This window comes from Streptomyces sp. NPDC003697 (assembly GCF_053587115.1).
Genome location: NZ_JBSFNN010000003.1, coordinates 56,243 through 112,687 on the forward strand (window position 1 = coordinate 56,243; position 56,445 = coordinate 112,687).

At 73.3% G+C, this 56,445-nt stretch carries 52 protein-coding genes and 3 pseudogenes (2 of these 55 only partly in view); 27 read left to right on the forward strand and 28 right to left on the reverse strand.

Translation table 11 applies throughout. From position 1 onward, the window contains the following. The 7 genes from ACWDNY_RS01865 to cobI all read left to right on the forward strand — a co-directional run. Positions 1-444, forward strand: partial view of a cobalamin biosynthesis protein gene (locus ACWDNY_RS01865; RefSeq protein ID WP_451643722.1) — the 3' end only. 531 nt of this gene lie to the left of the window's left edge; 444 of the gene's 975 nt are visible here — the last part of the coding sequence; its start codon lies off the left edge, out of view; it ends in the stop codon at positions 442-444. Then, positions 441-1,970 (forward strand): cobyric acid synthase, encoded by a 1,530-nt coding sequence (locus tag ACWDNY_RS01870; RefSeq protein ID WP_451643723.1) that lies wholly within the window; start codon positions 441-443, stop codon positions 1,968-1,970. Before ACWDNY_RS01865 ends, ACWDNY_RS01870 begins: the two co-directional genes overlap by 4 nt. Further along, entirely contained in the window at positions 1,967-5,626 is a 3,660-nt protein-coding gene (cobN, locus tag ACWDNY_RS01875) for a cobaltochelatase subunit CobN (protein WP_451643724.1), read from the forward strand. The genes ACWDNY_RS01870 and cobN overlap by 4 nt, the downstream gene beginning before the upstream one ends. A gap of 168 nt (positions 5,627-5,794) precedes the next feature. Then, complete coding sequence (locus ACWDNY_RS01880) at positions 5,795-7,807, forward strand: putative cobaltochelatase (RefSeq protein ID WP_451643725.1); 2,013 nt, start codon at positions 5,795-5,797, stop codon at positions 7,805-7,807. Beyond that, positions 7,807-8,415 (forward strand): cob(I)yrinic acid a,c-diamide adenosyltransferase, encoded by a 609-nt coding sequence (gene cobO, locus ACWDNY_RS01885; protein ID WP_451643726.1) that lies wholly within the window; start codon positions 7,807-7,809, stop codon positions 8,413-8,415. Before ACWDNY_RS01880 ends, cobO begins: the two co-directional genes overlap by 1 nt. 133 nt (positions 8,416-8,548) lie before the next feature. After that, positions 8,549-9,907, forward strand: a complete 1,359-nt coding sequence (locus ACWDNY_RS01890) for a cobyrinate a,c-diamide synthase (RefSeq protein WP_451643727.1) — start codon at positions 8,549-8,551, stop codon at positions 9,905-9,907. Beyond that, positions 9,904-10,635, forward strand: coding sequence for a precorrin-2 C(20)-methyltransferase (gene cobI / locus ACWDNY_RS01895; protein WP_451643728.1), 732 nt, complete (start codon positions 9,904-9,906; stop codon positions 10,633-10,635). The genes ACWDNY_RS01890 and cobI overlap by 4 nt, the downstream gene beginning before the upstream one ends. A gap of 14 nt (positions 10,636-10,649) precedes the next feature. On the opposite strand, the gene ACWDNY_RS01900 is transcribed toward cobI, so the two are convergent. Next, positions 10,650-11,378 (reverse strand): ZIP family metal transporter, encoded by a 729-nt coding sequence (locus tag ACWDNY_RS01900; protein ID WP_451643729.1) that lies wholly within the window; start codon positions 11,376-11,378, stop codon positions 10,650-10,652. A 95-nt stretch (positions 11,379-11,473) separates the two neighbouring features. Here ACWDNY_RS01900 and cobM point away from each other — a divergent pair, with 95 nt between their 5' ends. Genes cobM through cobC form a run of 6 tightly spaced genes read left to right on the forward strand, consistent with a single transcriptional unit; the run spans position 11,474 to position 17,824 of the window. Beyond that, on the forward strand, positions 11,474-12,292 hold the full coding sequence (gene cobM, locus ACWDNY_RS01905) for a precorrin-4 C(11)-methyltransferase (protein WP_451643730.1): 819 nt from the start codon (positions 11,474-11,476) through the stop codon (positions 12,290-12,292). After that, entirely contained in the window at positions 12,289-13,536 is a 1,248-nt protein-coding gene (gene cbiE / locus ACWDNY_RS01910; RefSeq protein ID WP_451643731.1) for a precorrin-6y C5,15-methyltransferase (decarboxylating) subunit CbiE, read from the forward strand. The genes cobM and cbiE overlap by 4 nt, the downstream gene beginning before the upstream one ends. Then, a complete protein-coding gene (gene cobJ, locus ACWDNY_RS01915; RefSeq protein ID WP_451643732.1) occupies positions 13,533-15,236 on the forward strand; it encodes a precorrin-3B C(17)-methyltransferase in 1,704 nt (567 codons plus the stop codon). Before cbiE ends, cobJ begins: the two co-directional genes overlap by 4 nt. Next, positions 15,233-15,820 carry a precorrin-8X methylmutase gene (locus ACWDNY_RS01920; protein ID WP_451643733.1) on the forward strand — a complete coding sequence of 196 codons (588 nt, stop codon included), beginning with the start codon at positions 15,233-15,235 and terminating at the stop codon, positions 15,818-15,820. The genes cobJ and ACWDNY_RS01920 overlap by 4 nt, the downstream gene beginning before the upstream one ends. Further along, a complete protein-coding gene (locus ACWDNY_RS01925; RefSeq protein WP_451643734.1) occupies positions 15,817-16,758 on the forward strand; it encodes a sirohydrochlorin chelatase in 942 nt (313 codons plus the stop codon). Before ACWDNY_RS01920 ends, ACWDNY_RS01925 begins: the two co-directional genes overlap by 4 nt. Beyond that, positions 16,748-17,824: an Rv2231c family pyridoxal phosphate-dependent protein CobC gene (cobC, locus tag ACWDNY_RS01930; protein ID WP_451643735.1), complete on the forward strand. Its 1,077-nt coding sequence runs from the start codon at positions 16,748-16,750 to the stop codon at positions 17,822-17,824. Before ACWDNY_RS01925 ends, cobC begins: the two co-directional genes overlap by 11 nt. A gap of 380 nt (positions 17,825-18,204) precedes the next feature. Here the strand turns inward: cobC and ACWDNY_RS01935 are convergent, their stop codons facing one another. The 5 genes and pseudogenes from ACWDNY_RS01935 to ACWDNY_RS01955 form a co-directional block, all read right to left on the reverse strand. After that, a complete protein-coding gene (locus ACWDNY_RS01935; protein ID WP_451643736.1) occupies positions 18,205-19,137 on the reverse strand; it encodes an SCO1860 family LAETG-anchored protein in 933 nt (310 codons plus the stop codon). 365 nt (positions 19,138-19,502) lie between these two features. Beyond that, a pseudogene (locus tag ACWDNY_RS01940) lies at positions 19,503-20,609 on the reverse strand (amidohydrolase family protein); the annotation flags it as partial. A gap of 18 nt (positions 20,610-20,627) precedes the next feature. Continuing rightward, entirely contained in the window at positions 20,628-21,422 is a 795-nt protein-coding gene (locus ACWDNY_RS01945) for an amino acid ABC transporter ATP-binding protein (RefSeq protein WP_451643737.1), read from the reverse strand. Then, positions 21,419-22,258, reverse strand: a complete 840-nt coding sequence (locus ACWDNY_RS01950) for an amino acid ABC transporter permease (protein WP_451643738.1) — start codon at positions 22,256-22,258, stop codon at positions 21,419-21,421. Before ACWDNY_RS01950 ends, ACWDNY_RS01945 begins: the two co-directional genes overlap by 4 nt. Further along, positions 22,255-23,106, reverse strand: coding sequence for a transporter substrate-binding domain-containing protein (locus ACWDNY_RS01955; protein WP_451643739.1), 852 nt, complete (start codon positions 23,104-23,106; stop codon positions 22,255-22,257). The genes ACWDNY_RS01950 and ACWDNY_RS01955 overlap by 4 nt, the downstream gene beginning before the upstream one ends. A 198-nt stretch (positions 23,107-23,304) precedes the next feature. Between ACWDNY_RS01955 and ACWDNY_RS01960 the strand changes: the two genes are divergently transcribed. The 6 genes from ACWDNY_RS01960 (at position 23,305) to thpD (ending at position 28,614) form a co-directional block, all read left to right on the forward strand. After that, positions 23,305-24,417: a pyridoxal-phosphate-dependent aminotransferase family protein gene (locus ACWDNY_RS01960; protein ID WP_451643740.1), complete on the forward strand. Its 1,113-nt coding sequence runs from the start codon at positions 23,305-23,307 to the stop codon at positions 24,415-24,417. 106 nt (positions 24,418-24,523) lie between these two features. Continuing rightward, the gene (locus tag ACWDNY_RS01965) at positions 24,524-25,051 is read left to right on the forward strand and encodes a DinB family protein (RefSeq protein ID WP_451643741.1); all 528 of its coding nucleotides are present in this window, start codon (positions 24,524-24,526) and stop codon (positions 25,049-25,051) included. A gap of 304 nt (positions 25,052-25,355) precedes the next feature. Beyond that, entirely contained in the window at positions 25,356-25,895 is a 540-nt protein-coding gene (gene ectA, locus ACWDNY_RS01970) for a diaminobutyrate acetyltransferase (protein WP_451643742.1), read from the forward strand. 94 nt (positions 25,896-25,989) lie between these two features. After that, positions 25,990-27,261 (forward strand): diaminobutyrate--2-oxoglutarate transaminase, encoded by a 1,272-nt coding sequence (gene ectB, locus ACWDNY_RS01975; protein WP_451643743.1) that lies wholly within the window; start codon positions 25,990-25,992, stop codon positions 27,259-27,261. A gap of 59 nt (positions 27,262-27,320) precedes the next feature. Next, positions 27,321-27,719, forward strand: coding sequence for an ectoine synthase (locus tag ACWDNY_RS01980; RefSeq protein ID WP_451643744.1), 399 nt, complete (start codon positions 27,321-27,323; stop codon positions 27,717-27,719). A 7-nt stretch (positions 27,720-27,726) separates the two neighbouring features. Then, complete coding sequence (gene thpD, locus ACWDNY_RS01985; protein WP_451643745.1) at positions 27,727-28,614, forward strand: ectoine hydroxylase; 888 nt, start codon at positions 27,727-27,729, stop codon at positions 28,612-28,614. Between the two features lie 56 nt (positions 28,615-28,670). On the opposite strand, the gene ACWDNY_RS01990 is transcribed toward thpD, so the two are convergent. The 5 genes from ACWDNY_RS01990 to ACWDNY_RS02010 form a co-directional block, all read right to left on the reverse strand. Continuing rightward, a complete protein-coding gene (locus tag ACWDNY_RS01990; protein ID WP_451643746.1) occupies positions 28,671-29,720 on the reverse strand; it encodes an aminotransferase class V-fold PLP-dependent enzyme in 1,050 nt (349 codons plus the stop codon). A gap of 107 nt (positions 29,721-29,827) precedes the next feature. Next, positions 29,828-30,541, reverse strand: a complete 714-nt coding sequence (locus tag ACWDNY_RS01995) for a DsbA family oxidoreductase (RefSeq protein WP_451643747.1) — start codon at positions 30,539-30,541, stop codon at positions 29,828-29,830. A 123-nt stretch (positions 30,542-30,664) separates the two neighbouring features. Continuing rightward, the gene (locus ACWDNY_RS02000; RefSeq protein WP_451643748.1) at positions 30,665-30,976 is read right to left on the reverse strand and encodes a DNA-binding protein; all 312 of its coding nucleotides are present in this window, start codon (positions 30,974-30,976) and stop codon (positions 30,665-30,667) included. Beyond that, positions 30,973-31,260 carry a hypothetical protein gene (locus ACWDNY_RS02005; RefSeq protein ID WP_451643812.1) on the reverse strand — a complete coding sequence of 96 codons (288 nt, stop codon included), beginning with the start codon at positions 31,258-31,260 and terminating at the stop codon, positions 30,973-30,975. Before ACWDNY_RS02005 ends, ACWDNY_RS02000 begins: the two co-directional genes overlap by 4 nt. A gap of 142 nt (positions 31,261-31,402) precedes the next feature. Beyond that, positions 31,403-31,774, reverse strand: a complete 372-nt coding sequence (locus ACWDNY_RS02010; RefSeq protein ID WP_451643749.1) for a hypothetical protein — start codon at positions 31,772-31,774, stop codon at positions 31,403-31,405. A 139-nt stretch (positions 31,775-31,913) separates the two neighbouring features. Here ACWDNY_RS02010 and ACWDNY_RS02015 point away from each other — a divergent pair. Next, positions 31,914-33,046, forward strand: a pseudogene (locus ACWDNY_RS02015) (IS630 family transposase). 88 nt (positions 33,047-33,134) lie between these two features. Here ACWDNY_RS02015 and ACWDNY_RS02020 read toward each other — a convergent pair. From ACWDNY_RS02020 to ACWDNY_RS02030, 3 genes are all read right to left on the reverse strand, one after another. After that, complete coding sequence (locus ACWDNY_RS02020) at positions 33,135-33,320, reverse strand: GntR family transcriptional regulator (RefSeq protein ID WP_451643750.1); 186 nt, start codon at positions 33,318-33,320, stop codon at positions 33,135-33,137. A 439-nt stretch (positions 33,321-33,759) separates the two neighbouring features. After that, positions 33,760-34,323 carry an N-acetyltransferase family protein gene (locus ACWDNY_RS02025; protein ID WP_451643751.1) on the reverse strand — a complete coding sequence of 188 codons (564 nt, stop codon included), beginning with the start codon at positions 34,321-34,323 and terminating at the stop codon, positions 33,760-33,762. A gap of 112 nt (positions 34,324-34,435) precedes the next feature. Further along, positions 34,436-35,965 carry an aldehyde dehydrogenase (NADP(+)) gene (locus tag ACWDNY_RS02030; RefSeq protein ID WP_451643752.1) on the reverse strand — a complete coding sequence of 510 codons (1,530 nt, stop codon included), beginning with the start codon at positions 35,963-35,965 and terminating at the stop codon, positions 34,436-34,438. A 153-nt stretch (positions 35,966-36,118) separates the two neighbouring features. Here ACWDNY_RS02030 and ACWDNY_RS02035 point away from each other — a divergent pair, with 153 nt between their 5' ends. Together ACWDNY_RS02035 and ACWDNY_RS02040 are read left to right on the forward strand one after the other, a co-directional pair. After that, a complete protein-coding gene (locus ACWDNY_RS02035; protein ID WP_451643753.1) occupies positions 36,119-36,892 on the forward strand; it encodes an IclR family transcriptional regulator in 774 nt (257 codons plus the stop codon). A 3-nt stretch (positions 36,893-36,895) separates the two neighbouring features. Then, positions 36,896-37,369, forward strand: coding sequence for a GNAT family N-acetyltransferase (locus tag ACWDNY_RS02040; protein ID WP_451643754.1), 474 nt, complete (start codon positions 36,896-36,898; stop codon positions 37,367-37,369). A 295-nt stretch (positions 37,370-37,664) separates the two neighbouring features. Here the strand turns inward: ACWDNY_RS02040 and ACWDNY_RS02045 are convergent, their stop codons facing one another. Further along, positions 37,665-38,462, reverse strand: coding sequence for an HAD family acid phosphatase (locus ACWDNY_RS02045; RefSeq protein ID WP_451643755.1), 798 nt, complete (start codon positions 38,460-38,462; stop codon positions 37,665-37,667). 730 nt (positions 38,463-39,192) lie between these two features. Between ACWDNY_RS02045 and ACWDNY_RS02050 the strand changes: the two genes are divergently transcribed. Then, a complete protein-coding gene (locus tag ACWDNY_RS02050) occupies positions 39,193-40,428 on the forward strand; it encodes an MFS transporter (RefSeq protein ID WP_451643756.1) in 1,236 nt (411 codons plus the stop codon). On the opposite strand, the gene ACWDNY_RS02055 is transcribed toward ACWDNY_RS02050, so the two are convergent. Then, a complete protein-coding gene (locus tag ACWDNY_RS02055) occupies positions 40,365-41,528 on the reverse strand; it encodes a hypothetical protein (RefSeq protein ID WP_451643757.1) in 1,164 nt (387 codons plus the stop codon). The genes ACWDNY_RS02050 and ACWDNY_RS02055 overlap by 64 nt on opposite strands. Beyond that, a pseudogene (locus ACWDNY_RS02060) lies at positions 41,525-42,465 on the reverse strand (5-dehydro-4-deoxyglucarate dehydratase). Before ACWDNY_RS02060 ends, ACWDNY_RS02055 begins: the two are co-directional and overlap by 4 nt. Positions 42,466-42,737: 272 nt before the next feature. On the opposite strand from ACWDNY_RS02060, the gene ACWDNY_RS02065 reads away from it, so the two are divergent. Both ACWDNY_RS02065 and ACWDNY_RS02070 read left to right on the forward strand, forming a co-directional pair. After that, complete coding sequence (locus ACWDNY_RS02065) at positions 42,738-43,547, forward strand: NAD-dependent epimerase/dehydratase family protein (RefSeq protein WP_451643758.1); 810 nt, start codon at positions 42,738-42,740, stop codon at positions 43,545-43,547. 261 nt (positions 43,548-43,808) lie between these two features. Continuing rightward, positions 43,809-45,020, forward strand: coding sequence for a TerD family protein (locus ACWDNY_RS02070; protein ID WP_451643810.1), 1,212 nt, complete (start codon positions 43,809-43,811; stop codon positions 45,018-45,020). A gap of 141 nt (positions 45,021-45,161) precedes the next feature. On the opposite strand, the gene ACWDNY_RS02075 is transcribed toward ACWDNY_RS02070, so the two are convergent. After that, positions 45,162-46,589: a hypothetical protein gene (locus ACWDNY_RS02075; protein ID WP_451643759.1), complete on the reverse strand. Its 1,428-nt coding sequence runs from the start codon at positions 46,587-46,589 to the stop codon at positions 45,162-45,164. Positions 46,590-46,911: 322 nt separating this feature from the next. Between ACWDNY_RS02075 and ACWDNY_RS02080 the strand changes: the two genes are divergently transcribed. Next, entirely contained in the window at positions 46,912-48,747 is a 1,836-nt protein-coding gene (locus ACWDNY_RS02080) for an endonuclease/exonuclease/phosphatase family protein (RefSeq protein WP_451643760.1), read from the forward strand. Between the two features lie 136 nt (positions 48,748-48,883). On the opposite strand, the gene ACWDNY_RS02085 is transcribed toward ACWDNY_RS02080, so the two are convergent. From ACWDNY_RS02085 to ACWDNY_RS02110, 6 genes are all read right to left on the reverse strand, one after another. Next, entirely contained in the window at positions 48,884-49,627 is a 744-nt protein-coding gene (locus ACWDNY_RS02085; protein WP_451643761.1) for an SRPBCC family protein, read from the reverse strand. A gap of 13 nt (positions 49,628-49,640) precedes the next feature. Further along, on the reverse strand, positions 49,641-50,252 hold the full coding sequence (locus ACWDNY_RS02090) for an ArsR/SmtB family transcription factor (RefSeq protein WP_451643762.1): 612 nt from the start codon (positions 50,250-50,252) through the stop codon (positions 49,641-49,643). A gap of 233 nt (positions 50,253-50,485) precedes the next feature. Beyond that, a complete protein-coding gene (locus tag ACWDNY_RS02095; RefSeq protein WP_451643763.1) occupies positions 50,486-51,001 on the reverse strand; it encodes a DUF3618 domain-containing protein in 516 nt (171 codons plus the stop codon). After that, on the reverse strand, positions 50,998-51,414 hold the full coding sequence (locus ACWDNY_RS02100) for a phage holin family protein (RefSeq protein ID WP_451643764.1): 417 nt from the start codon (positions 51,412-51,414) through the stop codon (positions 50,998-51,000). The genes ACWDNY_RS02095 and ACWDNY_RS02100 overlap by 4 nt, the downstream gene beginning before the upstream one ends. Positions 51,415-51,467: 53 nt before the next feature. Further along, positions 51,468-52,313, reverse strand: a complete 846-nt coding sequence (locus ACWDNY_RS02105; protein WP_451643765.1) for a hypothetical protein — start codon at positions 52,311-52,313, stop codon at positions 51,468-51,470. Further along, the gene (locus tag ACWDNY_RS02110; protein ID WP_451643766.1) at positions 52,310-52,441 is read right to left on the reverse strand and encodes a hypothetical protein; all 132 of its coding nucleotides are present in this window, start codon (positions 52,439-52,441) and stop codon (positions 52,310-52,312) included. The genes ACWDNY_RS02105 and ACWDNY_RS02110 overlap by 4 nt, the downstream gene beginning before the upstream one ends. Positions 52,442-52,647: 206 nt before the next feature. Here ACWDNY_RS02110 and dapA point away from each other — a divergent pair, with 206 nt between their 5' ends. Next, complete coding sequence (dapA, locus tag ACWDNY_RS02115; RefSeq protein ID WP_451643767.1) at positions 52,648-53,550, forward strand: 4-hydroxy-tetrahydrodipicolinate synthase; 903 nt, start codon at positions 52,648-52,650, stop codon at positions 53,548-53,550. A gap of 63 nt (positions 53,551-53,613) precedes the next feature. Here the strand turns inward: dapA and dapD are convergent, their stop codons facing one another. From dapD to ACWDNY_RS02135, 4 genes are all read right to left on the reverse strand, one after another. After that, positions 53,614-54,603, reverse strand: a complete 990-nt coding sequence (dapD, locus tag ACWDNY_RS02120) for a 2,3,4,5-tetrahydropyridine-2,6-dicarboxylate N-succinyltransferase (protein ID WP_451643768.1) — start codon at positions 54,601-54,603, stop codon at positions 53,614-53,616. A gap of 135 nt (positions 54,604-54,738) precedes the next feature. Continuing rightward, a complete protein-coding gene (locus ACWDNY_RS02125) occupies positions 54,739-55,071 on the reverse strand; it encodes a metal-sulfur cluster assembly factor (RefSeq protein WP_451643769.1) in 333 nt (110 codons plus the stop codon). Then, entirely contained in the window at positions 55,068-55,535 is a 468-nt protein-coding gene (sufU, locus tag ACWDNY_RS02130) for a Fe-S cluster assembly sulfur transfer protein SufU (RefSeq protein WP_451643770.1), read from the reverse strand. The genes ACWDNY_RS02125 and sufU overlap by 4 nt, the downstream gene beginning before the upstream one ends. Positions 55,536-55,635: 100 nt before the next feature. Beyond that, positions 55,636-56,445, reverse strand: the 3' portion of a protein-coding gene (locus ACWDNY_RS02135) for a cysteine desulfurase (RefSeq protein WP_451643771.1). 447 nt of this gene lie beyond the right edge of the window; the window shows 810 of its 1,257 coding nt (coding positions 448-1,257); its start codon lies beyond the right edge, outside the window — the gene reads right to left on this strand; the stop codon is at positions 55,636-55,638.

Genomic DNA, 56,445 nt, shown 5'->3' on the forward strand with positions numbered 1-56,445 from the left:
GACGCGATGGTCGGGCACAGGTCGCCGCGCTACCGGCGCTTCGGCTGGGCCTCGGCGCGGCTCGACGACCTGGCCGGGTGGCCGGGGGCGCGGCTCACCGCCGCCCTCGCTGCCGCGGCGGGAGCGGACCCGCGGGGCGCCGTGCGCGCCTGGCGCGCCGACGCCGCCAAGCACCCCAGCCCCAACGCCGGGCCCGTGGAGGCGTCGTTCGCGGGGGCACTGGGGGTGCGGCTGGGCGGGCGGCTCTCCTACGGGGGGCGTGTGGAGGACCGGCCCGTGCTCAACGCGCGCGGGCGCGCCGTCCGGGTGGGTGACATCGACCGGGCCGTACGGCTGTCACGGCGGGTGAGCTGGCTCGCCCTCGGCGTGTGCGCGGCCGGCCGGATCGTGGCGGACGGGCGGCCCCGGATCGGCCGCCCCAGGCGGAAGGGACGGACGTCATGAGCGGCGGACTGCTCGTCGCGGGAACCACCTCCGACGCCGGCAAGAGCGTCGTCACCGCCGGGATCTGCCGGTGGCTGGTGCGGCAGGGGGTGAAGGTCGCGCCCTTCAAGGCGCAGAACATGTCGCTCAACTCGTTCGTGACGCGCGAGGGCGCCGAGATCGGGCGTGCGCAGGCCATGCAGGCCCAGGCCTGCCGCGTCGAGCCGACCGCGCTGATGAACCCGGTGCTGCTCAAGCCGGGCGGCGAGCAGAGCAGCCAGGTCGTGCTGCTCGGCAAGCCGGTGGGCGAGCTGAGCGCGCGCGGCTACCACGGCGGCCGGCAGCAGCGGTTGCTGGGCACCGTGCTGGACTGCCTGGCACAGCTGCGGGACACCTACGACGCGGTGATCTGCGAGGGGGCCGGCAGCCCCGCCGAGATCAACCTGCGGCGCACCGACATCGTGAACATGGGCGTCGCGCGCCATGCCCGGCTGCCCGTGCTGGTGGTCGGCGACATCGACCGCGGCGGTGTGTTCGCGTCCTTCTTCGGCACCGTCGCGCTGCTCTCGCCCGAGGACCAGGAGTTGGTCGCCGGGTTCCTCGTCAACAAGTTCCGCGGCGACGTCTCCCTGCTGCAGCCGGGCCTGGACATGCTGCACGGGCTCACCGGCCGGCGCACCTACGGCGTCCTGCCGTTCCGGCACGGGCTCGGCATCGACGAGGAGGACGGCCTGGGGGCGCCGCCCACCGGTGGCCGGGGGAAGCCGCCCGCGCGGGGCGCGGGACCCGGGCCGGCCGGCCCCGTCGGCGAGGACGTCCTGCGGGTGGCCGTCTGCGCCGTCCCCCTCATGTCCAACTTCACCGACGTGGACGCGCTGGCCGCCGAACCGGGCGTCGTCGTGCGGTTCGTGGACCGGCCCGGGGAACTGGCCGACGCCGACCTCGTGATCGTCCCCGGCACCCGCGGCACCGTCCGGGCCCTGCAGTGGCTGCGTGAGCGCGGGCTGGCCGACGCGATCGTGCGGCGGGCCGCCGAGGGCCGGCCGGTCCTCGGCATCTGCGGCGGTTTCCAGATCCTCGGAGAGGACATCGAGGACGAGGTCGAGAGCCGCGCCGGCCGGGTGGACGGTCTCGGCGTCCTGCCCGTGCGGGTGCGGTTCGCCCGCGAGAAGACCCTGGCCCGGCCGGCCGGTGAGGCCCTGGGCGCGCGCGTCGAGGGCTACGAGATCCACCACGGCGTCGCCGACGTCCACGGCGGGGAGGCCTTCCTGGACGGCTGCCGGGTCGGCCGGACCTGGGGCACGCACTGGCACGGCTCACTGGAGTCGGACGCCTTCCGGCGGGCCTTCCTGCGCGAGGTGGCGGCCGCCGCGGGCCGCCGCTTCGTCCCGGCCCCCGACACCTCGTTCGCCGCGCTGCGCGAGCAGCAGCTCGACCGGCTCGGCGATCTGATCGAACAGCACGCGGACACGGACGCGCTGTGGCGGCTCATCGAGTCGGGCGCGCCGCGAGGACTGCCCTTCATCCCACCGGGAGCGCCCGCATGAGCACAGTGTTGTTGTTGTCGACCGCCGACACCGATCTGCTGGCGGCCCGTGCCTCCGGCGCCTCCTACCGGATCGGCAACCCGACCCGGGTCGACGTCGCCGAGGAGCTGCCCGGGCTGATCCAGGGCGCGGACCTCGCCGTCGTACGCCTGCTCGGCGGCAGGCGGGCCTGGGAGGAGGGCCTCGCCGCCCTGAAGGCCTCGGGCGTCCCGACGGTGCTGCTGGGCGGTGAGAGCGTCCCGGACGCCGAGCTGATGGCCGAGTCGTCCGTGCCGGCCGGTGTGGTCGCCGAGGCGCTGCGCTACCTGGTCGAGGGCGGACCGGCCAACCTGGCCGAACTGGCCCGGTTCCTGTCCGACACGGTGCTGCTGACCGGTGAGGGCTTCGACGAGCCGCGCAAGATGCCGGAGTTCGGCGTGCACGGCGAGCGCCCGTTCACCGAGGGCCGCCCGACCGTCGGCGTGCTGTTCTATCGGGCCCACGAACTCAGCGGAAACACCGCCTTCGTGGACACCCTGTGCGACGCGATCGAGGTCCGCGGCGCCAACGCCCTGCCCGTGTACTGCGGTTCGCTGCGCGGCGCGGACCCGGGCCTGTACGAGCTGCTGGGCCGGGCCGACGCCCTGGTCGCCACCGTCCTGGCCGCCGGTGGCACGCACGCCTCGCAGGCCTCCGCGGGCGGTGCCGACGAGTCGTGGGACATCGGGGCGCTCGCCGAGCTGGACGTGCCCGTGCTGCAGGGGCTGTGCCTGACCTCCTCGCGTGCCACGTGGGAGGCGTCCGACGCCGCCCTGTCCCCCATGGACGCGGCGATGCAGGTCGCCATCCCGGAGTTCGACGGCCGCCTGATCACCGTCCCGTTCAGCTTCAAGGAGCAGGTCGACGGAGACGGCGCCGGCGTCCCGGTGTACGTCGCCGACCCGGAGCGGGCGGCGCGGGTCGCCGGCATCGCCGTCCGGCACGCCCGGCTGCGGCACAAGCCCAACGCGGACAAGAGGATCGCGCTCGTGTTCACCGCCTACCCGACGAAGCACTCGCGCGTCGGCAACGCGGTCGGGCTCGACACGCCCGCCTCGGCGGTCCGCGTGCTGGACGCGCTCCGCGACGCCGGATACGCCGTCCAGGGCCACCCCGCCGAGGGCGACGAGCTGATCCACCGTCTGATCGAGGCCGGCGGCCACGACGTCGAGTGGCTCACCGAGGAGCAGCTGGCCGCCGCCCCCGCGCGGGTGCCGCTGGCCGACTACCGGGCGTGGTTCGACGCGCTCGACCCGGCGCTCAGGGACGCGATGCTCCGGGCGTGGGGCGAGCCGCCGGGCTCGCTGTACGTCGACGGCGACGACATCGTGCTCGCGTCGCTGCGGTTCGGGAACGCGGTCGTGATGATCCAGCCGCCGCGCGGGTTCGGCGAGAACCCGATCGCGATCTACCACGACCCCGACATGCCGCCGTCCCACCACTACCTGGCGGCCTACCGCTGGCTGGAGAACTCGTTCGGCGCCGACGCGATCGTCCACATGGGCAAGCACGGCACGATGGAGTGGCTGCCCGGCAAGGGACTCGGACTGAGCGGTGGGTGCGCGCCGGACGCCGTCCTCGGCGACCTCCCCCTGGTCTACCCGTTCATCGTCAACGACCCCGGCGAGGGCACCCAGGCCAAGCGGCGCGGCCACGCCACCGTCGTCGACCACCTCGTCCCGCCGATGGCGCGCGCCGACACCTACGGCGACCTGGCCAAGCTGGAGCAGCTCCTCGACGAGTACGCGCTGGTGTCCGACCTGGACCCGGCGAAGGCGCCGGCCGTGCGCGCCCAGATCTGGACGCTGGTCAAGGCGGCCGAGCTGCACCACGACCTGCACGTGGACGAGCAGCCGGACGACGACGCGTTCGACGAGTTCGTCATGCACATCGACGGCTATCTGTGCGAGATCAAGGACGTCCAGATCCGCGACGGCCTGCACATCCTCGGCGGCGGCCCGGTCGGCGAGCCGCGTGTGAACCTCCTGCTGGCCGTGCTGCGCGCCGCCCAGGTGTGGGGCGGGCGGGCGAACGCCCTGCCGGGTCTGCGGGCCTCGCTGGCGGAGCACTTCGGGCTGGTGGAGAAGGACCTGCTGGCCGAGCCGGGCACGCCGGTGAAGGTACCGGTGGAGCTGACCGACCTGGCCGGTGGGCCGGCCCGGACGGCCGCCGACACGATCGACCTGCTGGAGGAGCTGTGCCGGCGGCTCGCGGAGCGCATGGAGGAGCTGGACTGGTCCGTCGCGCACGCCCGCACGGTCGTACGGGACGTCCTCGGCACCGAACTGCCCAGCGCCGTGGGCGTGCTGGAGTTCGCCTGCACCGAGGTGGTGCCGCGGCTGGCCCGCACGAGCGACGAGATCGCCCACATCCTGCGGGCGCTGGAGGGCGGTTACGTCCCCGCCGGCCCGTCGGGCTCCCCGACCCGCGGACTGGTCAACGTCCTGCCGACCGGCCGCAACTTCTACAGCGTCGACCCCAAGGCCATCCCGTCCCGGCTGAGCTGGGAGGTCGGGCAGTCGCTGGCGGACTCGCTGGTGCAGCGGTATCTGCGGGACACCGGTGCGTACCCGAAGTCCGTCGGCCTGACGGTGTGGGGCACGTCCGCGATGCGCACCCAGGGCGACGACATCGCCGAGATTCTCGCGCTGCTGGGGTGCCGTCCGGTGTGGGACGACGCGTCGCGGCGTGTGACCGGCTTCGAGGTGGTGCCCCTGGAGGAGCTGGGCCGGCCCCGCATCGACGTCACGGTCCGCATCTCCGGCTTCTTCCGGGACGCGTTCCCGCACGTGGTCGGGCTGATCGACGACGCGGTACGGGCGGTGGCCGAGCTGGACGAGCCCGCCGAGTCCAACTACGTACGGGCGCACGTGGAGGAGGACACGGCCGAGCACGGCGACCGGCGGCGGGCAACCGCACGCATCTTCGGCTCCAAGCCGGGGGCGTACGGGGCGGGGCTGCTGCCGCTGATCGACGCGCGGAACTGGCGGTCGGACGCGGACCTCGCCGAGGTGTACGCGGTGTGGGGCGGCTACGCCTACGGCCGCGGGCTCGACGGGCGGGCGGCACGCGGCGACATGGAGACCGCGTTCCGGCGGATCGCGGTGGCGGCGAAGAACGTCGACACGCGTGAGCACGATATTCACGATGCGGACGATTACTTCCAGTACCACGGCGGCATGGTCGCCATGGTCCGGCACCTGACCGGCGCCAGCCCCGAGGCGTACGTCGGCGACTCGGCGACACCGGACCAGGTGAAGACGCGGACGCTGGGCGAGGAGACGCACCGGGTGTTCCGGGCGCGGGTGGTCAACCCGCGGTGGCTGAGTTCGATGAGAAGGCACGGCTACAAGGGCGCTTTCGAAATGGCCGCGACCGTGGACTACCTGTTCGGATACGACGCCACGACGGGTGTGGTCGACGACTGGATGTACGAGAAGCTCAGCGCGGAGTACGTGTTCTCGCCGGAGAACCGGGACTTCATGAAGAAATCCAACCCCTGGGCGCTGCGCGGCATCACGGAACGGCTGCTCGAGGCGGCGGACCGCGGGCTGTGGGCGGAGCCGGACCGGGAAACCCTGGACCGGCTCCGGGCGGTCTACCTCGAACTCGAGGGAGATCTGGAGGGAGACGCGTGAGGCCCCTCGACGGCCCCGCACACGCGGGGAGCACATTGAGCGTGCCCTCACGGACGGTGTGAAGGCCGGAACACCCCCGCAGTGGCGGGGAGCAGAGATCGATCATGACTGGCTCGCCGCTCGGATCCGAGCCGCTCTGCCACAAGTCACCCGAAGGAGTACTGCCACGTGAGCACGCTCTATCCCTTCACGGCCGTCGTGGGGCAGGACGACCTCCGCCTGGCCCTCTTGTTGAATGCCGTCAGTCCGGCGGTCGGCGGAGTCCTCGTGCGTGGGGAGAAAGGGACAGCCAAGAGCACCACCGTGCGTGCTCTGACGGCGCTGCTGCCTGAACTCGAAGTAGTGCCGGGCTGTAGATTCTCCTGTGCCCCGGCCACTCCCGACCCGAATTGTCCGGACGGACCGCACGAACTGGGCACCGGTGTCGAGCGACCCGCGCGCATGGTCGAGTTGCCCGTAGGCGCCAGTGAGGACCGACTCGTCGGCGCCCTCGACATCGAACGGGCGCTTGCTGACGGTGTGAAAGCCGTGGAGCCCGGGCTCCTTGCGGCGGCGCACCGGGGTGTGTTGTACGTCGATGAAGTGAACCTGCTCCATGACCACCTGGTCGACCTGCTGCTGGACGCGGCCGCGATGGGCACGTCCCACATCGAGCGTGAGGGTGTGTCCATGCGGCACGCCGCGCGATTCCTGCTGGTCGGGACCATGAATCCGGAGGAAGGGGAACTCAGGCCCCAACTCCTCGACCGCTTCGGGCTGACCGTGGAGGTCGCGGCCTCGCGGGAGCCCGAAACCCGGGTCGAGGTCGTCAGGCGGCGACTCGCCTACGACGCCGATCCGGCGGCTTTCGCCGCCCGGTGGGCCGACGAGGAGGCCGCCGTACGGCAGCGGATCGTCGCGGCGCGGGAGTTGTTGCCGTCCGTGCGACTGGGGGACGGCGCGCTGCGGCAGATCGCGGCGACCTGCGCGGCGTTCGAGGTGGACGGCATGCGCGCCGACATCGTGATGGCGCGGACGGCCACCGCGCTGGCGGCGTGGGCCGGGCGGACCGACGTGCTCGCCGAGGACGTGCGGCAGGCCGCGCTCCTGGCCCTGCCGCACCGGCGGCGGCGCAACCCGTTCGACGCGCCCGGCCTGGACGAGGACAAGCTCGACGAGACGCTGGAGCAGTTCGGCGACTCCGTCGACGACGATCCGGATCCCGACGGGGGCGGCGGGGACGACGGGGGCGGCGGGCGGCCGCCGCAGCCGGAGGGCGGGCCGCAGGACGGCGGCACGGCCGCCCGGCCGGAGGCCGGCGAGGGCGGTGAGCCGCAGACGGCCGGAGGCGGCGAGCAGGCTCCCGCCCGGGCCGCCGAGCCCTTCCGCACCAAGGTGCTGAGCGTGCCCGGTCTCGGTGAGGGCGCCGCCGGACGGCGCTCGCGGGCCCGCACCGAGCACGGGCGCACGACCGGGTCCCGGCGACCCCGGGGCACGCTCACCAAGCTGCACCTGGCGGCGACCGTGCGGGCCGCCGCGCCGCACCAGCGGGCCCGCGGACGGTCGGGGCCGGGGCTGGTGGTGCGCCGGGACGACCTGCGTCAGGCGACCCGCGAGGGCCGCGAGGGCAACCTCGTGCTGTTCGTCGTCGACGCCTCGGGCTCCATGGCGGCGCGGCAGCGGATGAGCGCCGTGAAGGGCGCCGTGCTGTCGCTGCTCCTCGACGCCTACCAGCGCCGGGACAAGGTGGGGCTGGTGACCTTCCGCGGCAGGGACGCGCAGGTCGCGCTGCCGCCGACCTCGTCGGTGGACGCGGCCGCCGCGCGGCTGGAGTCGGTGCCGACGGGCGGGCGCACCCCGCTCGCGGCCGGACTGCTCACGGCGCACCAAGTGCTGCGCGTGGAGCGGCTGCGGGACCCGGCGCGGCGGGCACTGCTGGTCGTCGTGACGGACGGGCGGGCCACCGGCGGCGCCGAGCCGGTCGCGCTGGCGGCGCGTGCGGCGCGGCTGTTCGCGGCCGAGGGCGTCGCCTCCGTCGTCGTGGACTGCGAGTCGGGGCCGGTGCGGCTGGGGCTCGCCGGGCAGCTCGCGGGTGAGCTGGGCGGCACGGCGGTGACGCTGGACGAGCTGCGGGCGGACCGCATCGCCGGGCTCGTGAGGGACGTGCAGGGACTTCGGGTGACGTCGAGGAGGGCCGCGTAGTGCCGCAGGGACAGCCGAGTGTCGTGCCGGACGACGGACTGACGACCCGTCAGCGCCGCAACCGGCCGCTGGTCGTCGTGCACACCGGGATCGGCAAGGGCAAGTCGACCGCCGCGTTCGGGCTCGCGCTGCGGGCCTGGAACCAGGGGTGGCCCATCGGGGTGTTCCAGTTCGTCAAGTCGGCCAAGTGGAAGGTCGGCGAGGAGAACGCGCTGAAGGTGCTGGGGGCCTCCGGGCAGGGCGGCACCGTCGCCTGGCACAAGATGGGCGAGGGCTGGTCCTGGGTCCAGCGGGACCTCCAGGGCGACAACACGACCAACGAGCAGAAGGCCCGCGAGGGCTGGGAGCAGGTCAAGCGGGACCTGGCCGCCGAGACGTACCGGCTGTACGTGCTCGACGAGTTCGCCTACCCGATGCACTGGGGATGGGTCGACACCGACGAGGTCGTCGAGGTGCTGCGCGGCCGTCCCGGCACCCAGCACGTGGTGATCACCGGGCGCAACGCGCCGGAGAAACTGGTCGAGTGCGCGGATCTGGTGACCGACATGTCCAAGGTCAAGCATCCGATGGACGCCGGACAGAAGGGCCAGAGGGGCATCGAGTGGTGACGCCGTGCTGAACTCCCCCTCGTCCCCCTCCCTGGCGCCGCGGGACCCGGCGCCGGGGCCGGCGTCGGCCTCGCGGGACCGATCGGTCCCGTCGCCGTCGGCCTCGCCCTCGTCCGCGCCGGCTGCGTCGTCCGTGCCCCGGCTGGTGGTCGCCGCGCCGTCGTCCGGCAGCGGCAAGACCACCGTCGCCACCGGGCTGATGGCCGCGCTCACCCGGCGGGGGCTCGCCGTGTCCCCGCACAAGGTCGGGCCGGACTACATCGACCCCGGCTACCACGCCCTCGCGACCGGGCGCGTGGGACGCAACCTCGACGCCTACCTGTGCGGGCCGGAGCTGGTCGGCCCGCTGTTCGCGCACGGCGCGCACGGCTGCGACATCGCCGTCGTCGAGGGCGTGATGGGGCTCTTCGACGGGGCCGCCGGGGAGGGCGAGCTGGCCTCCACCGCGCAGGTGGCCCAGCTGCTCGGGGCGCCGGTGGTGCTGGTCGTCGACGCGTCGTCGCAGTCGCGGTCGGTGGCGGCGCTGGTGCACGGGTTCGCGTCCTGGGATCCGCGGGTGCGGATCGGGGGCGTGATCCTCAACAAGGTCGGCTCCGCACGGCACGAGGAGCTGCTGCGGGAGGCGCTCGACGCGGCCGGGGTGCCGGTGCTGGGTGTGCTGCGGCGGGTACCGCAGGCCGGCACCCCCTCCCGTCACCTCGGGCTGGTGCCGGTCGCCGAGCGGCGGGCAGAGGCGGTGGAGGCTGTGGCGGCCATGGCCGCGCAGGTGGAGACCGGATGCGACCTCCGGGCGCTGGTCGCGCTGGCGCGGAGCGCGGGGACGTTGCCGTGCGCGGCGTGGGACGCCGGCACGGCGGTGCGCCGGGACGGGCCGGAGGACGCCGGGCCGCCCGTGCGGGTCGCCGTCGCCGGCGGGCCCGCCTTCACCTTCTCCTACGCCGAGCACGCCGAGCTGCTCGCCGCCGCCGGCGCCGAGGTCGTCACGTTCGACCCGCTGCGTGACGAGGCGCTGCCCGAGGGGACGCGCGGGCTGGTCCTCGGCGGCGGCTTCCCCGAGGTGTACGCCGCCGAGCTGTCCGCCAACGAGCGGTTGCGCTCGGCCGTGGCCGCTCTCGCCCTGCGCGGTGCTCCGGTCGCCGCCGAGTGCGCCGGGCTGCTGTACCTGTGCCGGGAGCTGGACGGCCGGCCCATGTGCGGCGTGCTCGACGCGGCCGCCCGGATGAGTGAGCGGCTGACGCTCGGCTACCGCGACGCCGTGGCCGTCGGCGACAGCGTGCTGGCCGCCGCCGGGGAGCGGATGCGGGGGCACGAGTTCCACCGGACGGTCGTCGAGCCGGGCGCGGGAGCGGCTCCCGCCTGGGGCGTACGCGCCCCGCGACGGCGGGTCGAAGGTTTCGTACAGGGCGGTGTGCACGCCAGTTACCTGCACACCCACTGGGCCTCCGCGCCCGGTGCCGCCCGCCGCTTCGTGGAGAGGTGCCGCACGTCATGAGCAGCAGGCTGATCGGGGTCGGGGTCGGGCCGGGTGATCCGGAGCTGGTGACCGTCAAGGGGGTCAACGCGCTGCGCGCGGCCGACGTGGTCGTCGTCCCCGTCATGGACACCGGCGAACGCGGGCGCGCCGAGGCCACGGTGCTGCACTACGTGGCCCCGGAGAAGGTCCTGCGGGTCGTGTTCGCGCTGAACGAGCGCACCGACCGGGCGCGCCGCGAGGCCGCCTGGGACGCTGCCGGGGAACGGGTCGCCCGGCTGCTGCGGGAGAACGACCGGGTCGCCTTCGCCACCATCGGCGATCCCAACGTGTACTCGACGTTCACCTACCTCGCGCACACCGTCGCCGCGCTGGTGCCGGGGACGGTCGTGGAGACGGTGCCCGGCATCACCGCCATGCAGGACCTGGCGGCGCGTTCCGGTGCCGTGCTCACCGAGGGCACCGAGCCGTTGACGCTGGTGCCCGTCACCGCGGGCACCGCCGTGCTGAAGGAGGCGCTGAACGGGCCCGGGACCGTGGTGGCGTACAAGTTCGGGCGGCAGGCGCGTGAGGTGGCCGAGGCGCTGCGCGAGAGCGGGCGGCTCGACGACGCCGTGTGGGGGTCGGCCCTCGGGCTGCCGGAGGAGTCCGTCCGGCCGGCCGCCGACCTCGACGAGGCCGCCCTGCCCTACCTGTCGACGCTGATCGCGCCCGCGCGGCGGGACGGCGGACGGGGCGGCAAGCTGTGAGACGGTCCGCGCGCTCAGCCCGCGACGCCCACCACCAGCCAGACGAAGGCCGTCCCGGCGACCGTGCACAGCAGCGTCGAGCGGGCCGGGTGCGCGTGGTGGGCCTCGGGCAGGATCTCGGCCGCGGCGAGGTAGAGCAGCACGCCGCCGAAGAGGCCGAGATAGCCGCCGAGCAGCGGCTCCGGGACGGTGACGAACACGGTCGAGGCGGCGCCGAGCAGCGGCGCCAGCGCGTCCGCGACGAGCATGACGACCGCCTTGCGGCGCGCGTTGCCGTACAGGCTGGTGAGGGTGAAGGTGTTGAAGCCGTCCGCGAAGTCGTGGGCGACCACGGCGAGTGCGACGGAGGCCGCCATCCCGCCGCCCACCTGGAAGGCCGCACCGATCGCCACGCCGTCCATCGCGCTGTGGCCGACCATCGCGGCCGCCGCCGTCAGACCCACCTCGGGAGCGCGGTGGCCGTGCTCCCCGGCGCCGTGCGCGGCGCGCCGCGCGGCCAGCAGGCGCTCCACCAGGTGGGCCAGCAGGAAGCCGCCGACGAACAGCAGCAGGGCGGCCGGCACCCCGAACACCTCCCGGCCGGCGGCGCGCAGCGCCTCCGGCAGCAGGTCGAGGCCGACCACACCGAGCATCAGTCCGCCGGCCAGGCCAAGGACCAGGTGACGGCGGTCGGTGACCCGCTGGGCCGTCCAGCCGCCGGCCAGCGTCATCAGGAACGCGCCGAGCGCGACGAGGACCGCCATGGGCCCTTGCTATCGGATCAGGCCCCCCTCGCGCACCTCCAGCCCCGCCCGGCCCCCCGCAGACCATGACATTTCCCAGGAGAGGACCCGAACCCATGGCCGATGCCCCCACCGGCAAGGTGACCTTCGTCGGTGCCGGCCCCGGCGCCGCCGACCTGCTGACGTTCCGCGCGGCCCGGGCGATCGCCGAGGCCGACGTCGTGATCTGGGCGGCCAGCCTGGTCCAGGCGGAGGTCCTCGGGCACGCCCGCGGCGACGCGGAGGTCCTGGACTCGGCGACCATGTCGCTGGAGGACGTCGTCGCCGTGTACGAGCGGGCCCACGCGGAGGGCCTGAAGGTCGCCCGCGTCCACTCCGGCGACCCCGCCCTGTGGGGCGGCACGCAGGAGCAGCTGGACCGGTGCGCACGGATCGGCATCGCCACCGAGGTCGTCCCGGGCGTGTCCTCGTTCTCCGCCGTCGCCGCGCTCGCGCGGCGCGAGCTGACGATCCCGGAGGTCGCGCAGTCGGTCGTCCTGACCCGCCTAGGCGGCGGCAAGACGCCGATGCCGCCCGGCGAGGAGGTGCGCGAGTTCGCACGGCACGGCACGACCATGGCGATCTTCCTGTCGGCGGCGCGCAGCGGCCAGCTCGTGCGGGAGCTGCTGGAGGGCGGCTACCCGACCGGCACGCCGGTCGTCGTCGCGTACCAGGCGACGTGGCCGGAGGAACTGGTGGTCACGTGCACGATCGGCACGCTGGAGGAGACGGTCAAGGAGCACAAGCTCTGGAAGCACACACTCTTCCTGGTCGGCCCCGCCCTCGGCGCGCACGGCACGCGCTCGCACCTGTACCACCCGGGCCACTTCCACGGCTACCGCAAGGCCGACCCGGAGGCCCGCAGGGCACTGCGCACACGGGGTGCCGGCACATGATCACGGTCATCGGCACGGGGACGGGCTCGCCGCCCGGCCCGGACGCGCTGGCCGGGGCCGCCCTCGTCGTGGGCGGACGGCGGCACCTGGACGCCGTGGCGCTGCCGGAGGGGGCCGAGCGGATCGTGCTCGGTCCGCTGGCGCCCGCCCTGGACGCCATCGGGGAGTACGTCCGCCGGGACCGGCGGGTGGTCGTGCTGGCCTCCGGCGACCCCGGCTTCTTCGGGATCGTGCGGGCGCTGGCCGAGCGGTTCGGGGCCGCGGTCCTCGACGTGCGGCCCGGGGTCTCCTCGGTCGCCGCCGCCTTCGCGCGCGTCGGGCTGCCGTGGGACGACGCGGTGGTGGTGAGCGCGCACGGACGTGACCTGCGCACAGCGGTCAACGTCTGCCGGGCCCATCCGAAGGCAGCCGTGCTGACCGGTCCGGGCGCCGGCCCCGCCGAACTGGGCGCCGCGCTGGCCGGCACCTGCGGCGAGCGGGTGCTGGTCGTGGCCTCCGCGCTGGGCGACGCCGCGCGCGAGCGGGTCGAACGGGTCACGCCCGCCGAGGCCGCCGCCCGCGACTGGGGCCCGGCGGTCAGCGTGGTGCTGTGCCTGGACGAGGCGCGGGCGCCGGGCGGCGTGCGCACGGTCGCCGGCCCGCCGGCGCCTCCCGCGGGGTGGGCGCTGGCCGAGGACGCGTTCGCGCACCGCGACTCGATGATCACCAAGTTCGAGGTGCGGGCCCTGGCCCTGGCCCGGCTCGGGCCCCGCCCGGGCGACCTGGTCTGGGACGTCGGCGCCGGGTCGGGGTCCGTGGCGGTGGAGTGCGCGCGGCTCGGGGCCGCCGCCGTCGCCGTGGAGAAGGCCGCCGACGGGGTGGAGCGGATCCGCGCCAACGCCCGGGCGCACGGCGTCGACGTGGCGGTCGTGCACGGCCGGGCGCCGGACGCGCTCGCCGCGCTGGACGACCCGGACGCCGTGTTCGTCGGCGGCGGGGGCGGTGAGCTGCCCCCCGTCGTCGCCGCGTGCGCGCGCCGGGCCCGGCGGACCGTCGTCGTCGCCCTGGCCGCGCTCGACCGGGTGCCGGCGGCGCGCGCGGCGCTCACGGACGCCGGTTTGCGCTGCGAGGGGGTGCTGCTGCAGTCGTCGCGGCTCGCCCCGCTGCCAGGGGCCGTGACCCGGCTGGCGGCGGCCAATCCGGTTTTCCTGCTGTGGGGCGAGCGGCCCCCGGCGCCCACCGAGAGCGAAGGAGTTGCTCAGTGATCGGCCTCATTTCCGCCACCGCGGCGGGGGCGGCTGCGCGGGACCGGCTGGCGGCCGCGTGGCCGGACCGCACGCGGGTCTACGACGGCCCCGTGGGGGACGCCGTGCGGGCCGCCTTCGCCGAGTGCGGGCAGCTCGTGTGCTTCCTGGCCACCGGAGCGGTGGTCCGGCTGATCGCCCCGCTGCTGGGCGACAAGAGCGCCGACCCGGGGGTGGTGTGCGTCGACGAGGGCGGGCGGTTCGCCGTGTCGCTGGCCGGCGGGCACGCGGGCGGCGCCAACGAACTCGCCCGCGACGTCGCCGAGCTGCTGGGCGCGCAGCCGGTGGTGACCACGGCGACGGACGCCGTGGGCATCCCCGGCCTCGACACGCTCGGGTTGCCCGTGGAGGGGGACGTCGCGGGCGTGTCGCGGGCCCTGCTGGACGGGGAACCGGTCGCCCTCGACGCCGAGGTGCCGTGGCCGCTGCCGCCGGTGCCGTTCGCCGCCGAGGGTGCGTACACCGTCCGGCTGACGGACCGGGCCGCCGTGCCCGGCGCCCGCGAGGTGCTCCTGAGGCCGCCGTCCCTGGTGGTGGGCGTGGGTGCGTCCAGGAACGTGCCCGCGGAGGAAGTACTGGAGGTGATCGGGAGTGCTCTGCGGGAGGCGGGACTGTCCGCGGACAGCGTCGCCGAGCTGGCCACCGTGGAGGCCAAGGCGGACGAGCCGGGCATCGTCGCCGCGGCCGAACGGCTGGGCGTGCCCGTGGTGACCCACTCCGCCGGCGCCCTGGCCGCCGTCGACGTGCCCCACCCCTCCGACGCGCCGCTCGCCGCCGTCGGCACGCCGTCCGTCGCGGAGGCGGCGGCGCTCGTGGGCGGCGGTGAACTCCTCGTGCCCAAGCGGAAGTCGGTGCGCGCGGACGGCCGGCCCGCCATGGCGACCTGTGCCGTCGTGCGGCGGCCGGCGCGCGGACGGCTCGCGGTCGTCGGTCTCGGGCCCGGTGCCCGCGACCTGCTCACGCCGCGTGCGCACGCCGAACTGCGGCGCGCGTCCGTGCTGGTGGGGCTCGACCAGTACGTCGACCAGATCCGCGACCTGCTGCGGCCCGGCACCCGGGTCCTGGAGTCCGGGCTCGGCGCGGAGGAGGAGCGGGCACGCACGGCGGTCGCCGAGGCCCGCGCGGGACACGCCGTCGCGCTGATCGGCAGCGGGGACGCCGGGGTGTACGCCATGGCCTCCCCCGCGCTCGCCGAGGCGTCCGACGACATCGACGTGGTCGGCGTGCCGGGCGTGACGGCCGCGCTCGCCGCCGCGGCGATCCTGGGTGCCCCGCTCGGGCACGACCACGTCTCGATCAGCCTCTCCGACCTGCACACGCCGTGGGAGGTCATCGAGCGGCGGGTGCGGGCCGCGGCCGAGGCGGACCTCGTCGTCACCTTCTACAACCCGCGTTCCCGGGGCCGTGACTGGCAGTTGCCGAAGGCGCTCGCGATGCTCGCCGCACACCGGGAACCGACGACGCCGGTCGGTGTCGTCCGCAACGCCTCACGGCCGGACGAGTCCAGCCGGCTGACGACACTCGCGGACCTGGACCCGGCGACGGTCGACATGATGACGGTCGTGACCGTGGGCAACACCGCGACCCGCCGGATCGCGGGGCGCATGGTCACCCCGCGCGGCTACCGCTGGCAGGACACCCGGCAGGAGGACGCCAAGTGAACCGTGTGGCCCACCCCATCGAGCAGGAGTCGTTCCGGCGGCTGCGGTCCCGGCTGGACACCTCGCACCTCCCGCCGCTGACACGGGCGGTGGTGGAGCGGGTCGTCCACTCCTCCGCCGACCTCGCCTACGCCGACGACCTCGTCATGGACGAGGACGAGCTGGCCGCAGCGCACGCGGCGCTGCACGCCGGGGCGCCCGTCGTCGTGGACGTCGAGATGGTCGCCGCCGGGATCACCCGGCGCGACACCGTCTGCCGACTGCGCAACGCCCGCTCCGGCCCCGGCCTGACCCGGTCGGCGCACGCCGTCCGGCTCGCCCACGAGGAGGTCGGCCCGGGCGCCCTGTGGGTGATCGGCTGCGCGCCGACCGCCCTGGAGGAGCTGCTGACGCTGGACGCGGACCCGGCGCTCGTCATCGGTCTGCCCGTCGGCTTCGTCGGGGCGGCCGAGTCCAAGGCCGCGTTGCGCGAGAGCGGGCTGCCCGCCGTCAGCAACGTGTCCGAGAAGGGCGGTTCGGCGGTCGCCGCCGCCGCGCTCAACGCCCTGCTGTACCACCCCACTTCGCCCGAGGAGAACCCGTGACCACCCCGCCGCCCGCCCTGCTCATCGCCGGCCACGGCACCCGGGACGACGCCGGAGCCGAGGCGTTCCGCGACTTCGTGCGCCGGCTGGGCAGCCGCCACCCCCACCTGCCCGTCGCCGGCGGGTTCATCGAGCTGTCCCCGCCGCCGCTGGGCGACGCGGTCGCCGAACTGGTCGAGCGGGGCGTGCGCCGCTTCGCCGCCGTGCCGCTGATGCTGGTGTCCGCCGGGCACGCCAAGGGCGACATCCCGGCGGCGCTCGCCCGCGAGAAGGAACGGCATCCGGGCATCTCCTACACCTACGGCCGCCCGCTGGGTCCCCACCCGTCGCTGCTGAGGGTGCTGGAGCGGCGGCTGGACGAGGCGCTGGAGGGCACCGCCCGGACGCCCGGTGAGCGCGCCGAGGTGACGGTGCTGCTGGTCGGGCGGGGCTCGACGGACCCGGACGCCAACGCCGAGGTGTTCAAGGCGGCCCGGCTGCTGTGGGAGGGGCGCGGTTACGCGGGCGTGGAGACGGCCTTCGTGTCGCTGGCCCAGCCGGACGTGCCGGGGGGTCTGGACCGGTGCGCGCGGCTCGGCGCCCGGCGGATCGTCGTCCTGCCCTACTTCCTGTTCACCGGCGTCCTGCCGGACCGGGTGCGGCGGCAGACCGAGGAGTGGGCGGCCGCTCACCCGCAGCTCGACGTGCGCACGGCGGACGTCATCGGACCGGAGCCGGAACTGCTGGACCTGGTGACGGAGCGGTACGAGGAGGCGGTGCAGGGGGACCTGCGGATGAACTGCGACTCGTGCGTCTACCGGATCGCGCTGCCGGGTTTCGAGGACAAGGTCGGCCTGCCGCAGCAGCCGCACTTCCACCCGGACGACGACGGCCACCACGACGGGCACGGACACGGGCACGGGCATCACGGGGGGCACGCTCACTCGCATGCGCACTGAGGAGCCCGTCCCCGACGCACCCACCGACGGACACGACCTGCGCCACCACGGGGACGCCGAGGTGCGCGACGACGGTTCGGCCCTGGTCGACCTCGCCGTGAACGTCCGCGCGGACACCCCGCCGGGGTGGCTGCGGGAGCGGATCGCCGCCTCGCTCCCCGGCCTGGCGGCCTACCCGGACGGACGCGCGGCGCGGGCCGCGGTCGCGGCGCGGCACGGCCTTCCGGCGGAGCGGGTCCTGCTGACGGCGGGGGCCGCGGAGGCGTTCGTGCTGCTCGCCCGCGCGCTGGAGGTCCGCCGGCCGGTCGTGGTGCACCCGCAGTTCACGGAGCCGGAGGCGGCCCTGCGGGACGCGGGGCACACCGTCGGCCGGGTGCTGCTGCGCGCGGAGGACGGCTTCCGTCTCGACCCGGCGGCCGTCCCCGCCGACGCCGACCTGGTGGTGATCGGCAACCCGACGAACCCCACGTCCGTGCTGCATCCGGCCGCGACGGTCGCCGCCCTGGCGAGGCCCGGGCGGACGCTGGTCGTCGACGAGGCGTTCATGGACGCGGTCCCGGGCGAGCGCGAGGCCCTGGCCGGGCGGACCGACGTGCCCGGCCTGGTGGTGCTGCGCAGCCTGACCAAGACGTGGGGGCTGGCCGGCCTGCGGATCGGCTACGTGCTGTCGTCGCCGGGGACGATCGCCGAGCTGGAGCGGGCGCAGCCGCTGTGGCCGGTGTCCACGCCGGCGCTCGCGGCGGCCGAGGCGTGCGTGCAGCCGCGGGCCGTCGCGGAGGCGGCGCTCGCGGCGGAACGCGTGGCCGCGGACCGGGCCCGCCTGGTGGCGGGCCTGGCCGGCTTCGCGGCGCGCGGCGTGCGGGTGGCGGAACCGGCACAGGGCCCGTTCGTGCTGGTCCGCCTGCCGGGAGCGGCGACCGTACGGCACCGGCTGCGGGAGCTCGGCTTCGCGGTGCGCCGCGGGGACACCTTCCCGGGCCTGGACGAGGACTGGCTGCGCCTGGCGGTACGGGACGGGCGGACCACGGAGGCGTTCCTGACGGCACTGGACCGGGCACTGCCGTAGACACCGCCGGCCCCGCCCGGCCCGGTCGGTCCCGTCCGGCCCTTGGTGCGGCCGCCCCGCCCGGCTCCGTCGGGCCGTCCGGTTCCGTCGGTCTCGTGGCCCGGCGGTTTCGTGGGGCCCGTCCCGCCCGGCCCCGTCGGTCCGAGTCGGTCCCGTCCGCCCCGTCCGGTCGGTCACGTCGGTGTCGCCCCGTTCGGCTCCGCCGGCCCCTCGTCGGGCTCCGGCCGGGCGCCGGGGCGTGTCCGCGGTGCCGCCGGGGCGTCGGGTACGCGGGCGGGGGTTCGCCCTGCGCGCCGCCGCCGGTGCCGGGGCGGACCCGGCGCGCTCCGCACGCGGCCCGTGATCCGCGCGCGGGCCACGTGCGGCCGGGGGTCCGGGTGTCAGCCGCGGCGGCGGCGGAGCAGGGCGAGGGTTCCTCCGCCCGCCGCGAGCAGGACGGCCGAGCCGGCCGCGAGGTACGGCGTCAGCGAGCTGCCGCCGGTCTCCGCCAGGTCGGACCCGCCGGCGCCCTGGGGCTTCACGTCCGGGGCGGCCGACGTGCGCGGTGCGGAGGCCTCGGGTCGCGGCTGCTGCGCGGCCGGCTCCCGTGCGGCCTCGGGGGTCTCGCACTTCGCCTCGGCGAGCGTCAGCGTGCCCTCCACTTCGGCGACGTTCAGCTTGAGCGGATTGACGGCGACCGTGAGTTCCAGGGCGGTGGCGGCGGCCTTGCGGCTCGTCGTCTCCCGCTGGGACAGCTCCAGGCGCACCTCGCCGACGCCCGGCACCCGTACCCGGGTCGTGCCGCCGGCTGTCAGCGTCACCCTCCTGCCGAGCACGGTGACCGCGCCCGGCACGTGGGAGTCGGCGACCGGAGCCCTGCCGGCCTCGCAGGTGGCCTTCGCGGTGACCTCCTCGGCCTCGATGACGGAGAGCAGGGGCAGACCGGGCACGTGCACCCGGGCGTGCGCCAGGTGGACCGAACCCTCGGCTCCGTGTGTGTCCGCCGTCGCCTTCGCCGACGCCACGTCCGCGCTCAGCACGCTGAAGGGGCGGCCGTGGTCGACGCCGTCCAGGCGGGCGGTCAGGGCGGTCCGCTCGGCGCTCCGCGGTGCCTGGACCTCGTTGAGGGAGAGGGCGAGCGGGACGTCCACCGTCCGGTTGGCGAGGTGGACGTCCAGGCCGGTGCGCAGGACGGCGGCGCTCGCGCGGCCGTGGCCGGTGGTCGCGGAGGCGGAGGCCGCGCCGGTCAGGGCCAGCGGCCCCGCGACGAGCACGGTGGCGGTGGCGACGATGGCGCAACGGCGCGCGGGCAGGCGGAAGTTGGTGCCGTTCACAGTGGGGACCCCCAGAGAGGACGTGCTTGGGACCCGGCAAGGATTACGCACCGGGAGTGAACGGGAGGACGTCCTGAGTAACTTCACCCCTTCGTGGGGTTTCCGCGAAGTTTTTCGATTTTCTGGGCACCGCTGTTCCCGGGCTTCACTCCCGTACCGCCCCCCGTGCGAACGCGCTGGTTGACGCACCGGCGCACACCAGGGAGTGCGCAACGATCCGGCAGGCCGCCCGGTAACGCGCCGTCAACGGGCCGCCGGTCCCGTCGGGCCCTCAGCCGTCCCCCGGACCCGTCACGGCGTCAGCCGCCCGCCGGTCCCGTCACGGCCTCCTCCGGCTGCCTCGGCTGTCCCGGACGCCGCCCCCGTCCGGCGATCCGCCCGTTCAGCACCACCCGCCGCGGGGCCGCCAGCACCCGTACGTCCGCCCGCGGGTCCTCGTCGTACACGACGAAGTCGGCCGGCGCGCCCTCCTCCAGCCCGGGGCGGCCGAGCCAGGCGCGTGCGCCCCACGTCGTCGCCGACAGGGCCTGGACGGGCGGGATGCCGGCCGTCACCAGTTCCGCGACCTCCTCCGCGACCAGCCCGTGGGCCAGGGAGCCCCCGGCGTCCGTGCCGACGTACACGGGGACGCCCGCGTCGTAGGCGTTGCGCACGGTGTCGTAGCGGCGCTCGTGCAGGCGGCGCATGTGCGCCGACCACCTGGGGAACTTCGCCTCGCCGCCGTCCGCGAGCCGGGGGAAGGTGGCGATGTTGACCAGCGTCGGCACGATCGCCACGCCGCGCTCGGCGAACAGGGGGATCAGGTCGTCCGTCAGGCCCGTGGCGTGCTCGACGCAGTCGATGCCCACCTCGACCAGGTCCCGCAGGGAGTCCTCGGCGAAGCAGTGGGCGGTGACGCGGGCGCCGAGGCGGTGCGCCTCCGCGATCGCCGCCCCGGCCGCCTCACGCGGCCAGCACGCGGACAGGTCGCCCAGGTCGCGGTCGATCCAGTCGCCGACCAGCTTCACCCAGCCGTCGCCGCGCCGGGCCTCCCGGGCGACGTACGCGACCAGGTCGCCGGGCTCGATCTCGTGGGCGTAGTTGCGGATGTAGCGGCGGGTGCGGGCGATGTGGCGCCCCGCCCGGATGATCTTCGGAAGGTCCTCGCGGCCGTCGATCCAGCGGGTGTCGGACGGCGAGCCCGCGTCGCGGATGAGCAGGGTGCCGGCCTCCCGGTCGGTGAGGGCCTGCTTCTCGGCCACGTCCTCGGGGACCGGACCGTGCGCGTCCAGGCCGACGTGGCAGTGCGCGTCCACGAGTCCGGGCAGCACCCAGCCCTCCACCGTGCGGACGTCGCGGGCGCCGGCGGGACGGTCGTAGGAGATCCGCCCGCCGACGACCCACATCTCGTCGCGGACTCCCCCGTCGCCCTCCCCGTCGCCCGGGCCGGCGAGCACCCTCCCCTTCACGTGCAGCACCGCGTCATCGCTCATGCACCGCACCTTAGTGAGCTACCGCCCGCCCTTGCCCACCTGGTCGGAGGTCTCCTCCTCGACCTCGGCCATCGCCGGGTCGAGCAGCCGGGACAGGAAGTGGCGGGTGCGTTCGTGCCGCGGGGCGCCGATCACCTGCTCGGGCGTGCCGTCCTCGACGATGACGCCGCCGTCCATGAAGACGACCCGGTCGGCGACCTCCCGCGCGAACGTCATCTCGTGGGTGACGACCATCATCGTCATCCCCTCGCCGGCGAGCATCCGCATCACCGCGAGGACGTCGCCGACGAGTTCGGGGTCGAGCGCGGAGGTCGGCTCGTCGAAGAGCATGACCTCCGGTCCCATGGCGAGCGCCCGGGCGATGGCGACGCGCTGCTGCTGGCCGCCGGAGAGGGAGGAGGGGTAGGCGTCCGCCTTGTCGGCGAGGCCGACGCGCTCCAGGTTCTCCGCGGCGATCCGCGCGGCGGCGGCCTTGTTCCGCCTGAGCACCCGGCGCTGCGGGAGCGTGAGGTTCTCGGTCACCGACAGGTGCGGGAAGAGGTTGAACTGCTGGAAGACCATGCCGATGCGGCGGCGTGCGGCGTCGATGTCGACGTCGGGATCGGTCAGCTCGGTGCCGCCCACGAAGACCTGGCCCCGGGTGGGTTCCTCGAGCAGGTTCACGCAGCGCAGCAGGGTCGACTTGCCGGAGCCGGAGGGGCCGATGACGCAGACGACCTCGCCCTGCCCGATCTCCAGGTCGATGCCGCGCAGCACCTGGTTGTCGCCGAAGGACTTGTGCAGGTCCCGGACGCTGATCTCGGCGGTACTCACTTGACGGCCTCCTGGGCCTTGGCCTCCATGCGGCGGACGACGAAGCCGAGCGGAATCGTGACCAGCAGGTAGCACAGGCCGGCGACGAGGATCGGCGTGGAGTTGGCCGTCGTGCTGGCCAGGTCGCGGCCGAACTTCGACAGCTCGCGCTCCTGCAGGGTGACGCCGAGGAACAGCACCAGCGAGGAGTCCTTGAAGAGCTGGACGAACTCGTTGGTGAGCGGCGGCAGGATGATGCGGAAGGCCTGCGGGACGACGATCGAGACCATGGCGCGGGCGGGTGAGAAGCCCAGCGAGCGGGCCGCCTCCATCTGCCCCTTCGGCACCGCCTGGATGCCGGCGCGGATCGTCTCGGCCATGTACGCGGCGGCCACCAGGCCGAGCGCGAGGGCGACCTTCCCGTACGTGCCGCCGACGATCTCCGTGCCGGGGAAGGCGAGCGGGACGGCCACACCGATGAAGATGAAGATCAGCAGCGCCGGCAGACCGCGGAAGATCTCGACGTAGACGCCGGCGAACCAGCGGTAGGGGCCCACCGACGACAGGCGCATCAGCGCGATGGCCATGCCGAGCACCAGGCCGACGAGGAAGCCGGACACGGTGTACAGGACGGTGTTCCTCAGCGCCAGTGTGATGACGTCCGGGAACATCTGCCGCGCGATGTCCGCCTGCGCGAACTGGTTCTGCAGCCGCCCCCAGTCCGCCGTGACCGCGAAGGCGATCACGGCGGCGGCGAAGACGGCGTACTGGGCGCCGCGTGAGAGCCGGCGCTTGTGCCGACGGGTCAGGCCCTTGCGCCTCGGGGCCAGGTCCGTCGTGCCGGTGGTCCCGCTCATGAGGCGGCGGGTGAGGAGGCGGACTCGTCGTAGGGGCCGATCCACTGCTCGTACAGCTTCTTGTACGTGCCGTCGGCCTTCGCGTCGGCGATCGCCTTGTTGATGGCGGTACGCAGCTCGGTGTTGCCCTTCTTCACCGTGAAGCCGTACTGCTCGCCGGTGTTCAGGCTGTCGACGACCTTGAAGGCGCCGGCGTTGGCCTTGTCCTTCAGCCAGCCCTGGACGACCGGGTAGTCGATGACGACGGCCTGGACCTGGCCGGTGCGCAGGCCGTTGAGGACCGCGTCGGAGGACTCGAAGGACACCGGGTCGTAGCCCTTGCCCTTCACGTACTCCTCGCCGGTGGTCTGCGCCTGGGCACCGAGCTTCTTCCCCTTCGCCTTGACGTCGGCGAGCGAGGTGATGCCGCTCTTCTTGTCCACCAGGACGGCCTGGGTGGCGTTGAAGTACGGGTCGGAGAAGTCGACGTTCTTCTTGCGCTCCTCCGTGATGGTCATGCCGGCCGCGGCCAGGTCGCACTCGCCGGAGTTGAGGAAGGCACCGGTCTTGAAGTTCTCGAACGGCGTGTCGAGGATCTGCTGCTTCACGCCGAGGTCCTTGGCGACCATGTCGATCAGGGCGACGTCGAAGCCCTGCACCTTGCCGTCGATCTCCGACTGGAAGGGCGGGTACGGCAGGTGTGTGCAGGTGGTGAGCTGCCCGGCCTTGACGAGTTCGACCCCGCCGGCGGCCGTCTTGGAGCCGCTGCCGCCGTCGCCGCTCGAGGTGCAGCCGGCCAGGAGGACCACTCCCGCCGTCGCGGTGCTGGCGGCCAGGATGCGGGCCCGGCGCCCGAAGAGCGTGTTCACGGGGGACCTCTCTGTGGGGGTACGAGGAGCTGGTGCTGTGGGGGAACAGCTTCCGATTATAAGAATATGTTTGAGGTCCTCCTACCAATCCGATGGCTGCCGGGCCGTCCCACCTGAGAAGTCACCGGTGGTAAGGGGAGCACACCTGCCGGTTAGTCTCGACTGCGTCGACCCTGCCGCTGAGAAGAGAGCACCGCCGTGACCCATCCCTTCCTGGACCTCGCCCCGCTGAGCGCCGCCCGCTTCGCCTCCATCGAGGACCGGGTGGCGCGACTGCTCTCCACCGAGCAGGACGTCGTGATCACGCAGGGCGAGGCGCTGCTGCCGCTGGAGGGCGCGATCCGCGCCGCGGCCGGCCCCGGCACGACCGCGCTGAACGTCATCACGGGCCCCTACGGCCAGACGTTCGGCGACTGGCTGCGTGACTGCGGGGCCACGGTCCACGACCTGTCGGTGCCGTACCACACGGCGGTGACGGCGGCGCAGATCCGCGAGGCCTTCGCCGAGCACCCGGAGATCGACTTCGTGTCGCTGGTGCACGCGGAGGCTGCCACCGGCAACACGAACCCGGTAGCCGACGTCGCCGGGGCGGTGCGGGAGCAGGGCGCGCTGTTCTACCTCGACGCGGTCGCCTCGATCGGCGCGGAGCCGGTGCTGCCGGACGCGTGGGGCGTGGACCTGTGCGTGATCGGAGCGCAGAAGGCGCTGGGCGGGCCGGCCGGGGTGTCGGCGGTCTCGGTGAGCGAGCGGGCGTGGGCCCGGATGGCCGCGAACCCGCGGGCGCCGCGCCGGTCGTACCTGTCGCTGCTCGACTGGAAGGAGCGCTGGATCGACGGCGGCCGCAAGGCGCTGCTGCACGCTCCCGCCCAGCTGGAGATGCTCGCCCTGGAGGCCTGCCTGGAGCGCGTCGAGACGGCCGGCCTGGAGACGGTGACGGCGCGGCACCGCGCGGCCGCCGCGGCGACGCGGGCGGGGGCGCGGGCCCTCGGCGGCGGCCTGGAGCCGTACGTCCACAAGGACGCGGAGGCGGCCCCCGTGGCGACCACCCTGCGGGCGCCGTCGGGCACCGTCGCCGCCGAGCTGGTGACCCGGGCCCTGGCGACCGACCCCGCGCTGCCGCTGGCAGCGGGCGGAGGCGCCCTGGCCAAAGAGATGATCCGCGTGAACCACTACGGGGCGGACGCCACGCTCGACGTGGTCGCGGCCGGCCTGACGGCACTGGGCGCCGCGCTGGCGGAGCACGGCCTGGACGTGGACGCGGCCGCGGCCCGTCGGGCCGCCGGGGAGGCGTGGGGCCCCGCGACGGCCTGACGGCGACGGGCACCCGCGGGGCGCGCACCCGGCCGGAAGGCCATCGGCGTCCCGGTGGCTGTCCGGAACGATCCCTGCCGCCGGGCCGGCATGCCATGCTGCCCCCATGACCACCGGAACATCGCTCACCCTGCCCGACGGCCGCCCCGTACCCCTCACTACGGGCGCGGAACGGCCCATGCTGGAGAGCTGGCTCGCCTTCCACCGCGCCACGCTGGAGCTGAAGTGCGCGGGGCTGGACGACGCGCAGGTGCGGACCGCCTCGTGCGACCCGTCCCCCCTGACCCTGCTGGGACTCGTCCAGCACCTGGCCGAGGTCGAGCGGAACTGGTTCCAGCGGGCGTTCGCCGGACTCGACGTGCCGCCGGTGTTCGAGGAGGCGACGGGATACGAGCTCGATCCGGCGCGCGACCTGGGCCGGGCGCTCACCGCCTGGCGCCGGGAGATCGCCCGGGGACAGGAGCTGTGCGCGGGCCGGTCGCTGGACGACACGGGGCGCATCACGGACGGCCCGATGGCCGGGCTGGAGATCAGCCTCCGATGGGTGTTCGTGCACATGATCGAGGAGTACGCCCGGCACAACGGACATGCCGACATCCTCCGGGAAAGAATCGACGGGGTTACCGGAGCCTGAAGCACAAGTAATTCACAATTCCCGTCCGGATGGCTTCCCGTTCTCTTCTGCCCGATTCAGGAATTCCCAAACATCAGAGGTCCACTACCGTCCGGTGCAGTAATTCCGGAGCTTGTCGAGCGAGTTGTCCGCCGTGTGATCGACTCCACAGCGCACCCCGAACGTCCGGACAAGGGTGGGCAAACCGGGTGAATTCTCCACCCCGCTGCGCGACTTTCGCGCCCGCGTGATAACACGTGGTGCATCGCCATGGAACCCTTCACGGCGATGCATTTTTCAATTCTGCTCGGTAAGTTCAAGCCGTATGACTGCCGCACACGCAGAACTGCACATACCTCGTACGGAAATACCGGAGGCGCTGCGCATCGACCGCCCGGCCGTCGCCGACGGGGCGGCGCTGTGGCGGATAGCGAAGGACTCCGGGACGCTCGACCTCAACTCCTCCTACAGCTATCTGCTGTGGTGCCGCGATTTCGCCGCGACGTCGGTGGTGGCTCGCGGCGCCGACGGCCTGCCGGTCGGTTTCGTCACCGGGTACGTGCGGCCGGACCGCCCGCACACCCTGCTGGTGTGGCAGGTGGCCGTCGACTCCGCGTACCGCGGCCGCGGCCTGGCCGCCCGGCTGCTGGACGCGCTCACCGCCCGGGTCGCCGCCGAGCGCGGACTCACCGTGGTCGAGACCACGATCACGCCGGGCAACACCGCCTCCGAGCGCCTCTTCACCTCCTTCGCCGCCCGCCACCAGGTCGCCGTCGAACGAGAGGTCCTCTTCACCGCCGACCAGTTCCCGGACGGGCCGCACGACCCCGAGGTGCTGTACCGCATCGGGCCGCTCTCCCTCTGACCTCCCGGCGTGTCACCGGGCTCCCCCCGCGTTTTCCGGCACCACCGCACCACACTCCCCACATCACCCCTCACCCACCGAGGAGCGATTCGTCGTGACCATCACCCAGCCCGACCTGAGCGTCTTCGAGACCGTGGAGTCCGAGGTGCGCAGCTACTGCCGCGGCTGGCCCACCGTCTTCGACCGCGCGCGGGGCAGCCGCATGTACGACGAGGACGGCCATGAGTACCTCGACTTCTTCGCGGGCGCCGGCTCCCTGAACTACGGCCACAACAACCCCGTGCTGAAACGGGCGCTGATCGACTACCTGGCGCGGGACGGCGTCACCCACGGGCTCGACATGTCGACCGTGGCCAAGCGCACGTTCCTGCGGACCTTCCAGGATCTGGTCCTGCGACCGCGCGACCTGCCGTACAAGGTCATGTTCCCGGGCCCGACCGGCACCAACGCCGTCGAGTCGGCGCTGAAACTGGCGCGGAAGGTGAAGGGGCGCGAGGCCGTCGTGTCCTTCACCAACGCCTTCCACGGCATGTCCCTGGGCTCCCTCGCCGTCACCGGCAACGCCTTCAAGCGCGCCGGCGCCGGCATCCCGCTCGTACACGGCACGCCCATGCCGTTCGACAACTACTTCGACGGCAAGGTGCCGGACTTCCTGTGGTTCGAGCGGCTGCTGGAGGACCAGGGTTCCGGCCTGAACAAACCCGCCGCCGTGATCGTGGAGACGGTGCAGGGCGAGGGCGGCATCAACGTGGCCCGGCCCGAGTGGCTGCGCTCCCTGAAGGACCTCTGCGAGCGGCAGGACATGCTGCTGATCGTCGACGACGTCCAGATGGGCTGCGGACGCACCGGCGCCTTCTTCTCCTTCGAGGAGGCCGGGATCGTCCCCGACATCGTCACGGTGTCGAAGTCCATCAGCGGCTACGGCCTGCCGATGTCGCTGTGCCTGTTCCGCCCCGAGCTGGACGTGTGGGAGCCGGGTGAGCACAACGGCACCTTCCGCGGCAACAACCCCGCGTTCGTCACGGCCACGGCCGCGCTGGAGACGTACTGGACCGACGGGTCGGCGATGGAGAAGCAGACCCGCGCCCGCGGTGAGCAGGTCGAGCAGTGGCTGATCTCCATCACCGAGGAGAACCTCGCCGACGTCGAGGAGTACCGGGGCCGCGGCCTGGTGTGGGGCCTGGAGTTCCACGACAAGGGCCGCGCGGAGCGGGTCGCGCGGCGCGCCTTCGACCTCGGACTGCTCATCGAGACGTCCGGGCCGGAGAGCGAGGTCGTCAAGCTGCTGCCGGCCCTGACCATCACCCCCGAAGAGCTGGACGAGGGCCTGAGCACCCTCGCCCGCGCCGTCCGCGAGACGGCCTAGCCAGACGGCCTGGTGACCACCGCCGAGCCGAACCCCTCAGCAAGGAGGCACGCACCACCGTGATCGTCCGTTCTTTCAAGGAGATCGAAGGCACCGACCGGCACGTGAAGGCCGCGTCCGGCACCTGGGAGAGCAAGCGCCTCATCCTGGCCAAGGAGAAGGTCGGCTTCTCCCTGCACGAGACGATCCTCTACGCGGGTACGGAGACGCGGATGTGGTACGCCCACCACATCGAGGCCGTCGTCTGCGTCGAGGGCGAGGCGGAGCTGACCGACCGCGAGACCGGGACGACGTACAGGATCACCCCGGGGACCGTGTACTGCCTGAACGGGCACGAGCGGCACACCCTCCGGGTCAAGGAGGACTTCCGCTGCATCTGCGTGTTCAACCCGCCCCTGACGGGTCGTGAGGACCACGACGAGGACGGCGTCTACCCCCTGCTCACCGAGGAGGTGTGACAGCACCGTGACCACGCTCACCGATCTCTACCCCACCCGTGGCACCACGGAGGTCACCGTCCCCCGGCAGGACCCCGTCGTCTGGGGCTCCCCCGACACGCCGGGCCCCTTCTCGGTCGGTGACCTGCAGGCCTTCGAACGCGACGGCTTCCTCGCCGTCGACCGGCTCGTCGCCGACGACGAGGTCGCCGTCTACCGCCGCGAGCTGGACCGGCTGATCACGGACCCGGACGTCCGGGCCGACGAGCGGTCGATCGTCGAGCCGAGGTCGCAGGAGATCCGTTCGGTCTTCGAGGTGCACCGGATCAGCGAGGTGTTCGCCGCGCTGGTGCGCGACGAGCGGGTCGTCGGACGGGCGCGGCAGATCCTCGGGTCGGACGTGTACGTCCACCAGTCGCGGATCAACGTCAAGCCCGGCTTCGGGGCCGGCGGCTTCTACTGGCACTCGGACTTCGAGACCTGGCACGCCGAGGACGGTCTGCCGAACATGCGGACGGTGTCCGTCTCGATCGCGCTGACCGAGAACCACGCCACCAACGGCGGTCTGATGATCATGCCGGGGTCGCACCGGACGTTCCTGGGATGCGCGGGCGCGACACCGAAGGACAACTACAAGAAGTCGCTGCAGATGCAGGACGCGGGCACGCCGTCGGACGCGGCGCTGACCGCCCTGGCGGGCGAGCACGGCATCCGCCTGTTCACGGGCCGGCCGGGCTCGGCGACCTGGTTCGACTGCAACGCCATGCACGGTTCCGGCGACAACATCACGCCGTACCCGCGCAGCAACGTCTTCATCGTGTTCAACAGCGTGGAGAACACGGCGGAGGAGCCCTTCGCGGCACCGGTGCGGCGGCCGGAGTTCATCGGCGCGCGGGACTTCACCCCGGTGACGTGACCACGGGGCGTGACGAGCGGGCGGGACCTCCCTTTCCGGGAGGTCCCGCCCGCTCGTCAGCCGGCCAGCACGTCCAGCAGACGATCCACGTCGGCGGGCGTGTTGTAGAGGTGGAAGGCCGCCCGCAGACTGCCCGCGCGGGCGGAGGTCTCGACGCCCGCCGCGCTCAGCTCCCCCTGTCGGTGGCCGAGTCCGGGCACCGACACGATCGGGGACCCGGGCGCGGGGACCGCCTCCACACCGAGCCGGGCGAGGCCATCGCGGAAGCGCCTGGCGAGCCCGAGGTCGTGGGCGCGCACGGCCTCGACCCCCAGTCGCTCGACGAGTTCGAGCGACCGTCGGCCGCCCGCGTACGAGAACAGCGCCGGGGACTCGTCGAACCGCCGGGCCGAGTGGGCGAGTTCACCGACCGGCCCGTACGTGCTGTCCCAGGGCCGCTCCCCGGCGACCCAGCCGGCGAACAGCGGGTTCAGGCCGCCGAGGTCCTCCGGGACGGTCAGGAAGGCCACGCCCCGCGGGCACAGCAGCCACTTGAAGGCGACGGCGGCCGTGTAGTCGTACACCCCCGCGTCGAGGTCGAGCCAGCCGGCGGCCTGGGAGGCGTCGACGTAGGTACGGGCACCGTGCTCCCGGGCGGCGGCGCGGATCGCCGGCAGGTCGGCGATCCGCCCGTCCGCCGACTGCGCCGCGCTGACCGCGACCAGGGCCGTGCCGGGCCGGACCGCCTCGGCGATCCCCTCCAGCGGCACACTGCGGACCTTCAGGTCGCCCCGCACGTGGAAGGGGTTGACCACGGAGCTGAAGTCACCCTCGGCGGTGACGACTTCGGCACCCGCGGGCAGCGAGGCGGCGATCAGCCCGCTGTAGACGGCGACGGAGGCGCCCGCCGCCACACGGCCGGCCGGGATCCCCGTCAGCCGGGCGAAGGAGGCCCGGGCCGCCTCCACGTCCGCGAACATGTCGGTGGGCCGCCCGGCGGCCGCCGCCTCGACGGCGGTCCGCAGCGCGTCCACGGTGCGGCGGGGCAGCAGCCCGGTACTCGCGGTGTTCAGGTAGGTGTTCTTCGGGGCGAACTCGGCACGAACGAGGCTCTCGAAGGTCTCCATGCAACCACTCTGCGGCCCACGCAAGCTGCGGTCCATGGCGCACGTCTGCATGATCGGCCCAAGGACCGCTTATGCATCCGCCCCGACCTGGGCGTCGGCGCCGGTGATCAGTGCTGCGGCACCGCGCAGCCGTCCGGGCCGCACGCCTCCGCGTCCCCGTCCGGCAGCAGGGCCAGCGGCGACCGCTCGTCCCACGCCCGGGTGAGCGCCTGCGTGAAGACCTCGGAGGGCTGGGCGCCGGAGACGCCGTACTTCCGGTCGAGGACGAAGAACGGCACACCGCGGGCACCGAGCTGCGAGGCCTCCCGCTCGTCGGCCCGGACGTCCTCGGCGTAGGCGTCAGGATCGGCGAGCACCCGGCGCACACCCTCCGCGTCGAGCGCGGCGGCCACCCCCAGCTCTACCAGCCGCTCGTCGTCCCCGAAGACGGACCGCTCCTCGGCGAAGTTGGCCTTGTACAACAAGCCCAGCAGCACGTCCTGGCGCCCCTGCTCCTTGGCGAAGTGCAGCAGGCGGTGCATGTCGAAGGTGCTGCCGTGGTCGCGCCCGCTGGTCCGGTAGGCGAGCCCCTCCGCGGCAGCCTGCCGCCCCAGGTTCTCCTCACCGGCCTGCACCTGCGCCTCGCTCATCCCGTACTTCTTGGCCAGCATGGCAGCCACGGGCTGGATGTCGTGCCTGGCCCGGTGCGGGTCCAGCTCGAACGAACGGTGCACCACCTCGACGGAGTCACGGTGCGGGAAGGCCGCGAGCGCCTTCTCGAAGCGGGCCTTGCCCACGTAGCACCAGGGACAGGCGATGTCGCTCCAGATATCGACGCGCATCAGTGTTCGGCTCCCCACTAGGTCAGGACGCGAAGAACCCCTTCGCAAACAAACGTGAACGTTCAAACAGCAGTGGGCATTCCCCTGCGATCGACGCAATGGTCAAGACCTGTGGACCGTCGGTCAGAACCAGTTGATCGTGTCCTTCAGGAGGCGGGTGGATTTCGCGCGGATTGTCGCGTTCGCTCGCCAGGTTTTCTCGGCCTCAACGCTGGCGGTTGTTGTCACTCCGGCCCGCCCGGCCGGGTTTTCCGCCGGTGTCAGGTGACCGTTGGCGATCAGCATCCCGACGCGGGTGAGCGCGATGCCCAGGTACCGGGCGGCTTCCGGCTGGGACATCCAGGCGTCGTCCTCGATGCGGTCTGCCTTCATCAGGAAGTAGCCGCGTTCACTCCTCCGACTTGACCGCCGCTGCTGGGATTCCCGGTCCGTCATGCGGCCGCCGCCCTGGAGCGCTCGACCAGGAGGCCGCCTTCGAAGCGGGCTCTGGCGCGGACGAGGACGACGAGGTGGGGCGCGTTCACGGCTCGCCACCGCTGCTGGGCGACCCGCTGGAAGGCCCACACGAGCCCGTCGGTGTGAAGCGTCGCCCAGCCGTCACCGAGCGACCACCCCGGATCCGGCTGGTTCACTGTGCCGCCGAGAAGCGACTGGTGTAACCCGGACAGCTCAACAATCCCGGCACGGTCCAACACCACACACGGCAGCTTGGCCATCACGAAGGGAAGCGTCTCACAGCACTGATGAGGAAACAGTTCGAGTGCTAGTGCCGCATCAGGCAACATTTGCCCTTTAGTCGACGGCGCGGGGATGTTGTGATCCTGGGGCTGCTGGTCGCGCTGCGATGTGCGGACGCCGTGGTCAGATCCCAGGTCCGTAACCGGGGTCCGGCTGCCGGCGGGGGGTCCACCACTCGGTGAGCCCCCACACCGCGAGCGCGAGCGTGGCCAAGGCTACGAGTGCCGCGACCCAGGAGCGGTTCACCCATCTGGTGGCCAACGCCCAGGCGAAGAGCGGAACCAGTGCGCCGCCGAGCACGATGAGCGGCAGGTCGATGAAGAGTACGCTCAGATCGCGGGCATGGCCCTCGAATCCTCCGTCGATACTGACCGCGGCGCGCGGTGCCCAGACAAGCGGCGCGGCTGTCGCACCGAGGCCGGCGAGTAGGCATCCGGCGCCGCCCTCCGTCTTCGGGTTCATACCCGTGGCCCGTTCCGCGGTTCTCTCGCCCATGCCCGTGATAGACGCGGCGGCGTGGTGCACGGTTCCGACAGAGCGGCCGCGTGTTGTAACAGCGAACGTTTGGCCTGTTGTGATGTGACGCGCCGTCCGGGTGCTGTACCGGGTGGCAGGGGGCGGCCACTCTGTGCTGATGGCGATACGCGTACAGGTCCGAGAGATCGACGATGCCGAGGGCCAGCGGTTACTGCGGATCATCCGCAGGAGCACTGGATCGGTGGTGACCTGGCGGCGGGCCCAGATGGTACTGCTGTCCGCGCAGGGCATGCCGGTGGCGAAGATCGCCGGGGTGACCTTCACCAGCGCCGACCGGGTTCGCGATGTGATCCACAACTTCAACGCCGACGGCTTCGACTCGCTCTACCCGAAATACAAGGGCGGTCGGCCGAAGACGTTCACCCTGCCCGAGCGCCGCGAGATCAAGAAGATCGCCAAGTCCAAAGCCGTCGAGCACGACCTGCCGTTTTCCACCTGGAGTCTGTCCAAGCTGGCGGATTTCCTGGTCGCCGAGGGGGTGGTCGACGACATCAGCCACGAGGGCCTGCGCATCCTGCTCCGCGAGGAAGGCGTCTCCTTTCAACGCCTGAAGACCTGGAAGACCTCCCGTGACCCCGACTACGCGGCCAAGAAGGCCCGCGTCGAACACCTCTACGCGATCGCCGACGGCGAGGTCATACCCGAGGAGGACGAGCCCGAAGTCATCTTCTGCATGGACGAGTTCGGGCCGCTCAACCTGATGCCGCACCCTGGACGGCAGTGGGCCGAACGCGGCGGCAGGCACAAGGATCAAGGCCGTGAACCTCGCCGTAGACGCCGGGCCACCTACAACCGCTACGGCGGCGTGCGACACCTGTTCGCCGCCCTGGACCTGGCCAAGGACAAGCTCTACGGCCACATCAAGCCCATCAAGAGGCGCACCAGTTCCTGGAATTCTGCCGCTACCTGCGCACGCTCTATCCTCCGACCGTGCGGATCGCGATCGTGTGCGACAACTTCTCCCCGCACCTGACCACGAAGAAGTGCCAACGGGTGGGCACCTGGGCGGCGGCAAACAATGTCGAGATCGCCTACACACCGACCAACTCCTCCTGGCTCAACCGCATCGAGGCCCAGTTCACCGCCCTGCGCTACTTCACCCTCGACGGCACCGACCACGCCACCCACAAGGAGCAGGGCAGCATGATCCGCCGCTACATCATCTGGCGGAACCGCAACACCGACGACCGGCGCCTACGGACCGTCGTCGACAGGGCAAACGTTGCCTGATGCGGCACTAGGTGACTCCGTCCTGACCACCCACCGTTGTTCCTGGCTTCTTCCCTTGATGACGGCGCGCCAGGAAGACTGATGGTCGTCAGACGACGAAGAACCCGCGCGGAATCACCTTGCGCAGCCGCCCCTCGGTCACCAGGACGCCGACAGCACGCACGGCCGTGGACTGACGGATGTCGTACCCGGCAGCGATGGCCGCGGTTCCCGGGAATCTGTCGCCCGCCTTCCACTCGCCGGCGTCGAGGCGTCGGCGTAGGTCGTCGGCCACCTGGCCGGCAAAGGGAATCGAAGATTCGCAAGCATCTGCACGGGCGGCAGGTATGACCAACGGTGACCGATTCAAGGTTGAGTGTGCCGCCGCGCTGTTGGCCGTTGTGAAGGCCGTCCAAGAGGGTGAGAGCGCCGCTACGGCCGATGAGCTAGCCGCGTTCCTCGGCCCCCTGGCGGACACCCTGGACGACGTTCTAGGCGTAGCCGTACGGCATCTGTAGACGTAGCCCGCTGACCCCGTCGGTCTGCCCCGACTCCCCGTCGGATGGGTCTTTTCGCAGTTCAGGCGGTATGCGCTGAGCTGTGGCCCCGTTGGTCCAAAGGCACGCGCCGTCCGATCAGATCTCGACGCGCATCTTCTCGTTCTCCCCAGCTCGTACGGGGTACGTGGCGGAAACCTCCCCTGCCCGGATGCATGAACGCTCGAGGAGCGGCTTTCATTCAGCGGTCGGCGCCCCCGGTGCGGCCAAGGCGCCGCTCACCGCGTACCGCAGACACAGGTGGTGGTCGTCCGGGGCGGGCGGGTGCGTCGGGTCGGCAGTCCAGCCCATGCGGGCGTAGAAGGCCTGGGCCCGCCGGTTGCCGACGTGCACGTCCAGCACAGCGGTGCGGGCGGCCTGGGCCCGCCACTTGTCCACACACGCCGCGTGCAGGGCCGTGCCGACGCGGGAGCGCCAGTGGCCGGGGTCGACATGGAACTGGAACAGCCTGACCGTGTCTGCGGCGGCGCCGGGCGGGGTGCGGAAGGAGGCGACGGCGACCAGGCAGCCCCCCTCAACGGCGCACAGCACCTGTCCGTCGGGCCGCTCGACGGCGGCCCGCCAGGCTGCCACCCAGTCGGTGCCGTCGTCGGGCACTCCGTCCGGGTAGTACGTCGCCCGCGCCCGCGCGTGCAGGGCGGCGATGGCCTCCGCCTCGGCGGGCACGGCCGTACGGATGACCCGCGCCCCGCTCGTCCGGTCGCGGCCCGTCCGTCCGCCGTTCGTCCCGTTGCCGATCACGCGGTACAGGACGTGGAGGCGCCGCCCGCAGTTCCCCGCGCGGCCGGACCGGGTGGCCGGCCGTGCGGACCGGCGTGTGCGCGGGGCCGCGTGTGGCCGGTCCGCCTGCCGGTCACCGCTCCAGCCGCCCATTGAACCGCCGCGGCAGCCCGAGCGGGTTGTCGTCGCGGAGCTCCGGCGGCAGCAACGCCTCCGGCGCGTTCTGGTACGCCACCGGCCGCAGCCACCGCTCGATCGCGGTGCCGCCCACGGACGTCGACATCGAGGTGGTCGCCGGGTACGGCCCCCCGTGGTGCTGGGCGGGCGCCACCGCCACACCGGTCGGCCAGCCGTTCACGAGCACCCGGCCCGCCAGCGGCGTCAGCGCGGCGAGGAGGTCCGGCCCCCGGCCCTCGCCCGCCGCCTCCTGAGCCGACACGTGCACCGTCGCGGTGAGGTTGCCCGGCAGCCGGGACAGCACCGCCGTCGCCTCGTCCTCGTCCTCGTAACGGGCCACCACGGTGACCGGCCCGAAGCACTCCTCCAGGAGCACGTCGTACGCGCCCTCCTCGGCCAGCCGCCGCGCGGGCACCGTCAGGAAGCCCGCGCTGACCGTGTGCTCGCCGCCCGCGCCCGGCGTCACCGGGGTCTCCACGTCCGGCAGTCCGGCGCGCTCGGACACCCCGGCGAGGAAGTTGTCCCGCATGCGGTGGTCGAGCAGGACCCCGGCCTCGCTGTCGCTGACCGCGTCGGTGAGCGACTTGACCAGGCCGTCACCCGCCGCACCGGCCGGCACCAGTACCAGGCCGGGCTTCACGCAGAACTGCCCGACGCCCAGGGTCATGGACCCGGCCAGCCCGGTGCCGATGGCCTCCGCCCGCTCGGCGGCCGCGGCCTCGGTGACCAGGACCGGGTTCAGCGAGCCCAGCTCGCCGTGGAACGGGATCGGCACCGGCCGCGCGGCGGCCGCGTCGAACAGGGCCCGCCCGCCCCGCACGGACCCGGTGAAGCCCGCGGCGGAGACCAGCGGGTGCCTGATGAGCTCGATGCCCGCCTCGAAGCCGTGCACCAGGCCGAGCACGCCCTCCGGGATGCCGTGCTCGGCGGCGGCCCCTCGCAGCACCCTGGCCACCAGCTCGGACAGGGCCGGGTGGTCCGGGTGGGCCTTGACGACGACCGGGCACCCGGCCGCGAACGCGCTCGCGGTGTCGCCGCCGGCGACCGAGAAGGCGAACGGGAAGTTGGAGGCCGCGTACACGGCCACGACCCCGAGGGGCACCTTGTAGCGGCGCAGGTCCGGCACCGGCGGGATCGCGGTGTCGTCGGGGTGGTCGATGATCACGTCGAGGAACGCGCCCTCGTCGACGATGTCCGCGAAGGCCCGCAACTGGTAGCAGGTGCGGGCGAGTTCCCCGGTGAGCCGCACCGGACCGAGCGCGGACTCCGCGTCGGCGGCCTCGACGAGCTGTTCCTTGGCCGCCTCCAGCCGGTGCGCTGCGGTGCGCAGGAAGGCCGAGCGGACGCCGCGGTCGGCCAGCGCCCCGCGCGCGCCGTGCGCGGCCCCGACGACGGCGTCCACCTCCTGGGCTGTGGCCTCCACCGCAACCTGCTCGCGCTGCTTCCCGGTACGGGGGTCGACACTCCAGACTGGTGCTGCTGCCACCGCGGGTCCCTCCACACGTCATGCCGCAGTATTCGGGCGTTCCTGGGCGCCATCCACCGAGGGCGTTCGATATACTGAACACTGTCTCTGATGATGAATACGCTGTCGGAGACTATATCTCCAGCTTCTCGTCGAACGAAGGGGTCAAGGGCGATGCCGGCAGGCGGGACAGGCGGCGGGGCGCAGGTCAAGTCCGCGGTGCGGACGGTGGAACTGCTCGAGTACTTCGCCGGACGGCCCGGCATGCACACCCTGGCGGCCGTCCAGGAGGCGGTCGGCTACCCCAAGTCCAGCCTGTACATGCTGCTGCGCACGCTCGTCGAACTGGGCTGGGTGGAGACCGACGCGACGGGCACGCGGTACGGCATCGGCGTCCGCGCGCTGCTGGTCGGCACCTCCTACATCGACGGCGACGAGGTGGTCGCCGCGGCCCGCCCGACCCTCGACCGCCTGTCCGACGACACCACCGAGACGATCCATCTGGCGCGCCTGGACGGCACGAACGTGGTCTACCTGGCCACCCGCCAGTCGCAGCACTACCTGCGCCCCTTCACCCGGGTCGGCCGCCGGCTGCCCGCCCACTCCACCTCCCTCGGCAAGGCGCTGCTGAGCACGTACACCGACGAGCAGGTCCGCAAGATGCTCCCTGAGACGCTGCCCGCGCTGACCGAGAACACCATCACCGACCGCGAGAAGCTGATCGTGGAGCTGCACCAGGTCCGCGAGCAGGGCTACGCCGTGGACCGCGAGGAGAACACGCTGGGCCTGCGCTGCTTCGGCGTGGCGATCCCGTACCGCACGCCGGCCCGTGACGCCATCAGCTGCTCCGTCCCGGTGGCGCGGCTGACCCCGGCGCACGAGCAGATGGTGAAGGACGCCCTGTTCGACGCGCGTGACCGGCTGACGCTCGCCACCCGGAGGCTGTGAGGCATGCAGATCGCGCTCCGCGAGGTCCACGACAGCGATCTGCCGGTGTTCTACCGGCAGCTGAACGATCCCGAGGCCCTCCGCATGGCCGCCTTCACCGCGGCGGACCCCGGCGACCGCGGCGCCTTCGACGCCCAGTGGGCGCGACTGCGCTCCTCCCCCGGCGTGCTGCCGCGCACGATCCTGGCGGACGGGGACGTGGTCGGCTCGGTCGCGGTGTACGGCGAGCCGGGCGAGCGCGAGGTCACCTACTGGGTGGACCGCGCGTACTGGGGAAGGGGCATCGCCACGGCCGCGCTGCGCGCCCTGCTCGCCGAGGTGCCCGAACGCCCGCTGTACGCCAGGGCGGCGGGAGACAACACGGGCTCGCTGCGCGTGCTGGAGAAGTGCGGCTTCCACCCGGCCGCGCGGGCCCGGGGCTTCGCCCGGGCCCGGGGCGAGGAGATCGACGAGATCGTGCTGACGCTGCGGGCCTGAGGAGAAGCCGCCGACCGCGTCGCCGGCCATGCCCGGCGACGCCCGGACGGAGCCGGCACGCACCGGGCGGCGGCGGCCGGCCGCCCGGTGTTCGAGGGCGCTCGTCCCGGTGGTGCCGGCCCCGGAGCCGGGCGGCCGCCCGCACCGGACCCCGCTCGGGGCGGCCTGAACGCACCGCACCCGAGAGCCGGTCCGGTCCGGACGACGGCTCTTGGGGGCTGTCCGGCGGCTCCTGCCGGAGACGCGGGCTGCGAGGTGCGGCCGGTCTCCTCCGGGCTGCTCCGCCGGACGGCTCCTAGCTGACGAAGTACGTCGGGTTGGGCAGCTTGTACGTCCGGTCGGCGTGGCCGCCGTCCAGGTCCGAGTACTGGTCGCCGAAGTTGGCGATGATGTCGTAGCCCAGGTCCTTCTCGATGTGCTTCCGGGTGCCGGCCTTGTACTGCACCGTGGTGCAGGTCCAGGTGCCCGGGGTGGCGCAGCCGCTCAGGTAGGACGGCGGGTTGGCCTTGTCCTTGAGGAACATGTGGCCGGCGTCGAGGTTCACGTCCGCGCCGATTTTCTTCAGGTTCTCCACGGCGGCGGAGCGCTGGGCCTCGCTCAGGCCCGAGTTGTAGAAGACCTCGACGCCCCTCGCCTCGGCGTACCGCACGAGACCGGGGCTGCCGAAGACGGCCGGGCGGTCCGCCTGGTTGACGTAGGCGGCCCAGGTGCCGCTGTTGTAGCCGTAGTTGTTCTTCTTCTCGTAGTCCAGGCTGAGCAGCAGCGTGTCGTCGATGTCGAAGACGACGGCCGGCTTCTCGCCCTTGTGGTGCGCCGTGCGCGCCGCCCTGTCGATGTAGCGCTGGGCGTCGGCGTCGATGCGCGCCAGGTCCTTGGCGTAGGGGCTGTCCGGGGACGCCTGGTACACGCCGTCGCTGTCGAGCGTGGTGCCGTAGTAGGTGTCGATGTCCTTGACCAGGAGCCCGATGTTGTAGGGCTCGTGGGTGGAGTTGGCCGTCGACTGACCGGCCGTGGCCGCGCCCGCGCCGTAGAGGGCGGCGCCGGCGACGGCACAACTGGCGGCGACGGCCGCAGCCCTGAGGGACTTCCGCATGAAATCTCCGGATCTGGTTGGTGGTTGGAGCACCAGGTCACGCATTGTCTACGCGCATCACACACCGGAAGCGAGAGGCGTTACCCGATCGGTACCGAAACCCTGGCCGTGGCATGACCTGCGCCTGGCCCGGCCATGACCGTCCCTTGACCCGGCCGTCCCGGGGGCAGGCGTACGCGTCCGCGTGGCGCCTGCCCACCGGGTAGGCGGTGAAGCCCAGCACGAGCAGGGCGGCCGGGGTGATCAACAGGTAGGGCAGCCTGCGCGGCGTGGCGGAGGCACGACGCCGTCGGGGTGGCGCGGGCGGTTTCGCCACGGCTGCGGCTTGGGCCATGACTGTTCTCCGTTCGCAGTGGGGCGTGGACGGGTACGCAGGAAGCGCTTTCTGCGCACCGTGCCGAAGGGCTCCGCTCAGCGGGGAGGGGGCGTCGGAGGGGTGGGGGTGGAGCGGTCGGGGTGCCGGGCGGCTCACCCGGCGTACGGGTCCGGCGCCTTCCCCGGGCGGGCCAGGAACTCGAAGTCGCAGCCGGTGTCCGCCTGGCCGATCTGGTCGAAGTAGAGCGCGCCGTACGTTCCGTCAATGCTCCCGGCAGCGGAAGTCCAGGTTCGGCCGGAGCGCTTCCTAAGGCATTGAACCGACACGCTCCCCTCGACGCGCCCTGTGGGAGCGCCGTGTTCAGGGCATCCGCCCGATGTGCCGGGCCGGGCGCCGGCGTCAGGATCGCCGGGCATGACGACGACTTCATGGACCCTGCTGCGGGTGCTGCGCGACCGCGAGGCGGGGCTGTTCCTGACAGCGGTGGTGGTGTCCGGCTTCGGCACGTCGGCCCTGTGGCTGGTCTCGGGGGTGTGGGTGAAGGACCTCACCGGCTCCAGCGGGCTCGCCGCCCTGTGCGTGCTCGCCCTGTGGGCGCCGTCCCTGGCGGGCCCGCTGCTGGGCACGCTCGCCGACCGCGTCCGCCGCGCACCCCTGCTGATCGGGGTCAACCTGCTGCTCGCGGCACTGCTGACCACCCTCCTCGCGGTCGGCTCGCCCGGCCGGCTGTGGCTGCTGTTCGCCGTCCTGACCGGCTACGGCGCCGCGGGGGTCGTCCACGACGCGGCCGAGTCCGCGCTGGTGGCCGCCGCCGTCGAGCCGGCGCTGCTGGGCGACTTCAACGGACTGCGGACGACGGCGGCCGAGGGTACGAAGCTGCTGGCCCCGCTGGCGGGCGCGGGCCTGTACGCCGCGTACGGCGGCCCGGCCGTGGTCCTGCTGGACGCGCTGACGTTCGTGCTCGCCGCGGGCCTGTACGCGCTGCTGCACGTCCATGAGGAGCGCCCCGGCCGGGACGCCGGTCCCTGGTGGCGGCAGACCGCCGAGGGCGCCCGTCACCTGTGGGCCCACGCGCGGCTGCGCCCCCTGGTGCTGGCCGGGGGCACCACGATGCTCTGCGCGGGCCTGAACGGCGCGCTGGTCTACGCGGTCGTGGACGGGCTCGGGCACTCCCCCGCGTTCGCCGGTGTGCTGTACACCGCCCAGGGCGCCGGATCGGTCGCGGTCGGGCTTGTCTCGGGAGCCGCACTGCGCCGGCTGGGGCACCGCCGGTTCGCGGCCTGCGGGATCGCCCTCACCGGGGTCGCGGTGGCCCTGCGCGCGGTGCCGTCGGACCCGGTGGTGGTCGGGTGCAGTGCGGCGATCGGCGCGGGGTTGCCGTGCGTGCTGATCGCCGCGTTCTCCGCCGTCCAGCGCGAGACACCGCACGACCTGCTCGGCCGGACGGCCGCCACGGCCCACACGCTGGTCTTCGCACCGAACGTGGCCGGGCTGGCCGTGGGGGCCGGGCTGGTCGAGGTCGTCGGCCACCGGCCCCTGCTGGCCGTGCTGGGCGTCGCGCTGGCGGTGACGGCGGCGCCGCTGTGTCAGAGCGCGGCGAGCGCCGAGCGCACCGCCTCCAGGTCACCGTCCGACGCCAACCCGGCGTGATACAGCCGCAGTTCGGTCGCACCGAGGTCGCGGGCCCGGGCGGCGTCGGCACCCAGGGTGTGCGGGCTGCCGCCCATGCCGGAGACGACGGTCAGGTTGGCGGCCAGGACGGCGCCGGCCCGGGCCCGCTCCGCGAACGGCGTCAGCAGCCCGGCCCCGGCCGTGCAGGGCACGACCACGCCGTCGGCGACGGACAGGACGTGCGCGGGGTCGACGCCCGCGTTGGCGCCGCAGTGGTACGACACCGGGTGGGCGTGCAGCAGGATCCGGAAGTCCTCGGGAGCCGCCGCGCGGACCGCCGCGACCGCCTCCTGCTGGAGGCTGCGGGCGGTGGCGTCGCGCCACGCGCGGGTGGCGTCCGCCGTCGTCTCCCCGAGCAGCTTCTCCACGCCGGCCCAGCCCCCGCCGGAGGACGCTCCCCGCCACACCGGCTCCAGGGCGCCGCGCACGGCGTGCGCCACCGCGCCGGCGTCCAGGCCCCGTGCGGCGTAGCCCGCGCGGCAGGCCGGGCAGAAGCACAGCGACATCAGGTACTGCCCGGCGTCGCCGAGGCCGACCCCGCCGGTCTTGTCGTGGGCGTGCAGGTGCCCGAGTCCGTACCAGCCGAGGGACTCCAGCTCCGTCCCGCACGCCCCGGGCCGTACGGCCGCCTCCCTGGCCAGCTCGACCAGGTAGGCCCGGGTGGCGGGCTGCGCGATGCAGGGCGCCCACGGGTAGCGGTCGCCGTAGGCGTTGACGACCGAGGTGTCCGGATGCTCGGCGCCCAGGCGGGAGTTGTGCGCGAGAACGACCCAGCTCGCCACTTCCAGGCCGGCGTCGGCGAGCGCCGCAGCGGCCTCGCCGTAGGCGTCGCCGGGCGCCCAGTCCCCGGCGGGGAAGGGCCGCAGCGCGCGGCCCTCCCAGCGCGCGTCCGCCCGGTACAGGACGGCGGCGTACCCGGCGGTGACGACGCGGTGGCGCGGATGACGGGGGGTCAGCGCGCTCGTGGAGTGGTAGGCGGCGGCCAGGGTCACCTGTCGCACGCCGAGCGCGGCGATCCGCGCCGGGGCCCCGGGGTCGCCGTTGACGTCCCAGGGGTAGACGAAGGCCGACGCCCTCACATGTCCTCCTCGATCAGCGCCTGCCCACGCTCGATCAGGTGGGCGAGCTGCTTGACGTGCTCCTCGGCCGGCTCCTGCAGCGGCGGCCGCACCTCCCCCACGTCCAGTCCGCGCAGCCGCACCCCGGCCTTGACCAGGGAGACGGCGTAGCCGCGGCCCTGCGCGCGCAGTTCGACGAACGGGCGGTAGAAGCCGTCCAGCAGCCGGTGCGCGGTCGCGTCGTCGCCGGTGGCGAGCGCCCGGTGGAAGGCGAGCGCGGTCTCGGGGGCGAAGCAGAAGACGGCGGACGAGTACAGGCAGACGCCGATGCCGCGATAGGCGAGCTGGGTCTGCTCGGCGGTCGGCAGCCCGTTGAAGTACAGGAAGTCGCCGGGGACCTCGGTGCGGACCGCGCTGACGATCCGCTGCATCAGGTCGAGGTCGCCGACGCCGTCCTTGAACCCGATGATGCCGTCGGTGCGGGCCAGTTCGACCACGGTCCGCGGGGTGAAGACGGCGTTGTCGCGCTGGTAGACGACGACGGGCAGCGCGGTCGCCGCGGCTACCTCAGGTAGTGGCGCAGCAGGCCCTCCTGCCCGGCGACCACGAGGTAGGGCGGCATGGCGAGCAGGCCGTCCGCCCCGGCCGCCTCCGCCCGCCGCGCGTACCGCACGGCGAGGGCGGTGCCGTAGCCCGCGCCCGCCACCACCGGGACCCTGCCCGCTGCCGTCTCGACGGCCGCCCGGACGCAGTCGTCGAACTCCTCGGGCGTGAGCGCGTGGAACTCACCGGTGCCGCAGCAGGCGAAGACGGCGGCGGCACCGGCCTCGATGCCCTGGCGCACGTGCGTGCGATAGGCGTCGAGGTCGACCGAGCCGTCGTGGCCGTAGGCGGTGACGGGGAAGAACAGCGGCCCGCTGGGGATGCTGAGGCGTTCGGCGAGGGGTGCTGACGTCACGGGCTCTCCCTAAGGCAGGCGCTCGCACCGGACAGGCGCTCTTCCGCTGGACCGGACCTCTGAGCGCGTGCACGTTTCTGATCCATGTCCATATTTCTGAACGCGCTCACGCTAAAGCGCCTCCTCGGCGCCGGTCAAGCGCGCACACCGGCGACCGGGAGCAGATTCACGTCGGTGCGGCGCACTTGACGGGGTGCGGCCGCCCTCCCTAGCGTGTCCACACATATGAATGATGTCCATGCATGCGGTTGCCGACGCAAGGAGACCCGAGGATGCCCGCTCCCCGCACCGTTCTGCTCACCGGCGCCGCCGGCGGGCTCGGCACCCTGATGCGGGGCCTGCTGCCCGGCTACGGCTACTCGCTGCGCCTCCTCGACCTGCGGCCCGTCGAGGGCGAGCCGGACGCCGTCACCGCGGACCTCGCCGACAAGGACGCCCTGCGCGAGGCCGTACGGGGCGTGGACGCGATCGTCCACCTCGCGGGCATCTCCCTGGAAGCCCCGTTCGAGAAGATCCTCCGGGCCAACATCGAGGGCACGTACAACCTGTACGAGGCGGCCCGTGAGGAGGGCGTCCGGCGGATCGTCTTCGCCTCCTCCAACCACGCCGTCGGCTACACCCCCCGCCCCCGGGACGGCGACCCGCTCGTTCCGATCGACACGCCGCGCCGCCCGGACACCTTCTACGGCCTGTCCAAGTCCTTCGGCGAGGACCTCGCGCAGCTCTACTGGGACAAGCACGGCATCGAGACCGTCTCCGTGCGCATCGGCTCCTGCTTCCCCGAGCCGACCAGCGTGCGCATGCTCTCGCTGTGGATGAGCCCCGCCGACGGCGCCCGCCTCTTCCATGCCGCCCTGACCGCGGACGACGTGGGGCACACCGTCGTCTACGGCTCGTCCGCCAACACGCGGCTGTGGTGGGACCTGACGGGCGCGCGGGCGCTCGGCTACGAGCCACAGGACGACTCCGAGCCCTACGCCGAGAAGCTGATCGCCGAGCAGGGCGCGCTCGACCCGGAGAACGAGGCGCACGCCCGCCTCGGCGGCCACTTCGTGACCGAGCCGCCGATCTGGCCGTACTGACGGCGCGCGACGCGACGGCGGGAGCGCCCGTGGGAACGGCGGGAGCGCCCGCGGGAGACGGCACGAGCGCCGCGGAAGACGGTCCAGGGCCCGTCGCTGGGAGCCGTGGAACGAGGGCCGCCGTCATCCAGTCCGGGCGCCGGGCGCGGGCGGCGCCCGGATCGCCCGCGCCCGGCGCCGCCCGACTGCTCCACCCGGACGTCTCCGCCGTCGGTAAGGGAACGGTAAAGCGGCCCCGGTCGTTCACCCGGCATGACCGCTATGACCCCCGGCTCGAACATCCCTCTCTCCGCCGCGCGTGTGACGGTGGACGTCGCCGCACCGGTGCGGCTCGACGTGTCGGGCCTGCTGCTCACCGCCGACGGCAAGGTGCGCTCGGACGACGACTTCATCTTCTACAACCAGCCGGCCGGCCCGGGCGTGACCTACCGCTCGGGCGGCGGCACCGCGCCCGACGCGGTCACCGTGGACACCGCCGCCGTCCCGCCCGGCATCGAAAGGATCGTCGTCACCGCCAGCCCCGACGCGGCCGGCCAGACCTTCCAGGGCATCGAGCCCACGGCCACCCTGCGCAACGCGGACGACGGCTCCGTCCTGGCCACCTTCACACCCCCGCGGCTCGCTACCGAGACGGCGCTGGTGGTCATGGAGATCTACCGGCGCAACGGCCAGTGGAAGGCCCGCGCCGTCGGTCAGGGCTACGCCGAGGGGCTCGCCGGCATCGCGACCGACTTCGGTGTGACGGTGGAGGAGCCGGCGCCGGTCGTGCCGCCCCGGCCCGAGGCCCCGCCCGCCCCGGCCATGCGTCCGCCGGCCGCTCCGCCCGCGCCGCCGCTCTCCACTCCCCCGGCGCCGGCCGCTCCGCCCGCGCCCCCGGCCGCCGCGCCGGGCGCGGGGAAGGTCAATCTGGACAAGGGCCGGGTCAGCCTGCAGAAGAACCAGACCGTCTCCCTCGTCAAGGGCGGCCGCCCGCTGCTCTCCCAGGTGAAGATGGGCCTCGGCTGGGAGCCGGCGTTCCGCGGCGCCGACATCGACCTGGACGCGTCGGTCATCGCCTACGGCCCGCAACGCAACCACATCGACAGCTGCTACTTCGGCAAGCTGTCGATCCTCAGCGGCGCGGTCAAGCACTCCGGCGACAACCTCACGGGCGAGGGCGCGGGTGACGACGAGGTGATCGTGGTCGACCTCGGGCGTCTTCCGCAGGAGGTGACCGGCCTGGTCTTCACGGTGAACTCCTTCTCCGGGCAGAAGTTCACCGAGGTCGCCAAGGCCTACTGCCGCCTCATGGACGCCACCACCGGCGAGGAGCTCGTCCGCTTCGACCTCACGGGCGCCCAGCCGCAGACCGGGGTGATGATGGCCAAGCTGATCCGCCAGTTCTCCGGCGAGTGGGAGATGACGGCGATGGGCGACTTCGTCAAGGCGCGCACGGTCCGCAACATGGTGAAGCCGGCAGCCCAGGCCCTGTAGCGCGACCCCCGGGACGCCCCCGGCCGGGCGGCCGGGGGCCGAGAGCCCACGCCGGCCCGCCGGTCGTGAGGCGGGGCGGGGCGGGCAGCCCCGCTCCCCGCCCGGCCCGGCGGGGAGGCGGGGCAGCCGCCCCCGTTCGTTTCAGGACGCGCGCTGCGACCGCGCCTTGAACGCCGCCTTGCGGGCCTCCTTGGCGACCTTCTTGTCCGGGTGCAGGCGTCCCATGGCCTCCAGCACATCCGCCGTCGCCGGGTGGTCCACCCGCCACACCGAGGCGAAGAAGCCGCTGTGCTGCCGGGCCAGTCCCTCGACCAGGGCCTGCAGTTCGGCGGAGTTGCCCTCGGCCGCGAGCTGTGCGGCGACCGTGTCGATGGTGAGCCAGAAGACCATCTCCTGCGACGGCGCCGGCACGTCGGCCCGGCCCCGCTCGGTCAGCCAGACCCGGGCCAGCCCACCCAGCTCCGGGTCGTCCAGCACGTCGCGCAGGGCCGGCTCGGCCTCGGGGCCGACCAGGGACAGCGCCTGCTGGCAGCGCAACCGCCGCAGCGGCGCCCCGGCGTCCGCACCGCGCGCCGCGGCGAGCAGTTCCCCCGCCGCAGCGAGCGGTTCGCGGCGGGCGAGCCACTGCTCGGTCTCGGCCTGCGCCGCGGCCGGCGGGAAGAGGGCCGTGCCGTCGAGCAGCGCGTCCGCCCCCTTGTCGGCCAGCTCCCCCACCACCGGTGCCGGGTACCCGGCCTCCAACAGCCGGGTGCGCAGCCCGTACTGCCCGAGTGGGGTCAGCCGCACCATGCCGTAGCGGGCGACGTCCGCCTCGTCGAGCTGCGCCGGCGGTTCCTCCCCGTCGTCGGCGAGGACCGTCTCGTCCACCGGCCGGTACTCGACGAGCCCGACGGGCTCCAGGGTCCGGAACTGCTCGTCCAGCCGCATCATCGCGTCGGACACCTGCTGCAGCATGTCGTTGGTGGGCTCGGCCAAGTCGGCGGGCAGGATCACGGAGGCGGCAAGCGCCGGCAGCGGCACGGCCCCTCCGGCGGCCCCGTCCTCCGCGGCCGTCAGCAGGTACAGGTTGGCGAGGACCTCGTCGAGGAAGTCCGCCTCGGCCTGCGGGTCGAAGTCCGGGCCCGACAGGTCGATCCCGCCGCCCGCGTCCATGGCGTCGAGCAGGTCGTCCAGGTCGGGCACGCTCGCGTCGGCGAGCGCCGTCTCCAGCGCGTCCTGCCACACCGAGAGCACATCGTGCGGGGAACCGCCCGTGAGCGCGCGCAGCTCCTCGCCCGCCGCGACGGTGCCGGCCTCCTGGTCCACGATCTCGACGAGCCCGGTGTCGACAGCCACGCGCCAGGCCTCGCTCGCACAGGCGGCCGCGTCGTCACCGCTCAGTCCCAGCGTCTCGGCCGCGGCGGGGAGCTGCTCCTCGACCAGGCCGCCGCCGGGGTCGACACGGGTGTCCGGCCCGGCCCAGCGGGCCAGGCGCGCGGCGCGCGACAGCAGCGGGGTGGCGAGGGCGTCCCGGGCCAGCTCCGGTTCGGAAGTCAGCCGCACCGGCGGCAACGGGGGCCTGTCTGACATCGGCTGGTTCTCCTAGGGCGCCTTGTGGGCCGTACGACGGTCTGCACGCCGTACCACCGGCCCCTCGGACCGGCGTACGGCTCAACTGCTCAGCCTAGACGGATTTCCACCCATGCCGCCCGGTTCATCTCCCCGTCAGGTGGCGTACATGGCCGAAACCTTGACAACTACCCTGGCCCCGCAGGACATTGACGCGCGTAGACGTCAGGGGGGCAGCTGTTCACCGACCTCTGCGCGCACCGCCGCCGCCCCCACCGGCCGCGGTCCCCGGTTCCACGTTCCACCTCGTCCCGGCGCTCACGTACATCCCCGGAGGGATCCGTTGCCGAGCAAGTCTTCCGCGCGCCACGCCGCGCTGACCGTCGCCGCCGCCTGTTCCGCGGCGGTCGCTTCCCAGATGATCGTCCTTCCCGCCCCCGCGCACGCGGCCTCCGTGCGCATCCACGACGTCCAGGGCACCACCCGGACCTCCCCCTACGCCGGCCAGAAGGTGACGGACGTGGCGGGAATCGTCACCGGCGTCCGCACCTACGGCTCCTCCAAGGGGTTCTGGATGCAGGACCCGGACCAGGACGCCGACCCGGCCACCAGTGAGGGCGTCTTCGTCTTCACCAGCTCCACCCCGAAGGTCTCCGTCGGCGACTCGGTCACCGTCACCGGCACCGTCTCGGAGTACGTGCCCGGCGGCACCTCGTCCGGCAACCAGGCGGTCACCGAGATCACCAAGCCGACGGTGACCGTCGTCTCCGGCGGCAACGCGCTGCCGGCCCCGGTCGTCGTCGACGCGGACTCCGTGCCCGCCGCCTACACGCCGGCCGGCGACCCCGCCGCGAACGGCTCGGTCAACGGCCTTACCCTGCGGCCCTCGACGTACGCCCTGGACTTCTACGAGTCCCTGGAGGGCATGAACGTCCAGGTCGCCGACGCCCGCGTGGTGACCGCCACCGACCCGTACAGCGAGCTGTGGGTGACGGTGAAGCCGTACGAGCACCGCGCCCTCCGCGGCGGTACGGTGTACGGCTCCTACGACTCCCAGAACACCGGCCGGCTGCAGATCCAGTCGCTGGGGTCGACGGCGAACTTCCCGGTCGCGAACGTCGGCGACACCCTCACCGGCACCACCACCGGCCCGCTGGACTACAACCAGTACGGCGGCTACACGCTCGTCGCCGACCGGATGGGCACGCTGAAGAGCGGCGGCCTGGAGCGGGAGACCACCCGTCAGCAGTCCCACGGGGAGCTCGCGGTGGCGACGTACAACGTCGAGAACCTGGACCCGTCGGACGACACCTTCGCCGCGCACGCCTCCGCGATCGTGAACAACCTGCGGTCGCCGGACATCGTGTCGCTGGAGGAGATCCAGGACAACAACGGCGCCACCGACGACGGCACGGTCGACGCGGACCGCACGGTCGGAAAGCTGATCGACGCCATCGTCGCGGCGGGCGGCCCGCGGTACGACTGGCGTGCGGTGAACCCGGTCAACGACGAGGACGGCGGCGAGCCGGGCGGCAACATCCGCCAGGTCTTCCTGTTCAACCCCGGCCGGGTCTCCTTCACCGACCGCCCGGGCGGTGACTCCACCACCGCCGCCGGCGTCGTCAGGGAGCGCGGCAAGGCGGCCCTGACGGTCTCCCCGGGCCGGATCGACCCGGCGAGCGCGGCCTGGAAGAACAGCCGCAAGCCGCTGGTGGGCGAGTTCGTCTTCCGCGGCCGCACGGTCTTCTTGATCGCCAACCACTTCGCCTCCAAGGGCGGCGACCAGGGGCTGGCCGGGCAGTACCAGCCGCCGGTGCGCAGCTCGGAGACCCAGCGCCACCTGCAGGCGGCGGAGGTCAACTCCTTCGTCCGCGACCTGCTGAAGGTCCAGAAGAACGCGGACGTCATAGCCCTCGGCGACCTGAACGACTTCGAGTTCTCCGCCACCGCGCAGATCCTCGAGGGCGACGGCGAGCTCTGGTCGGCGATCAAGTCGCTGCCGCAGAACGAGCGCTACACCTACGACTACCAGGGCAACAGCCAGGTCCTGGACCAGATCCTGGTGAGCCCCTCCATCCGCCGCGGCTGCGACTTCACCTACGACAGCGTGCACATCAACTCGGAGTTCCACGACCAGATCAGCGATCACGACCCGCAGGTGCTGCGGTTCCACCCGTAGCACCCGCCCGCGTGCGAGGAGAGGGGCCGGCGCGGGGGCGCCGGCCCCGCCGCGGCTGCCGGGCGCCGATCCGCCGCCGGCGTCTGCCGGACGGGGCACCTGCGGCTCCGGCAGGCGTGCGCTCCGCCGGTGCCCGTCAGGCGTGGACGCCGTCCAGCCACTCCTGCCAGGCGGACTCGTTCGCCTTGGGGTCGGCGCCCGGCGCGAAGTCGTGGACGCTGATGCCGACCGGGGCGCCCCAGTGGTTGCGGCCGAAGAACCGGATGAGGGCGTCGTCGGTGCGCAGTCCGACGAAGTACGGGTCGCGGTAGTCGAGCACGGCCTCCAGGACCCGCCCACCGGGTCCCCCGACGCTCACCCGGGCCCCCTCGGCGGCGTCCCGCGGCAGGCCGAGCGCGGCGGTGACGGCGGTGAGGGCACCGGCCGCGGTGGACGCCTCCGGCCCGTTGACGGTGGCGAAGGCGACCGGGCGGGGCGCGAAGTGGGTCAGGTACTCGCGCAGGGTGTGCAGGTAGAAGTCGGTGTGCCGGCTGGCGCCGTCGTACTGGTTGTCCCAGTCGTCGACGAAGATGCCGCTGTGCACGTAGCGCACCCAGGCGCGGCGGCCCCCGTCGCGCGGCTCGATGGTGTGGTCGAGCTGGTTGAGGGTCTGCTGGGAGATGCCCTCGACGTCCTCGACCCGGTTGACGTAGCGGTGCGGCGGGTCCCAGACGGTGACCGTGGAGCCGAACGGCCCGCGACCGCCGGTCCGGGGCTCGGGGGGCTCCATCGGCCACAGGTATCCGCCGGTGCCGTGGGTGACCGCCTCCCACACCTCCTCCGGCGTGGCGTCGACCTCGAACTCGCGGACGATCTCGAACTGCTTGCTGTCGTCGGGCATGGCCAGCTCCTGTTCACGGGGCGTCGGGCTGCGGGGCGGCGTGTTCCTTGACCGTGGGATGGAGGGCCACCACGATCCGGTGGTCGCGGCCGTTCCCGGCCTCGGGTGCGTCGTACTTGCTGATCAGGGCGGCGACACCGGACGTCAGCTCCCGGACGAACGCGGCGCGGTCCACGGCCGTGGCGAAGCGGACCTCGCCGTCCAGCCCGTGGGTCGCCAGCCGCTTGCGGGCCCTGGCCGCGCCGGTGATCAGCGAGCCGACGTCCCGGACCAGGCGGGCGCCGAGGGCGAGCAGCCAGCGCGCGGAGAGCTGGTCGCGGAAGCGGTCCGGATCCGGCTGCACGGGGGCCAGGGCGAGCGGCGAGATGACGTACGACGCGGCGGTCGCTCGCATCAGCCGCTCGGTCACGTTCCCCTTGCGGCGCTCCCCGGCCAGTTCGACCAGGCCGTGCCGCTCCAGCGTCTTGAGGTGGTAGTTCACCTTCTGCCGAGGCAGGTCGACCTTTCCCGCCAGCATGGCGGCGGACGCGGGGCCGGCCGCCAGTTCGGCGAGCAGCCGGGCGCGCACGGGGTCCAGGCAGACGGCGGCGGCCCCGGGGTCCTCGATCACGGTCACGTCGAGCATGCGTCCACCGTCTCACCGAAAGTTTTTCTTGTCCAGAATATTCAAGTGTTCGGTGGAAGAAACGGGGTCGGAGCACTCGCTGGTGGGATTCGAGCCCCACAGGGCGGCCCCAGCACGGACCGGGCGAGGGCGCCGGGCCGGTCGCCCGCCCTCCGCGCACGAAAAGGGCCACCCCCGACACAGTCGGGGGTGGCCTGGGCTGCCGGGGCGGCCGTGTGCCGCCGCCGGCCGCGTCAGTGGTGCCCGGTGCGCCGGCGCGCCAGGACGCCGGCGGTGACGAGGACCGCGCCGGCTGCGCCCGCGATCATCAGCTGGCGCGGGTTGCGCCGGCAGGCCTGCACAACGGTGCGGACGGAGCCAGGCAGGGTGCGCTCGACCGTGTGGCCGGCCTGGCCGGCCCGGGTCTGGACCGTGTGACCGGTCCGGGCGGCCCGCTCCTGCGCGTTGTGACCGGCCCGCGACGCCCGTTCCTGGACGCTGTGGCCGGCCTTGACCGCTCTGGCCTGCACCTTCTGTCCGGCCTGCGCCGCGGTGCTGCGCAGCTGGACCGTCATCGCCCCGGCCTTGTCCCTCAGATCGGCCGCGCGGGCCCGTGCGCGGCCCTTGACGTCGGCCTTCGCCGCCAGTTCCTCGACCGTGTGGCCGAGCTGGCTTCTGGTCTGCTCGATCTGCTCCCGCAGCTCGTCGGGGCCCTTCGCGCCGGCGGCCGGTGTGGAGCCGCCGCCCGCCCCCTGCGTACTGTGCGTCATCGATGCGCCCTTTCCCTGATCTCCTGGACGTCCGCCTTCACACTGCCGACCGTTTCCTCGGGTGTGGGCGGCGCGGCACGACGCAGCTGGGAACGGCCGGTCATGGCCAGCACCCCCGCGACCGCGAACAACACGGCCGTCACGATCAGTGCCGCGGCCCACACGGGCAGCGCCAGCGAGAGGGCGGCGGTCGCCGTGCCGGCCAGGGCGATCAGTCCGACGTAGGCGATGGCGCCCGCGGCGCCGATCATCCCGCCGCCGCGCCCCGCACGCCGCCCCTTCTCGGCCAGCTCCGTCTTGGCCAGGGCCATCTCCTGCCGCACGAGCCGGGAGAGCTGTTCTGTCGCCTGGTGGACGAGTTCGCCCACGGACTGCTCGTCGCGAGCAGGCCTGGTGTGCATGGTCCCGGTCACGGTCTTCCGCCTCCTCTCGGTCCGGAACAACCGGGTACCCCCGGACACCCGCGCTACCCCTGGCCCCCGCCGGGCCCGCGCTCGCCGAGCCGGGCCAGCTGGATCTGCAGCCAGTCGAGGCGGGCCTGCAAGAGGGCCGCCTCGGCGACGAGTTCGGGAACGCCGAGATCGCCACGGGCGTCGGGGCCACCGGGCCGGGCGTGACGGGCGCCCGAACCCCGGGGCGGGGTGCCAGGGGCACCGGGGCCGCCGAGGTCGTCCCGCGCACCGGGCCCGCCGGGGTCGCCCGGCCGGGCCGGATCACCGCGCCGGACCGGACCCTCCGGCCGCACCGGTTCGCCGGGCACGGCGGCCCGGCCCGCGCTGCCGACGGCCACCACGCGCAGCCCGTGCCCGGCCAGCCGGGCGAACCCGGCGAGCGTCAGCGCCCTGCGGCCGCGCACGCACCCGTCGCACGCGGCGGTGAGGACGCGCCCGCCGGGCCTGCCCCAGCCGGCGTCGGCCAGCGCCGTCGCGGGCCGGCCGCAGGCGCACGGCCCGACGGCCGCGGTGCGCACCCGCTGACGGGCGTAGCGGTAGCCGCGCTCGAAGCGGATGTAGGGGCCGAGGACCCGGACCTCCAGCAGGACGGCAGCCCGGTGCTCGGCCGTGCACAGCAGCGCCTCCGCCGCCGCCCGGTCGTGCACGCAGTGGAATCCGCAGTCGCACAGGCGGGCCGGAGGGCGGTGCCGCCGGCCGTAGACGCAGGACGCGTCGTCGAGGACGCCGTAGGGCAGCGCCCCGCCCAGTGACACACCGGTGAACCCGGCCCGGGTGCCGTCGTGGGACAGCACCGGGTAGGCGACCTTGTATCCGGCCGGCGGCTCCGCCGGGTGTTCCGCGGGCAGCCGCAGCCTCATCGTGGAGCCGGAACCTCTTCACCGGCGACGGCCTGCGACTCCTCGGCCTCCTCGGGGGGTTCGGGTCCCTCGGTGATCTCCGGCCGCTCCTCCGCCACTCCGGTGGCCAGTGCCTTGCCGAGCTTCATGGCGCCTCCCATGACCGCGCGTCGGTGACCGTACGGCCATGGTGACGCACCGGCGGGCGCTCCGCCCATCGACGACCGCGCGCCGTCACGCGCCCCGCCGGGCGTCCGGCCCGCACCCCGCCGGCACCCTTCGTGCAGCGTTCCTTACAGGTACCGCGCAGCAGATTTAAGTGGATCTGCACGGTCATCTGGTCGAACTCTGGCCCATGACGACGACAGCGACGCCGCAACGCCCCTTCGGGCGCACCCTCTGCGCCATGGTCACGCCGTTCACCGCGACGGGCGGGCTCGACCTCGACGGCGCGCAGCGGCTCGCCGGCCGGCTGGTGTCGGCAGGGTGCGACGGCCTGGTGCTGAACGGCACCACGGGCGAGTCGCCCACCACGACGGACGCCGAGAAGGCGGCCCTCGTCCGTGCCGTCCGTGAGGCGGTCGGGGACCGGGCCGCGCTCGTCGCGGGCGTGGGCACCTCCGACACCCGGCACACCGTCGAACTGGCGCTCCAGGCCGAGAAGGCGGGTGCCGACGGGGTGCTGGTGGTCACGCCGTACTACAGCAGGCCCCCGCAGGACGCCGTGGAGGCGCACTTCCGGGAGGTCGCGGACGCCTGCGGACTGCCCGTCGCGCTCTACGACATCCCCGGACGCACCGGCACCCGTGTCGAGCCGGAGACGCTGCTGCGCCTCGCCGAGCACCCCCGCATCGTGGCGGTCAAGGACTGCTCGTACGACTTCCTGGCCATCCAGAAGGTGCTGGCCCGGACGCAGTTGGCGTACTACGCGGGCTGCGACGAGCACAACCTCGCCCTCTACGCGGTCGGGGCCGCCGGCTACGTGAGCACGGTCGCCAACGTCGTGCCGGGCCCCCTGCGGGCCGTGCTGGACGCCTTCGACGCGGGCGACCCGGCGCGGGCCGCCCGCCTGCAGCAGCAGGCCATCGAACTGATCGAGGCGACCGTGTGCGCGGGGCTGCCCGGCACGGTCACCGTGAAGGGGCTGCTGGGGGCGCTGGGCCTGCCGTCCGGCCCGGTCCGCGCCCCCCTGCGGCCCGCCGACCCCGGGACGGTGGGCACGCTGCTGTCGGCGTACGAACGGCTGGTGTCCTCCTGACGGCCCGGGAGCGGCGTTCGGCGGGAGGAACGGCCGCCGCCCCCGCGGCACGGCCGCCGGTCGTCAGTTGGCGCTGTGCAGGATCTCGTTCAGGCCGCCCCACACCGCGTTGTTCGGGCGGGCCTCGACGGCGCCGGTGACCGAGTTGCGGCGGAAGAGGATGTGGGAGGCGCCGGAGAGGTCACGCGCCTTGACGATCTGGCCGTCGGGCATGGTCACGCGGGTGCCCGCGGTGACGTAGAGGCCGGCCTCGACCACGCACTCGTCGCCGAGCGCGATGCCCACGCCCGCCTCGGCGCCGATCAGGCAGCGCTCGCCGATGGAGATGATCACGTTGCCGCCGCCGGACAGGGTGCCCATGGTGGACGCGCCGCCGCCGATGTCCGAGCCGTCGCCGATCACGACACCGGCGGAGACACGACCCTCGACCATGGAGGTGCCCAGGGTGCCGGCGTTGAAGTTCACGAAGCCCTCGTGCATGACCGTGGTGCCCTCGGCCAGGTGGGCGCCGAGGCGCACCCGGTCGGCGTCGGCGATGCGGACGCCCTTCGGCACGACGTAGTCCGTCATACGGGGGAACTTGTCGACCGACGTCACCTGCAGGTGCAGACCCTCGGCGCGGGCGTTCAGGCGCACCTTCTCGACGTCGTCGACGGCGACCGGGCCGAGCGAGGTCCAGGCGACGTTGGCGAGGAACCCGAAGATGCCGTCCAGGCTCTGGCCGTGCGGCCTGACCAGGCGGTGCGAGAGGAGGTGAAGGCGCAGGTAGACGTCGTGCGCATCGATCGGTTTGTCGTCGAGCGAGGCGATGACCGTGCGGACCGCGACCACCTCGACGCCCCGGCGGGCGTCCGGCCCGATCGCCGCGGTGGCGCCTCCGCCGAGCAGCTGCGCGGCCTGCTCGGCGGACAGCTTCTCGGTGCCGGCGGGACCGGGTTCGGCCGCCAGTTCGGGCGCGGGGAACCAGGTGTCGAGGACGGTGCCGTCGGAGGCGATCGTGGCGAGGCCGGCGGCCACGGCGCCGGTGGTGCGAGGAGCAGTCGTGTCGGTCATGGGGGAAACCTAACGTGGCCGGCGCGGCACGTGCGAACCGCGTCCCACCTGCCGGGCTCCGCGCGGGAACGGGAAACGGCGGCGTCCGCGGGGAACGCCGCCGTTTCACCGGCCGGTGGGTCCGAAACGCTGATGTCAGACGTTGAACCCGAGCGCCCGGAGCTGCTCACGGCCGTCGTCCGTGATCTTGTCCGGGCCCCACGGCGGCATCCAGACCCAGTTGATGCGCAGCTCGTTGACCAGGCCGTCCGTGGCGGACCTGGCCTGGTCCTCGATGACGTCCGTCAGCGGGCAGGCCGCCGACGTCAGCGTCATGTCGACGGTGGCGATGTTGGCCTCGTCGATGTGGATGCCGTAGATGAGACCGAGGTTGACGACGTCGATGCCCAGCTCGGGGTCGACGACGTCCATCAGGGCCTCGCGGAGCTCCTCCTCCGAGGCCGGCTTCATCTCCACGGTGTCGGTCATGCCGTCTTCCTTTCGACGTCGGCGTCGCCCAGCGCCTGGGCCGTCGCGTCCTTCCACGCCATCCAGCTGAGGAGGGCGCACTTGACCCGGGCCGGGTACTTGGACACCCCGGCGAACGCGACCGCGTCCTCCAGGACGTCCTCCATGGCGTCGTCGGGCTCGATCCGGCCCTTGGACTGCATCAGCTCCAGGAACGTCTCCTGGATCCTCTGCGCCTCGGCCAGTTCCTTGCCGACCAGGAGTTCGTTCAGCACGGAGGCGGAGGCCTGGCTGATGGAGCAGCCCTGCCCCTCGTACGAGACGTCCTCGATGGTCGTGCCGTCGTACTTCACGCGGAGGGTGATCTCGTCGCCGCACGTCGGGTTCACATGGTGCACCTCGGCGTCGCCATCCCTCAGACCACGCCCGTGCGGGTTCTTGTAGTGGTCCAGGATGACTTCCTGGTACATGGAGTCCAGTTTCACGGCGACCAACCTCGCGATCTCAGGTCCGTTGCGTGGCCTGTCGGCCGGGGGTCCGGGGGCTGTCCCCCGGGCATGCACAGCACGGTCTTGTCCACGCCTCTCAGCCGAAGAAGTTCCTCACGTGCTCCAGCCCCTCGACCAGAGCGTCGACCTCGGACGGCGTGGAGTACAGATAGAACGACGCTCGCGTGGTCGCAGGAATTCCGTAGCGCAGGCAGACGGGCCGGGCGCAGTGGTGGCCGACCCGGACCGCGATGCCCTGCTCGTCGAGGACCTGGCCCACGTCGTGCGGGTGGATGTCACCGAGCGTGAACGAGATCGCCGCGCCCCGGTCCTCGGCCGTGGTGGGGCCGATGATGCGCAGGTCGGGGACCTCCGTCAGCCGCTTGACCGCGTACTCGGTGAGCGCGTGCTCGTGGGCGAGGATCTTGTCCATGCCGATCGAGTCGAGGTAGTCGATCGCCGCGCCGAGACCGACGGCCTGCGCGATCGGGGGCGTGCCCGCCTCGAACTTGTGCGGTGCGGGCGCGTACGTCGACGAGTGCATGGACACCGTCTCGATCATCTCGCCGCCGCCCAGGAACGGAGGCAGGTCCTCCAGGAGTTCCTGCCGGCCCCAGAGCACGCCGATGCCGGTCGGACCGCACATCTTGTGGCCGGTGAAGGCCACGAAGTCGGCCTGGAGGGCCTGCACGTCCAGCGGCATGTGCGGCGCGGCCTGCGAGGCGTCGACGCACACCAGGGCGCCGACCTCCTGGGCGCGGCGGACTATCGCCTCGACCGGGTTCAGGGTGCCGAGGATGTTGGACACCAGCACGAAGGAGACGATCTTCGTCTTCTCCGTGATGACCTCCTCGAGGTCGGACAGGTCGAGACGGCCGTCGTCGGTCAGGCCGAACCACTTCAGCTT

Coding starts and splice junctions, on each gene's coding strand:
- ACWDNY_RS01870 (WP_451643723.1), top strand. CDS start 441: ATGAGCGGCGGACTGCTCGTCGCGGGAACCACCTCCGACGCCGGCAAG.
- cobN (WP_451643724.1), top strand. CDS start 1,967: ATGAGCACAGTGTTGTTGTTGTCGACCGCCGACACCGATCTGCTGGCG.
- cobI (WP_451643728.1), top strand. CDS start 9,904: ATGAGCAGCAGGCTGATCGGGGTCGGGGTCGGGCCGGGTGATCCGGAG.
- ACWDNY_RS01900 (WP_451643729.1), bottom strand. CDS start 11,378: ATGGCGGTCCTCGTCGCGCTCGGCGCGTTCCTGATGACGCTGGCCGGC.
- cobM (WP_451643730.1), top strand. CDS start 11,474: ATGGCCGATGCCCCCACCGGCAAGGTGACCTTCGTCGGTGCCGGCCCC.
- cbiE (WP_451643731.1), top strand. CDS start 12,289: ATGATCACGGTCATCGGCACGGGGACGGGCTCGCCGCCCGGCCCGGAC.
- cobC (WP_451643735.1), top strand. CDS start 16,748: ATGCGCACTGAGGAGCCCGTCCCCGACGCACCCACCGACGGACACGAC.
- ACWDNY_RS01950 (WP_451643738.1), bottom strand. CDS start 22,258: ATGAGCGGGACCACCGGCACGACGGACCTGGCCCCGAGGCGCAAGGGC.
- ACWDNY_RS01965 (WP_451643741.1), top strand. CDS start 24,524: ATGACCACCGGAACATCGCTCACCCTGCCCGACGGCCGCCCCGTACCC.
- ectA (WP_451643742.1), top strand. CDS start 25,356: ATGACTGCCGCACACGCAGAACTGCACATACCTCGTACGGAAATACCG.
- ACWDNY_RS01990 (WP_451643746.1), bottom strand. CDS start 29,720: ATGGAGACCTTCGAGAGCCTCGTTCGTGCCGAGTTCGCCCCGAAGAAC.
- ACWDNY_RS01995 (WP_451643747.1), bottom strand. CDS start 30,541: ATGCGCGTCGATATCTGGAGCGACATCGCCTGTCCCTGGTGCTACGTG.
- ACWDNY_RS02000 (WP_451643748.1), bottom strand. CDS start 30,976: ATGACGGACCGGGAATCCCAGCAGCGGCGGTCAAGTCGGAGGAGTGAA.
- ACWDNY_RS02010 (WP_451643749.1), bottom strand. CDS start 31,774: ATGGGCGAGAGAACCGCGGAACGGGCCACGGGTATGAACCCGAAGACG.
- ACWDNY_RS02035 (WP_451643753.1), top strand. CDS start 36,119: ATGCCGGCAGGCGGGACAGGCGGCGGGGCGCAGGTCAAGTCCGCGGTG.
- ACWDNY_RS02040 (WP_451643754.1), top strand. CDS start 36,896: ATGCAGATCGCGCTCCGCGAGGTCCACGACAGCGATCTGCCGGTGTTC.
- ACWDNY_RS02045 (WP_451643755.1), bottom strand. CDS start 38,462: ATGCGGAAGTCCCTCAGGGCTGCGGCCGTCGCCGCCAGTTGTGCCGTC.
- ACWDNY_RS02050 (WP_451643756.1), top strand. CDS start 39,193: ATGACGACGACTTCATGGACCCTGCTGCGGGTGCTGCGCGACCGCGAG.
- ACWDNY_RS02065 (WP_451643758.1), top strand. CDS start 42,738: ATGCCCGCTCCCCGCACCGTTCTGCTCACCGGCGCCGCCGGCGGGCTC.
- ACWDNY_RS02070 (WP_451643810.1), top strand. CDS start 43,809: ATGACCCCCGGCTCGAACATCCCTCTCTCCGCCGCGCGTGTGACGGTG.
- ACWDNY_RS02075 (WP_451643759.1), bottom strand. CDS start 46,589: ATGTCAGACAGGCCCCCGTTGCCGCCGGTGCGGCTGACTTCCGAACCG.
- ACWDNY_RS02085 (WP_451643761.1), bottom strand. CDS start 49,627: ATGCCCGACGACAGCAAGCAGTTCGAGATCGTCCGCGAGTTCGAGGTC.
- ACWDNY_RS02090 (WP_451643762.1), bottom strand. CDS start 50,252: ATGCTCGACGTGACCGTGATCGAGGACCCCGGGGCCGCCGCCGTCTGC.
- ACWDNY_RS02095 (WP_451643763.1), bottom strand. CDS start 51,001: ATGACGCACAGTACGCAGGGGGCGGGCGGCGGCTCCACACCGGCCGCC.
- ACWDNY_RS02105 (WP_451643765.1), bottom strand. CDS start 52,313: ATGAGGCTGCGGCTGCCCGCGGAACACCCGGCGGAGCCGCCGGCCGGA.
- ACWDNY_RS02110 (WP_451643766.1), bottom strand. CDS start 52,441: ATGAAGCTCGGCAAGGCACTGGCCACCGGAGTGGCGGAGGAGCGGCCG.
- dapA (WP_451643767.1), top strand. CDS start 52,648: ATGACGACGACAGCGACGCCGCAACGCCCCTTCGGGCGCACCCTCTGC.
- dapD (WP_451643768.1), bottom strand. CDS start 54,603: ATGACCGACACGACTGCTCCTCGCACCACCGGCGCCGTGGCCGCCGGC.
- ACWDNY_RS02125 (WP_451643769.1), bottom strand. CDS start 55,071: ATGACCGACACCGTGGAGATGAAGCCGGCCTCGGAGGAGGAGCTCCGC.